The organism is Xanthomonas cassavae CFBP 4642, from assembly GCF_000454545.1.
In the GTDB taxonomy this organism is placed as follows: domain Bacteria; phylum Pseudomonadota; class Gammaproteobacteria; order Xanthomonadales; family Xanthomonadaceae; genus Xanthomonas; species Xanthomonas cassavae.
The window spans coordinates 2635436-2691888 of the sequence record NZ_CM002139.1 but is presented as its reverse complement, the minus strand read 5'-3'; the positions used below and the strand labels follow the sequence as shown (position 1 = coordinate 2691888).

The 56453-nt window shown below is 65.4% G+C and carries 45 protein-coding genes, 5 tRNA genes and 1 pseudogene (1 of these 51 cut by a window edge); 32 read left to right on the top strand and 19 right to left on the bottom strand.

Features of this window, described 5'->3' with window-relative positions; genetic code table 11:
- Together tadA and orn are read left to right on the top strand one after the other, a co-directional pair.
- Nucleotides 1–346 carry the 3' portion of a tRNA adenosine(34) deaminase TadA gene (gene tadA / locus XCSCFBP4642_RS0111945; protein ID WP_228325687.1) on the top strand. It extends 110 nt beyond the left edge of the window, so only the last 346 of its 456 coding nucleotides appear in the window; its start codon lies off the left edge, out of view; the stop codon is at nt 344–346.
- 72 nt (nt 347–418) lie between these two features.
- Entirely contained in the window at nt 419–1003 is a 585-nt protein-coding gene (orn, locus tag XCSCFBP4642_RS0111940; RefSeq protein ID WP_029219985.1) for an oligoribonuclease, read from the top strand.
- A gap of 175 nt (nt 1004–1178) precedes the next feature.
- Here the strand turns inward: orn and XCSCFBP4642_RS0111935 are convergent, their stop codons facing one another.
- Both XCSCFBP4642_RS0111935 and ppsA read right to left on the bottom strand, forming a co-directional pair.
- A complete protein-coding gene (locus XCSCFBP4642_RS0111935) occupies nt 1179–2144 on the bottom strand; it encodes a mechanosensitive ion channel family protein (RefSeq protein WP_029219984.1) in 966 nt (321 codons plus the stop codon).
- Nucleotides 2144–4537: a phosphoenolpyruvate synthase gene (gene ppsA / locus XCSCFBP4642_RS0111930; RefSeq protein ID WP_029219983.1), complete on the bottom strand. Its 2394-nt coding sequence runs from the start codon at nt 4535–4537 to the stop codon at nt 2144–2146. Before ppsA ends, XCSCFBP4642_RS0111935 begins: the two co-directional genes overlap by 1 nt.
- Before the next feature lie 142 nt (nt 4538–4679).
- On the opposite strand from ppsA, the gene ppsR reads away from it, so the two are divergent.
- The 3 genes from ppsR (at nt 4680) to XCSCFBP4642_RS0111915 (ending at nt 6912) form a co-directional block, all read left to right on the top strand.
- Nucleotides 4680–5501 carry a posphoenolpyruvate synthetase regulatory kinase/phosphorylase PpsR gene (gene ppsR, locus XCSCFBP4642_RS0111925; RefSeq protein ID WP_029219982.1) on the top strand — a complete coding sequence of 274 codons (822 nt, stop codon included), beginning with the start codon at nt 4680–4682 and terminating at the stop codon, nt 5499–5501.
- 201 nt (nt 5502–5702) lie between these two features.
- Complete coding sequence (locus XCSCFBP4642_RS0111920) at nt 5703–6212, top strand: DUF1249 domain-containing protein (RefSeq protein WP_029219981.1); 510 nt, start codon at nt 5703–5705, stop codon at nt 6210–6212.
- A gap of 211 nt (nt 6213–6423) precedes the next feature.
- Entirely contained in the window at nt 6424–6912 is a 489-nt protein-coding gene (locus XCSCFBP4642_RS0111915; RefSeq protein WP_029219980.1) for an NUDIX hydrolase, read from the top strand.
- A gap of 223 nt (nt 6913–7135) precedes the next feature.
- On the opposite strand, the gene XCSCFBP4642_RS0111910 is transcribed toward XCSCFBP4642_RS0111915, so the two are convergent.
- Nucleotides 7136–7894: a 3-hydroxybutyrate dehydrogenase gene (locus XCSCFBP4642_RS0111910; RefSeq protein ID WP_029219979.1), complete on the bottom strand. Its 759-nt coding sequence runs from the start codon at nt 7892–7894 to the stop codon at nt 7136–7138.
- A 91-nt stretch (nt 7895–7985) separates the two neighbouring features.
- On the opposite strand from XCSCFBP4642_RS0111910, the gene XCSCFBP4642_RS0111905 reads away from it, so the two are divergent.
- The 7 genes from XCSCFBP4642_RS0111905 (at nt 7986) to XCSCFBP4642_RS0111875 (ending at nt 14600) form a co-directional block, all read left to right on the top strand.
- Nucleotides 7986–8648: a CDP-alcohol phosphatidyltransferase family protein gene (locus tag XCSCFBP4642_RS0111905; RefSeq protein ID WP_029219978.1), complete on the top strand. Its 663-nt coding sequence runs from the start codon at nt 7986–7988 to the stop codon at nt 8646–8648.
- Nucleotides 8649–8703: 55 nt separating this feature from the next.
- Entirely contained in the window at nt 8704–9834 is a 1131-nt protein-coding gene (phaE, locus tag XCSCFBP4642_RS0111900) for a class III poly(R)-hydroxyalkanoic acid synthase subunit PhaE (RefSeq protein ID WP_029219977.1), read from the top strand.
- Nucleotides 9831–10907 carry a class III poly(R)-hydroxyalkanoic acid synthase subunit PhaC gene (locus XCSCFBP4642_RS0111895; protein ID WP_029219976.1) on the top strand — a complete coding sequence of 359 codons (1077 nt, stop codon included), beginning with the start codon at nt 9831–9833 and terminating at the stop codon, nt 10905–10907. Before phaE ends, XCSCFBP4642_RS0111895 begins: the two co-directional genes overlap by 4 nt.
- A 103-nt stretch (nt 10908–11010) precedes the next feature.
- Nucleotides 11011–11208 (top strand): PspC domain-containing protein, encoded by a 198-nt coding sequence (locus XCSCFBP4642_RS0111890; protein WP_029219975.1) that lies wholly within the window; start codon nt 11011–11013, stop codon nt 11206–11208.
- Between the two features lie 5 nt (nt 11209–11213).
- The gene (locus tag XCSCFBP4642_RS0111885; protein WP_200859762.1) at nt 11214–11666 is read left to right on the top strand and encodes a hypothetical protein; all 453 of its coding nucleotides are present in this window, start codon (nt 11214–11216) and stop codon (nt 11664–11666) included.
- 235 nt (nt 11667–11901) lie between these two features.
- Nucleotides 11902–12129, top strand: coding sequence for a hypothetical protein (locus XCSCFBP4642_RS0111880; RefSeq protein ID WP_029219973.1), 228 nt, complete (start codon nt 11902–11904; stop codon nt 12127–12129).
- Between the two features lie 104 nt (nt 12130–12233).
- On the top strand, nt 12234–14600 hold the full coding sequence (locus tag XCSCFBP4642_RS0111875; RefSeq protein ID WP_029219972.1) for a Tex family protein: 2367 nt from the start codon (nt 12234–12236) through the stop codon (nt 14598–14600).
- Nucleotides 14601–15167: 567 nt separating this feature from the next.
- Here the strand turns inward: XCSCFBP4642_RS0111875 and XCSCFBP4642_RS0111870 are convergent.
- Both XCSCFBP4642_RS0111870 and XCSCFBP4642_RS0111865 read right to left on the bottom strand, forming a co-directional pair.
- Entirely contained in the window at nt 15168–18926 is a 3759-nt protein-coding gene (locus tag XCSCFBP4642_RS0111870) for a PAS domain S-box protein (protein ID WP_029219971.1), read from the bottom strand.
- Nucleotides 18927–19035: 109 nt separating this feature from the next.
- On the bottom strand, nt 19036–19416 hold the full coding sequence (locus XCSCFBP4642_RS0111865) for a response regulator (RefSeq protein WP_029219970.1): 381 nt from the start codon (nt 19414–19416) through the stop codon (nt 19036–19038).
- Nucleotides 19417–19554: 138 nt separating this feature from the next.
- On the opposite strand from XCSCFBP4642_RS0111865, the gene XCSCFBP4642_RS0111860 reads away from it, so the two are divergent.
- Both XCSCFBP4642_RS0111860 and XCSCFBP4642_RS29425 read left to right on the top strand, forming a co-directional pair.
- Nucleotides 19555–19641: transfer RNA gene (locus XCSCFBP4642_RS0111860), tRNA-Leu, on the top strand.
- Nucleotides 19642–19926: 285 nt separating this feature from the next.
- The gene (locus tag XCSCFBP4642_RS29425; protein WP_084624497.1) at nt 19927–20103 is read left to right on the top strand and encodes a hypothetical protein; all 177 of its coding nucleotides are present in this window, start codon (nt 19927–19929) and stop codon (nt 20101–20103) included.
- A gap of 177 nt (nt 20104–20280) precedes the next feature.
- Here the strand turns inward: XCSCFBP4642_RS29425 and XCSCFBP4642_RS0111850 are convergent.
- The 6 genes from XCSCFBP4642_RS0111850 to XCSCFBP4642_RS0111820 form a co-directional block, all read right to left on the bottom strand.
- Nucleotides 20281–20356: transfer RNA gene (locus tag XCSCFBP4642_RS0111850), tRNA-Glu, on the bottom strand.
- A gap of 47 nt (nt 20357–20403) precedes the next feature.
- Nucleotides 20404–20479 (bottom strand) — tRNA-Ala (locus XCSCFBP4642_RS0111845).
- Between the two features lie 538 nt (nt 20480–21017).
- A tRNA-Glu gene (locus tag XCSCFBP4642_RS0111835) sits at nt 21018–21093 on the bottom strand.
- 47 nt (nt 21094–21140) lie between these two features.
- A tRNA-Ala gene (locus XCSCFBP4642_RS0111830) sits at nt 21141–21216 on the bottom strand.
- Nucleotides 21217–21315: 99 nt separating this feature from the next.
- Entirely contained in the window at nt 21316–21777 is a 462-nt protein-coding gene (locus XCSCFBP4642_RS0111825; RefSeq protein WP_029219968.1) for a c-type cytochrome, read from the bottom strand.
- 8 nt (nt 21778–21785) lie between these two features.
- A complete protein-coding gene (locus XCSCFBP4642_RS0111820) occupies nt 21786–22196 on the bottom strand; it encodes a c-type cytochrome (protein WP_029219967.1) in 411 nt (136 codons plus the stop codon).
- A gap of 204 nt (nt 22197–22400) precedes the next feature.
- Here XCSCFBP4642_RS0111820 and XCSCFBP4642_RS0111815 point away from each other — a divergent pair, with 204 nt between their 5' ends.
- The 3 genes from XCSCFBP4642_RS0111815 to XCSCFBP4642_RS0111805 are packed head-to-tail and all read left to right on the top strand — an operon-like array spanning nt 22401 to nt 30120.
- Nucleotides 22401–23534, top strand: coding sequence for an efflux RND transporter periplasmic adaptor subunit (locus XCSCFBP4642_RS0111815; protein ID WP_029219966.1), 1134 nt, complete (start codon nt 22401–22403; stop codon nt 23532–23534).
- Nucleotides 23531–27037, top strand: a complete 3507-nt coding sequence (locus tag XCSCFBP4642_RS0111810) for an efflux RND transporter permease subunit (protein ID WP_029219965.1) — start codon at nt 23531–23533, stop codon at nt 27035–27037. Before XCSCFBP4642_RS0111815 ends, XCSCFBP4642_RS0111810 begins: the two co-directional genes overlap by 4 nt.
- Nucleotides 27034–30120 (top strand): efflux RND transporter permease subunit, encoded by a 3087-nt coding sequence (locus XCSCFBP4642_RS0111805; protein WP_029219964.1) that lies wholly within the window; start codon nt 27034–27036, stop codon nt 30118–30120. Before XCSCFBP4642_RS0111810 ends, XCSCFBP4642_RS0111805 begins: the two co-directional genes overlap by 4 nt.
- A 481-nt stretch (nt 30121–30601) precedes the next feature.
- Here XCSCFBP4642_RS0111805 and XCSCFBP4642_RS0111800 read toward each other — a convergent pair whose 3' ends face one another.
- The 5 genes from XCSCFBP4642_RS0111800 to zwf form a co-directional block, all read right to left on the bottom strand.
- Nucleotides 30602–31261, bottom strand: a complete 660-nt coding sequence (locus tag XCSCFBP4642_RS0111800) for a bifunctional 4-hydroxy-2-oxoglutarate aldolase/2-dehydro-3-deoxy-phosphogluconate aldolase (RefSeq protein ID WP_029219963.1) — start codon at nt 31259–31261, stop codon at nt 30602–30604.
- Nucleotides 31262–31312: 51 nt separating this feature from the next.
- Nucleotides 31313–33229: a phosphogluconate dehydratase gene (gene edd / locus XCSCFBP4642_RS0111795; RefSeq protein ID WP_029219962.1), complete on the bottom strand. Its 1917-nt coding sequence runs from the start codon at nt 33227–33229 to the stop codon at nt 31313–31315.
- Between the two features lie 196 nt (nt 33230–33425).
- Entirely contained in the window at nt 33426–34145 is a 720-nt protein-coding gene (gene pgl, locus XCSCFBP4642_RS0111790; RefSeq protein WP_029219961.1) for a 6-phosphogluconolactonase, read from the bottom strand.
- The gene (gene glk / locus XCSCFBP4642_RS0111785; RefSeq protein ID WP_029219960.1) at nt 34142–35149 is read right to left on the bottom strand and encodes a glucokinase; all 1008 of its coding nucleotides are present in this window, start codon (nt 35147–35149) and stop codon (nt 34142–34144) included. Before glk ends, pgl begins: the two co-directional genes overlap by 4 nt.
- Complete coding sequence (gene zwf, locus XCSCFBP4642_RS0111780) at nt 35146–36576, bottom strand: glucose-6-phosphate dehydrogenase (protein WP_029219959.1); 1431 nt, start codon at nt 36574–36576, stop codon at nt 35146–35148. Before zwf ends, glk begins: the two co-directional genes overlap by 4 nt.
- Before the next feature lie 420 nt (nt 36577–36996).
- Here zwf and XCSCFBP4642_RS0111775 point away from each other — a divergent pair, with 420 nt between their 5' ends.
- Complete coding sequence (locus XCSCFBP4642_RS0111775; protein ID WP_029219958.1) at nt 36997–38091, top strand: ABC transporter ATP-binding protein; 1095 nt, start codon at nt 36997–36999, stop codon at nt 38089–38091.
- A gap of 180 nt (nt 38092–38271) precedes the next feature.
- Here XCSCFBP4642_RS0111775 and ygfZ read toward each other — a convergent pair whose 3' ends face one another.
- The gene (ygfZ, locus tag XCSCFBP4642_RS0111770) at nt 38272–39144 is read right to left on the bottom strand and encodes a CAF17-like 4Fe-4S cluster assembly/insertion protein YgfZ (RefSeq protein WP_029219957.1); all 873 of its coding nucleotides are present in this window, start codon (nt 39142–39144) and stop codon (nt 38272–38274) included.
- Here ygfZ and XCSCFBP4642_RS30495 point away from each other — a divergent pair.
- The 9 genes from XCSCFBP4642_RS30495 (at nt 39046) to lolD (ending at nt 45801) form a co-directional block, all read left to right on the top strand.
- Entirely contained in the window at nt 39046–39354 is a 309-nt protein-coding gene (locus XCSCFBP4642_RS30495) for a DUF1674 domain-containing protein (RefSeq protein WP_323134674.1), read from the top strand. The two genes, ygfZ and XCSCFBP4642_RS30495, sit on opposite strands and share 99 nt — an antisense overlap.
- A 56-nt stretch (nt 39355–39410) precedes the next feature.
- Nucleotides 39411–39803 carry a succinate dehydrogenase, cytochrome b556 subunit gene (sdhC, locus tag XCSCFBP4642_RS0111765; RefSeq protein ID WP_029219956.1) on the top strand — a complete coding sequence of 131 codons (393 nt, stop codon included), beginning with the start codon at nt 39411–39413 and terminating at the stop codon, nt 39801–39803.
- Nucleotides 39800–40186, top strand: a complete 387-nt coding sequence (gene sdhD / locus XCSCFBP4642_RS0111760) for a succinate dehydrogenase, hydrophobic membrane anchor protein (RefSeq protein WP_029219955.1) — start codon at nt 39800–39802, stop codon at nt 40184–40186. The genes sdhC and sdhD overlap by 4 nt, the downstream gene beginning before the upstream one ends.
- Nucleotides 40187–40220: 34 nt before the next feature.
- Entirely contained in the window at nt 40221–42011 is a 1791-nt protein-coding gene (gene sdhA, locus XCSCFBP4642_RS0111755; RefSeq protein WP_029219954.1) for a succinate dehydrogenase flavoprotein subunit, read from the top strand.
- A 230-nt stretch (nt 42012–42241) separates the two neighbouring features.
- A complete protein-coding gene (locus XCSCFBP4642_RS0111745; protein ID WP_029219952.1) occupies nt 42242–43024 on the top strand; it encodes a succinate dehydrogenase iron-sulfur subunit in 783 nt (260 codons plus the stop codon).
- 112 nt (nt 43025–43136) lie between these two features.
- The gene (locus XCSCFBP4642_RS0111740) at nt 43137–43385 is read left to right on the top strand and encodes an FAD assembly factor SdhE (protein WP_014507842.1); all 249 of its coding nucleotides are present in this window, start codon (nt 43137–43139) and stop codon (nt 43383–43385) included.
- Entirely contained in the window at nt 43336–43788 is a 453-nt protein-coding gene (locus XCSCFBP4642_RS0111735; RefSeq protein ID WP_033898299.1) for a YgfX family protein, read from the top strand. Before XCSCFBP4642_RS0111740 ends, XCSCFBP4642_RS0111735 begins: the two co-directional genes overlap by 50 nt.
- Before the next feature lie 23 nt (nt 43789–43811).
- A complete protein-coding gene (locus XCSCFBP4642_RS0111730) occupies nt 43812–45053 on the top strand; it encodes a lipoprotein-releasing ABC transporter permease subunit (protein ID WP_029219950.1) in 1242 nt (413 codons plus the stop codon).
- Between the two features lie 37 nt (nt 45054–45090).
- Nucleotides 45091–45801, top strand: a complete 711-nt coding sequence (lolD, locus tag XCSCFBP4642_RS0111725; RefSeq protein ID WP_167331385.1) for a lipoprotein-releasing ABC transporter ATP-binding protein LolD — start codon at nt 45091–45093, stop codon at nt 45799–45801.
- Between the two features lie 85 nt (nt 45802–45886).
- On the opposite strand, the gene XCSCFBP4642_RS0111720 is transcribed toward lolD, so the two are convergent.
- Nucleotides 45887–46951, bottom strand: coding sequence for an SDR family oxidoreductase (locus tag XCSCFBP4642_RS0111720; RefSeq protein ID WP_029219948.1), 1065 nt, complete (start codon nt 46949–46951; stop codon nt 45887–45889).
- A gap of 799 nt (nt 46952–47750) precedes the next feature.
- Between XCSCFBP4642_RS0111720 and XCSCFBP4642_RS0111710 the strand changes: the two are divergent.
- The 5 genes and pseudogenes from XCSCFBP4642_RS0111710 to lpxK all read left to right on the top strand — a co-directional run.
- A pseudogene (locus XCSCFBP4642_RS0111710) lies at nt 47751–50282 on the top strand (DNA internalization-related competence protein ComEC/Rec2); the annotation flags it as partial.
- Nucleotides 50176–50832 (top strand): MotA/TolQ/ExbB proton channel family protein, encoded by a 657-nt coding sequence (locus tag XCSCFBP4642_RS0111705; RefSeq protein ID WP_029219946.1) that lies wholly within the window; start codon nt 50176–50178, stop codon nt 50830–50832. The pseudogene XCSCFBP4642_RS0111710 and the gene XCSCFBP4642_RS0111705, both read left to right, overlap by 107 nt.
- A 3-nt stretch (nt 50833–50835) precedes the next feature.
- Complete coding sequence (locus XCSCFBP4642_RS0111700) at nt 50836–51291, top strand: ExbD/TolR family protein (RefSeq protein WP_029219945.1); 456 nt, start codon at nt 50836–50838, stop codon at nt 51289–51291.
- Entirely contained in the window at nt 51288–53057 is a 1770-nt protein-coding gene (gene msbA, locus XCSCFBP4642_RS0111695) for a lipid A export permease/ATP-binding protein MsbA (RefSeq protein WP_029219944.1), read from the top strand. Before XCSCFBP4642_RS0111700 ends, msbA begins: the two co-directional genes overlap by 4 nt.
- Complete coding sequence (gene lpxK / locus XCSCFBP4642_RS0111690) at nt 53054–54091, top strand: tetraacyldisaccharide 4'-kinase (protein ID WP_029219943.1); 1038 nt, start codon at nt 53054–53056, stop codon at nt 54089–54091. The genes msbA and lpxK overlap by 4 nt, the downstream gene beginning before the upstream one ends.
- 164 nt (nt 54092–54255) lie before the next feature.
- Here the strand turns inward: lpxK and XCSCFBP4642_RS0111685 are convergent, their stop codons facing one another.
- Entirely contained in the window at nt 54256–55860 is a 1605-nt protein-coding gene (locus XCSCFBP4642_RS0111685; RefSeq protein ID WP_029219942.1) for a TonB-dependent siderophore receptor, read from the bottom strand.
- Nucleotides 55861–56453: the final 593 nt, after the last annotated feature.

Here is a 56453-nt window from a genome sequence, read left to right as displayed (position 1 = left end):
CTTCAACATCGCCAGCCACGACCCCAGCGCGCATGCCGAGATCGTGGCGATGCGCCAAGCCGGACGCCGGCTAGCCAATCACCGCCTGCTCGGCTGCACGCTGTACGTCACCCTGGAGCCGTGCGCGATGTGCGCCATGGCGATGATCCATGCGCGTATCGCGCGGGTGGTGTTTGCCGCCAGCGACCCGAAGACCGGTGCCTGCGGCAGCGTGTTCGACCTGCTGGCCGACCCGCGCCACAACCACCGCGTGCAGGTGGCCGGCGGAGTTCTTGCGGCCGAGGCGAGCCTGCGGCTGACCAATTACTTTCGGGCAAAGCGCGGCAAGCCGCCGCTGCTGCCGTGAGCCACATGGGCGCGGTATGATGCGCGCCCTTTCCAGCACCCGGCCGGCGACGGCCATCCACAGGACGGCGATATGGCAGACACCCTCGCAGGCAACGACCGACTGATCTGGATCGATCTGGAAATGACCGGCCTGGACACCGACCAGGATTCGATCATCGAGATCGCCACCATCGTGACCGATGCGCAGTTGAATGTGCTTGCCGAAGGGCCGGAACTGGCCATCGCCCATCCGCCGGAAACGCTGGAAGCAATGGACGAGTGGAACCGCAACCAGCATCGCCGTTCGGGCCTGTGGCAGCGCGTGCTGGACAGTCAGGTCACCCACGCACAGGCCGAGGCGCAGACGGTGGCGTTCTTGAGCGAATGGATCCGTGCCGGCGCCTCGCCGATGTGCGGCAACTCGATCTGCCAGGATCGCCGCTTCCTGCACCGCCAGATGTCGCGCCTGGAGCGTTACTTCCATTATCGCAACCTGGATGTGTCCACCATCAAAGAATTGGCGCGGCGTTGGGCGCCGACCGTGGCCAATACGTTCGCCAAGAGTTCGGCGCACACCGCGCTGAGCGATGTGCGCGACTCCATTGCCGAACTGCGCCACTACCGGCAGTTCATGGGTGCGCTGGGCGGCGATACCGCCGCCGGTGTGGAAGGCTGAGTGTTGAAAGTGGCGGACGACCACTGGGTGTGATCCCTGGCGGGCGAGTGCCGCGCGCAGTCCTCCGCAAACCTCCCGGCAGGGCGCCGACCTGATATTTGCGACGGAAGCACGGTTGGCGATGAAAAAGGCCGCATCCTTCGATGCGGCCTTTTATTTTTTCAGCGAGTCCAGCTTAGCGCGCCAGCGGTGGCCCCTTGCTGACATCGCCATCGTCGGCGATGCCCTTGAGCAGCAGATCGGAGATCGGCTTGCCGTCGGCGTCGTGGTGATACACGTGCAGATCGCGCTGCGGATACGGAATATTGAGCCCGTTCTCCAGCAACTGATTGCGGATCTGCTCCAGCGTGCTGCTCTTGGCCGCGCCGAAGTTGCCGTTGGTGGCATAGGCAAACAACATCAGATCGACCGTGCTCTCGCCCAGGTTGGTGACCTGCACGAACGGTGCGGGCGATTCCAGGATATTGGGGTTGTCCTTGGCGATCTGCAGCAACAACTGCTGAGCCTTCTTCAGGTCATCGTCATAGCCCACGCCCACCGTGACTTCCAGCCGGCGGTTGGGCAAGGTGCTGTAGTTGATGATGGGGGCGGTGGTGATGGTGCTGTTGGGCAGGGTGATCATGCGTTCGTCGAAGGCACGCAGCCGGGTCTGGAAGATCCGGATCTCGTCCACAACGCCTTCCTGCCCGGCGATGACCACATGGTCGCCATCGCGCATCGGCCGCAACACGATCAGCATGACCCCGGCGGCGATGTTGGATAGCGAGTCCTTCAACGCCAGGCCGACCGCCAGGCCGGCCGCACCCAAGACCGCGATCAACGAGGTGGGGGGCACGCCGATCTGGCTCAATGCGCTGACGAAGACCAGTACCAGCAACAATGCATACACCACGTTGCGCAGGAAATTGGTCAGTGTGGTTTCGACGCGTGCCCGCGTCAGCGCACGATGCAACCACTGACTAAGCTGCTTAGCCAGCCACATGCCGACCACGACAATCAGCAACGCGACGCCCCAGTTCAACGCGTATTGGGCCCACGGAATGGTGGCCCAGTTGAACGCCGGGTCTACCGTTGCCCGCGCTGCAGGCTTTGCAGCCGCTGCTCCCGCAGCGGCCGCCATCACTACACCCAACACTCCCATCAGCTCTCGCTCTTGAGCTTGGCCAGGCGCAGCCAGGTATCGACCACGGTGTCGGGATTCAGCGACACCGAATCGATCCCTTCCTGCATCAGCCACTCGGCCAGTTCCGGATGATCCGACGGCCCCTGGCCGCAGATGCCCACATATTTGCCTTTGGCACGCGCCGACTTGATCGCCATGGACAGCAGCTTCTTCACCGCCGGATTCCGCTCGTCGAACAGATGGGCCACGATCGACGAATCACGGTCCAGGCCCAGGGTCAGCTGGGTCAGGTCGTTGGAGCCGATCGAGAAGCCGTCGAAGATCTCCAGGAATTCATCGGCCAGCAGCGCATTGGACGGCAGCTCGCACATCATGATGATCTTCAGGCCCGGCGTTCCATCAGCACCGTCGCCTTGCTTGAGCCCGTTCTGTTCCAGCACCTCGATCACCTTGCGGCCTTCCTCCAGCGTGCGCACGAACGGGATCATCACCCAGAGGTTGTCCAGGCCCATCTCGTTGCGCACCTTCAGCACCGCCTTGCACTCCAGTGCGAACGCCTTGGTGAAAGACGGGTCGACGTAACGGCTGGCGCCGCGGAAGCCGATCATCGGGTTCTCTTCATGCGGCTCGTAACGCGAGCCGCCGATCAGGTTGGCGTACTCGTTGGACTTGAAGTCCGACAGGCGCACGATCACCGTGTTCGGCGCCACCGAGGCGGTCAGCGTGGCGATGCCTTCGGCCAGGCGGTTGACGTAAAAGCTCACCGGATCGCCATAGCCGGCGATCTTGGCATCGATCTTCTGGCGGACATCGGCGTCCTGCTTGTCGTATTCCAGCAGCGCGTTCGGGTGGATGCCGATATGCGCGGCGATGATCATCTCCAGGCGCGCCAGGCCGATACCGGCATTGGGCAACTGGCCGAAGTCGAACGCACGCTCCGGGTTGGCCACGTTCATCATGATCTTGAGCGGGGCAGGCGGCATGTTGCCCAGATCGGTGGTGGTGCGCTCGAATGGCAGCAGGCCGTCATAGATGAAGCCGGTATCGCCTTCGGCGCAGCTCACCGTGATCTGCTGGCCATCGCCGATTACATCGGTTGCATTGCCCGAGCCGACCACCGCCGGCACGCCCAGCTCGCGCGCGATGATCGCCGCGTGGCAGGTGCGGCCGCCACGATTGGTGACGATGGCCGAGGTGCGCTTCATCACCGGCTCCCAATCGGGGTCGGTCATGTCCGCAATCAACACATCGCCGGCCTGCACGCGATTCATGTCCTCCAGCGAGCGCACCACGCGTGCGACGCCGCTGCCGATCTTGGCGCCGACCGCGCGGCCTTCGACCAGGATCCTGGCGTCCTTGGCCTCCAGCGAGAAACGCTCGATCTGGGTGGCGTGACTGCGCGACTTCACCGTCTCCGGGCGCGCCTGCACGATGAACAGCTTGCCGCTGACCCCGTCCTTGGCCCACTCGATGTCCATCGGGCGGCCGTAATGCTTTTCGATCACCAGCGCCTGCTTGGAAAGCTCCTGCACGTCTTCATCGCTGATCGAGAAGGTGCTGCGCAGTTCCACCGGCGTGTCTTCGGTGCGTACGCGTTCGCCTGGCACATCCGAGTAGACCATCCGGATCGCCTTGCTGCCGAGCGAGCGGCGCAGGATCGCCGGCTTGCCTGCGGTCAGCGTGGGCTTGTAGACATAGAACTCGTCCGGATTGACCGCACCCTGCACGACCATTTCGCCCAGGCCGAAGCTGGAGGTTACGAACACCACGTCGCGGAAGCCGGACTCGGTGTCCAGCGTGAACAGCACGCCCGACGAACCCACGCCCGAGCGCACCATCAGCTGCACGCCAGCCGACAGGAACACGTCCTCGTGCTTGAAGCCGTGATGCACGCGGTAGGCAATCGCACGGTCGTTGTAGAGGCTGGCGAACACTTCCTTGACCTTGTGCACCACATCGTCGGCGCCGGTCACGTTGAGGAAGGTTTCCTGCTGGCCGGCGAACGACGCGTCCGGCAGATCTTCGGCGGTCGCGGAAGAACGGACCGCCACCGCCACTTCGCCACCGCCATTTTCCGCACACAGCTGTGCGTACGCGGTGCAGATATCGCGGTCCAGTTCCGGCTGCAGCGGAGCATCGATCACCCAGCCGCGGATTTCCTTGCCGGCAACGGTGAGGGCAGCCACGTCCTCCACGTCCAGCGTTGCCAGCTTGTCGAAGATGCGCTTGGACAGGTCGTTGTGGGCAATGAAGTCCTTGAAAGCCTCGGCCGTGGTCGCATATCCACCGGGAACCGAAACGCCCAATCCGGCCAAGTTGCCGATCATCTCGCCGAGCGAGGAATTCTTACCGCCTACGCGGGCCAGATCGACCAGGCGTAGCTCATGCAACCACAGGATATTCTCGTTCAAGCGCGATGCTCCGTATGGCCATCGCCCGAGCGGGCTGGATGGCCGCGTCCGTAGGAAGAAGCCTCTATGATGCAGTGCACAGCGGAATCTGCACAAGCATGAACCCGTAACTTTTGAACACCAGTTCAAAGAGGTGGTCTTGATGTCAACAATCCGGCCGGTGTTCTACGTCTCCGATGGAACCGGTATCACCGCTGAAACGATTGGGCATAGCCTGCTCACCCAGTTCAGCGGATTCAACTTCGTCACCGACCGTATGTCGTTCATTGACGATGCAGAAAAAGCGCGCCATGCCGCGATGCGGGTGCGCGCCGCCGGCGAGCGCTATCAGGTGCGCCCGGTGGTCGTCAATTCGTGCGTGGATCCACAATTGAGCATGATCCTGGCCGAAAGCGGTGCGCTGATGCTGGACGTGTTCGCGCCCTTCATCGAGCCGCTGGAGCGCGAGCTCAATGCGCCACGGCATTCGCGCGTGGGGCGCGCGCACGGCATGGTGGATTTCGAAACCTATCACCGGCGCATCAACGCGATGAACTTCGCGCTGAGCCACGACGATGGGATCGCGCTCAATTACGACGAGGCCGACGTGATTCTGGTGGCGGTGTCGCGCGCCGGCAAGACGCCGACCTGCATCTATCTGGCCTTGCATTACGGCATCCGCGCCGCCAACTATCCGCTGACCGATGAAGACCTGGAGAACGAACAGCTGCCGCCGCGCCTGCGCAATTACCGCAGCAAGCTGTTCGGCCTGACCATCGACCCGGAACGTCTGCAGCAGATCCGTCAGGAGCGTCGCGCCAATTCGCGTTACAGCGCGGCCGAGACCTGCCGGCGTGAGGTGGCGCTCGCCGAGCGCATGTTCCAGATGGAGCGCATCCCCTCGCTCAGTACCACCAACACCTCGATCGAGGAAATCTCCAGCAAGGTGCTCTCTACGCTGGGGCTGCAGCGCGAGATGTTTTGAGGCCGGGATTGGTGGGACGGGATGCGGGATTGGGCAGGCGATCGGCGCGTTCGCACTCCGGATGCTGCCGCGATTGATCGGACGGCTTGCCGGCAACCCGGGTGAGTCAAGCGGGCGGGGCAATGCTCCCGCCAAGGTAGGCCTGTCGTCGGGCCCTCGTCAATGCTGCCCGCGCGGCAGCGCAGCGTGTAGGATCGGTGCATGGCCCAGACATTGAGCAAACTCGACATCATTCCCCGCCTGAGCCGGTTCGGCTGGCTGATGGGCCTGTATGCAGAGAACTTCCAGCATCTGACCCGCCTGTTCGCCCCGGGCGATCTGGCACCGGGATCGTATGTCTCGTCGATCGGCGATGGCCTGGACCTGCGCCTGGACGTCATCGAATGCCACCGCTACACCGTCGAGCTGCGGCTGACCTACGACCTGTGCGACCCGGTCACCGGCGAGCCGGATCCCTCGGCGTATGTGCGCCTGTACCGTGATGCCCGGCAGGCGGAGACCACGCATTGCTATGTGGGCCGTCGCTGGCAGGACGTGATGGGCATGTTCCCGCCACCGGCCGAGCTGATCAGCCATCGTATGCGCATGAACACCTTCCTGGGCAAGTGGCTGGACTACCTGGCCGAGCGCGGCCATGGGGTGGCCACCTTGCGGCTGGATTCCGAGTACGTCGCGCCGCCAAGGCCGGGCGCGCAGGCCGCTGCCGGCTAAGGTCGATCGCTGGATTGCGTCTGGATGATGTAGCGGGCGCAACAATTGCGGCCGGCTTGTCGCGACACTGATCTGGGAGATACAAGGCAGGATGGCGTCCGACCGCTGCCCAGGATGCCGTCCGATCAAGGCGAGTTGCGCGTAGTGACCTCTGCTGCGTTCAGGCCATGGCATCGGTCATACTGATGCGCTTCGTGTCAGATCCTGTGCCATGCCCTATACCCCGATTGTCGCCACCCTGGGCTACCTGCTGTCGCCGGACGGCACGCAGGTGCTGATGATCCACCGCAATGCGCGTCCGGGCGATCAGCACCTGGGCAAGTACAACGGGCTTGGGGGCAAGGTGGAGCCGGAGGAGGACGTGCTGGCCTGCATGCGCCGCGAGATCCGCGAAGAAGCCGGTGTGGAGTGCGGCGACATGCAATTGCGCGGCACCATCAGCTGGCCCGGGTTCGGCAAGCAGGGCGAGGACTGGCTGGGATTCGTGTTCCTGATCCGCAGTTTCGACGGCATCCCGCAGGCGTCCAATCGGGAAGGCACGCTGGAGTGGATTTCCATCGCGCAGATGGACCAGGTGCCGATGTGGGAGGGCGACCGCAACTTCCTGCCGCTGGTATTCGACGGCGACCCGCGGCCGTTCCATGGCGTGATGCCGTATCGCGACGGGCGCATGCAGTCTTGGAGTTATTCGCGCGTCTGAGTGGGAATGTGTTCGCCAGCGCGCTGCGCGCGAGCGGCGAACCTGATGCCGTGTCGCATCGTCACCGCCAACGTGCCGGCCAGCGGCTGGGAGTCGCCTGGGACGCGTCGCACAGTTTTCCACATCGCCTGTGGATGGACGCTGCGCAAGTCTGTGGACAACCCATGACAGCCCTTGCGCTGCAACGCCGTCGATCGCACTGGTGAAAATTTCACCAGTGCGATTATTGCGCAGTCCAGCCGCCATCGATGGCAATGGATTGCCCGGTGATGTTGCGCGCTGCAGGCGTCATCAAAAAAGCTACCGTGCCAGCCAGCTCGTCGTACTCGATGAAGGCGCCCTTGGGCATCGGCCTGAGCATCACATCGCCGATCACCGCCGCTTCGGCGATGCCACGTGTGCGGGCCTGGTCGGCGATCTGGCGCTCCACCAGCGGCGTGCGCACATAGCTGGGGCATAGGGTGTTGACGGTGATGTCGCAGTCGGCGGTTTCCAGTGCGATCGCCTTGGCCAGGCCGACCAGGCCATGCTTGGCAGCGACATAGGCGCTCTTGTAGGGGCTGGCGACGAGCGAGTGGATGCTGCCGATATTGACGATGCGCCCGTAGCCGGCCGCGCGCATGCCAGGCAACACCGCGCGGCTCAGGCGTGCGGCGCCGGTGAGCATCACATCCACCAGCACTGCCCAGCGCTGCATCGGAAACTCTTCCAGCGCAGCCACCTGTTGCAGGCCGGCGTTGTTCACCAGCACCTGCGGGGAGCGCGATGCGGTGGCCAGTGCATCGGCAATGCTGTCTTCATCGCTCACGTCCAGCGTCAGTGCCTCGGCCGAGCCGCCCGCCTGGCGCAGCTGCTGCGCGATCTGTTCGGCGGCGGCCAGGTCCAGATCGCTGATCAGCAGATGGTGGCCGTCGCGGGCAAGGTGGGCGGCGATGCCGGCGCCGATGCCGCTGCCGGCGCCAGTGATCAGGATGCTGCGCATCGGGTGTCCTCGGAAGTCGGGAGAGCGTGCGCGGCCGCAAGCGGCCACGCTGATCGCCAGCCTAGCGGAGTACGGCGCAACGGTCGCCTGCATGACGCGCGCGCGTTACCCTTTGCGCCTCGCTTTCTTCAGGCTCCGCATGAAACGCCATTTTTCGATGCTGCGCGATTTCCAACTCGCAGACTGGTTCACCCTGGCCAACGCCTTCTGCGGCACCGGGGCGGTCTTCGCGGCGATGCGCTTCCTGCAGGAAGGTCACCGCGGCGACCTGCTGCTGGGCATGGCGTTGATTCCGCTGGCCTTCGTGTTCGATGCGCTGGACGGGCACGTGGCACGCTGGCGCAAGGCCTCGTCCACGCTGGGGCGCGAGCTGGACTCGCTGGCAGACGTGATCTCGTTCGGCGTCGCGCCGGCTGCGCTCGGTTATGCCTGCGGCATGCGCGGTGGCTGGGACTGGCTGGTGCTCAGCTATTTCGTCTGCTGCGGGGTGAGCCGGCTGGCGCGCTACAACGTGACCGCCGAAGAAATCGCTGGCGAGGCCGACAAGGTGCCGTATTTCGAAGGCACGCCGATTCCCACCAGCCTGGTGCTGGTGATCCTGCTGGCGGTGGCCGCCAGCACCGGCCGCGTCGGCGAGGCTCTGTGGTGGGGGCAGTGGCAGCTGGGCCCCTGGCAGTTCCATCCGTTGGTGCTGCTGTTTGCGGTCTCCGGCTCGCTGATGATCAGCAAGACGCTGCGGATCCCCAAACCCTGAGCGGCAACGCCCGGTACACGCGGTAGGATGGCCGGGTGGACACATATGCGAGGGGATGATGGCGAGCAGCGGTTCGGACAATGGCAACTTTCAGGACAAGGCGCGCCAGTACTGGGCGGCTTGGGGAGATGCCATGCGTCACGGCCAGGCCGGCGCCGCTGCCCAACCGCCGCCGGCAGGCGGCGATGCCCCGCAGGACTGGCGTAAGGCGGTGGACTGGTGGTCGCAGCTGTTGCCCACCCAGGCCGCACCGCAGGCGCAGGACGCCATCGATCGCTTCCGTACCCAGGCCGGCGACTGGTTCGGCACCATGCAGCAGGTGGCCGCCCAGTTCGCCGGACGCGACACTTCGGCCAATGAAGTCTCCGATGCCTGGCGGCGTGCCGTGCAAGGGCAGGGCGAGCAACTGATGCAATGGACGCTGGGCTCGCTGCGCGGCGGCAGCCCGGGCGGTTCCGACCCCTGGCTGCAGGAAGCGGCGCAGACGCTGGGCAAGTGGCGCGAGGAAAATGCGCCCTGGCTGGACATGCCCGCATTCGGGCTGAACCGCAATCACCAGGCACACCTGCAGAAGCTGGCGCGTGCGCAACAGGAGTTCCAGGCCCAGTCGCATGCCTATGGCGAACAGCTGAAGGCGGCAATCGAACAGGCCTTCGGTCGCTTTACCAGCAAGCTCGGCGAACACGAAAGCAGCGGCAGCCAGTTGACCAGCGCACGCGCCCTGTTCGATCTGTGGATCGAGGCGGCCGAAGAGTCCTACGCCGACATCGCGCTGTCGGACCAGTTCCGCGAGGTCTACGGCGGTTTTGCCAATGCGCATATGCGTCTGCGCGCCGCACTGCAGGAAGAGGTGGAGCAGCTCAGCGAACGCTTCGGCATGCCCACACGTTCGGAAATGGATGCCGCACATCGCCGCATCGCCGAACTGGAGCGGGCGGTACGGCGGATGCTGCGCAGCGCGACCACCGCATCGGGCAAGGCGGGGACGCCCGAGGCGCCCGAAGCCGATCCGGTGGCGGCATCGCCGCGGCGCAAGGCGGCAGCTGTCGCAGGGACGGCGCGCAAGCCGGCCGCCGCCGCGAAGCCGGTCAAAAAAACTGCAGCGGGCAAGCCGGGCTCCAGGGGTGACGCCGGCAAGACCACAGGCAAACCCGCCGCCGGTAAACCGCGTGGAGCCACCTCATGAAAGGGCCGCTGGGATTCAGTGCCGAAGACCTGATGCAGGAGACGCTATCGCTGCAGCGCAAGTTGCGCGAAGGCCTCAAGCTGCTGCCCGGCGTGGAGGATGTCGATTACGGCGTCACCGAGCGCGAGGAAATCTGGCGCGATGGCAAGGTGGTGCTGTATCGCTTCGTCGGCGACCAGGCGCCGGTTGCCCGGACACCGCTGCTGATCGTGTACGCGCTAGTCAATCGCCCGTACATGGTCGACCTGCAGGCCGATCGCTCGCTGGTCAAGGGCTTGTTGAGCCATGGCCAGGATGTTTACGTGCTGGACTGGGGCTACCCGGACCGCTCCGAGCGCTATCTGACCCTGGAAGACTATCTGCTGCGCTACATCGACGGCGCGGTGGATCATTTGCGCGAGCACGCCGGGGTGGACGCGGTGGACGTGCTCGGCATCTGCCAGGGCGGCACTTTCTCGCTGTGCTACGCCGCGCTGCAGCGGCACAAGGTGCGCAACCTGATCACCATGGTCACGCCGGTGGATTTCCACACCCCCGACAACATGCTGTCCAACTGGGCGCGCATGGTCGATGTGGATCTGTTCGTGGACACCATGGGCAACGTGCCGGCGGACCTGATGAACGCCAGCTACCTGATGCTCAAGCCGTTTCGTCTCAACCTGCAGAAGTATGTCGGCCTGCTCGACATCCTCGACGACAAGCAGGCGTTGGAAGATTTCCTGCGCATGGAAAAGTGGATCTTCGATTCGCCCGATCTGGCAGGCGAGGCATTCCGCGAATTCGTCACCCTGTTCTACCAGCGCAACGGGTTGGTCACCGGGCAGGTGCGCATCGGCGGGCAGGCGGTCGACCTGCAGGATGTCGACATGCCGGTGCTGAATATCTACGCCGAACACGACCACCTCGTTCCGCCGGATGCCTCGCGTGCCCTGCGCGGCTTGGTGGGCAGTGCCGATTACAGCGAGCTGAGTTTTCGCGGCGGCCATATCGGGATCTACGTCTCCGGACGTGCGCAGCGCGAGGTACCGGTGGCGATCCATCGCTGGCTGCAGGACCGAGACGGAACCGCCTGATATCTGGGAAGGCAATGCCCGGCATTGCAGTGTGCCGGCGCCCGTCACGGTGTGCTGTCGTCCGGCTTTCTAGACTGGCCGTCACGTTTCGAGGAGCCTGCCCATGGCCACCACCGCACTCTCCCGTTCCCTCAACGATCGCATGATCGCCGGCGTGGTCGGCGGTATCGCACGTCGCTTCGGTTGGAGCTCCACGCTGCTGCGCGTGTTGTTCGTGATCGTGTCGATCGCCTCGGCCGCGTTTCCCGGCATCCTGGTCTACCTGATCCTGTGGCTGCTGATTCCCAACCAGGCGGATTGACCCGGTTGCGGCATGGGTCGGCTGCGCTGCTGGCCCTGGGCGCGCTGTGGACGCTGCCCAATACCGCGCTGGGCCTGGCGATCGGTGCGCTTGGAAGCTGCGTTGGCGCACGCCCGCGCTGGTCCCGGCAGGAGCTGGCCGTCGTCTTCGATGCCTGGCCGTGGGGGCCGGGTGGGGCGATGACATTCGGCAACGTGATCCTGATCAAGGGCCAGTCGCTGGACCTGCGATGCGCTACCTACGCACATGCGGCCGGCCGCTGCACGCATCCGCCGGTACGCCTGGGTGATCACGAGCGCGCCCACGTCTATCAGTACATGCTGCTTGGTCCGCTGTTTTTGCCGGTGTATCTGCTGTGTGGCGGCATCCACGTGCGCAACCCGCTGGAGCGGGCAGCCGATGCCTACGCGTTGCACGGCTACGGCTGGTGGCCGTGGTGGCCTTGCGTGCGGTGTTGAGCCGCCTACAGCGGTTCAGCCATTCCGGCGGTAGCTGCCTATCGGGCGGGGCGATGGGAACAGGGGTGAGGGACCCGGACGGCCACGCATGGTGAAGCGGCGGTGAGGCGAGGCCGACGTTGGCGCCGTCACCAAACCGCAAACAGCCGGCGTTAACGTGCGTGGAAAAGCTCCTCACGACGCGCTGGGTATGCTCGCGTCCCTAATGCAGCAACTGCAACAAAGAAGGTGTGGTATGTCGATTGTCCTGTACGTCGGTGGCAGCAAAGATGGCGACAAAGGCGTTGTGCCTTACGGGTTCAGCAAGTCGCGTGCGATGACCGATGCTGGCCCGGAAGTGTATGTGGAGCGCATGGTGCCCCTGAAGGACATGGGCAAGGTGCGGGTGATGGCGCTGGAATCGCTGCACGAGAGCATCCTGGTCGAACGCGCCGCCAGCCATTACGCCCACCGCGCCAGCTGAGCGCGGCGGCACTGGTTTACCGCAGCGCTGTCAACGGGTTTGCGTTGTGGGCGCGCGCTGCGAAAATGCTTTTTTTTCAGTGAAGCGGTTCACGCCGCCCCGTCATGCACGATAGCCAGCTTGCCCAGCAGATTGCTCGCACCATCGCCGATGAGATCGGTGCCCAGCCCGCCCAGGCGCGCGCCGCCATCGCCCTGCTGGACGAAGGTGCCAGCGTTCCGTTCATCGCCCGCTACCGCAAGGAAGTCACTGGCGGCCTGGACGACACGCAGTTGCGTAACCTGGAAACGCGCCTGACCTATCTGCGCGAGCTGGAAGACCGTCGCGCCGCCATCCTGTCCAGCATCGACGAACAGGGCAAGCTCAGCGACGAACTGCGCAACGAGATTGCCGCAGCCGATACCAAGTCGCGGCTGGAAGACCTCTACCTGCCTTACAAGCCCAAGCGCCGCACCCGTGCGCAGATCGCACGCGAAGCCGGGCTGGAACCGCTGGCCGACGGGTTGCTGGCCGATCCGACCCAGGCCCCCGAGGTGGCTGCGGCAGCCTTCATCGACGCCGAGAAGGGCGTGGCCGATAGCAAGGCCGCGCTGGAAGGCGCCCGCGCCATCCTGATGGAGCGCTGGGGCGAAGACGCCGCACTGGTTGGCGAGCTGCGCAACTGGTTGAACGACAACGGCGTCATCCGCGCGCGCGTTGTCGAGGGCAAGGAAGCGGCCGGTGCCAAGTACCGCGATTACTTCGACCATGCCGAGTCGCTGGCGAAGATCCCCTCGCACCGCCTGCTGGCATTGTTCCGCGCGCGGCGCGAAGAGTTCCTGCATCTTGACCTGGACCCGGGCACCGACGCCGAGGCGGGGCACCAGTACGCCGAAGGCCGGGTGGCGCGCAATGCCGGTATTTCCAACGACGGCCGTCCGGCCGATCGTTGGTTGCTGGACGCCTGCCGGCTGACCTGGCGCGCCAAGCTGCACATGCACCTGCTGCTGGACCTGTTCAACCAGGCGCGCGAAAAGGCCGAGGCCGAGGCGATCGCCGTGTTCGGCGACAACCTCAAGGACCTGATGCTGGCCGCCCCGGCCGGACCGCGCGTGGTGCTGGGCCTGGACCCGGGCATCCGCACCGGCTGCAAGATCGCCGTGGTCGATGCCACCGGCAAGCTGGTGGCCACCGAGACGATTTATCCGCATGAGCCCAAGCGGCAGTGGGATCAGTCGCTGCAGACCATCAGGAAGTTGTGCATGCAGCACAACGTGGAGTTGATTGCGATCGGCAACGGCACCGCCAGCCGCGAGACCGACAAGCTGGCCGGCGAAGCGATTGCCCTGTGCGAAGGCGCCAAGCTGCAGAAGATCGTGGTCAGCGAAGCGGGCGCGTCGGTGTATTCGGCATCCGAGTTCGCCGCCAAGGAATTCCCGGAGCTGGATGTGTCGCTGCGCGGCGCGGTGTCGATCGCCCGGCGCCTGCAGGACCCGCTGGCCGAACTGGTCAAGATCGAGCCCAAGGCGATCGGCGTGGGCCAGTACCAGCACGACGTGGACCAGTATCGCCTGGCCAAGGCGCTGGAGGCGCGCGTGGAAGACTGCGTCAACGCGGTGGGCGTGTACGTCAACACCGCCTCGGCCGCGCTGCTGTCGCGCGTGTCCGGGCTGTCCAGCACGGTGGCCGAAAACATCGTGCGCCATCGCGACGACAACGGCCCGTTCAAACGCCGCAAGGACCTGCTCAAGGTGCCGCGCCTGGGCGACAAGACCTTCGAACAATGCGCCGGCTTCCTGCGCATCGCCGATGGCGACGAGCCGCTGGATGTCTCGGCCGTGCACCCGGAAGCGTATCCGGTGGTCGAGCGCATCGTGGCCAACACCGGCAAGCCGATCAAGGCCTTGCTGGGCGATGGCAGCTTCCTGCGCGGACTCAAGGCGGAGCTGTTCACCGACGAACAGTTCGGTGTGCCAACCGTGCGCGATATCCTCAAGGAGCTGGAAAAGCCCGGCCGCGACCCGCGCCCGGAGTTCAGGGCCGCGCAGTTCGCCGAGGGCATTGAAGACATCAAGCACCTCAAGCCGGGCATGATTCTGGAAGGCGTGGTCAGCAACGTCGCTGCGTTCGGCGCCTTCGTCGATATCGGCGTGCATCAGGATGGCCTGGTGCACATCTCCGCACTGTCGGAGACCTTCGTCAAGGATCCGCGCGATGTGGTCAAGGCCGGCGACATCGTCAAGGTGAAGGTGCTGGAGGTGGATGTGGCGCGCAAGCGCATCGCACTGACCTGCCGCCTGTCCGACACGCCGCCAGCGGCCGAGGGCGCGGCGCCCTCGCACGATGCGCGTGGCCATGGCGGGCCGGGGCAGGGCCGTCGCGACGGTGGTGGTGGACGTGGACCGGCGCAGGGCAACAGCAAGCCGCGCATCACCGCTCCCCCGGCCGATAACGCACTGGCTGCCGCATTCGCCCGCGCCAAGCGCAGCTGAGTCATGCTGCCTTGCGTGGCGACTGGCCTGAAGTGATTGGGCAGCAATGTTGCAGATCAGGTGTAGAGCAGCTGATCTGCAACGTGACCGCAGAGCCCTTGCCCCCCACCATTGCGGCACGCGCCGCAAGGACGTCCTTGTAGGCGCTTATGCGGGATCCATACCGTTCAGGGTCTCGCGCGGTGGGCGGGCAATGACCAGTCGAGATATTCACTGCGCATGGCTTTCAATAACGCAACCAGCCAACTCGCTGGTGCGGTGTCCTCGTCGCTTGCGGGACCCTGTGGCGGCATGGATGCCGCCACGGAGCCTCCATGGAGGGATTCACAGCGTATCCCGCAAGCGATGAGGGCGCCGCGCCCTCGACCACCTGAGCGTTTGACTGCATCCAGCAGGCGACGCTGCGACTCAAACCGCGTTGTGCAGATGCAGCCTGGAATGCAGTCGGGCGGCATTTGACGCGTGCCGGAATATCGGACCGTGCGCTTCTGCAAGAAATTCTGCATGTGCGAGCGGGTCGTTGGCATTCCTCCTGCTCCTTTTTTTAGCAGCCGCTGTCGGGCGGTCTCACGCCGCTCCCTGCACCGCGCGCGTCGGTACCACCAGGCGTTCGATCAGGTCGACCAGGCCGGGCGGCTCCACCGGTTTGCCCATGTGCGCATCGAAGCCGGCCACCACCGCGCGATCGCGGTCTTCCTCGCGCACGTAGGCCGTCAGCGCGATCGCCGGGATATGCCGCGGCAGCTCGCCGCCACCGGCACGCACGGTGCGGATCAGGTCGTAGCCATCGCGCACCGGCATCGCGATGTCGCTGACCAGCACGTCGAAGGGAGCCTCGGCCAGGCACTGCTCGGCCGCATCCACCGAGCCGGCGGCCTGTACCTGCGCACCGGCCAGCATCAGGAACTGCATCACCGCCTCGCGCGAATCCTGATCGTCGTCGACCAGCAGCACGCGCACATGGTCCAGGCGCCCGCGGCAGTCGGCCGGGAGCGGGCCCACCCGATCCGGGTCGGCCGATGGCGGGCGCAGGCCGCTGACGCCATGCTGAAACGGCAGCACGATGGTGAACAGCGATCCGCGGCCCTCGCCAGCGCTGGACGCGCCCAGGCTGCCGCCGTGCAGGTCCACCAGCTGGCGCGAGATCGACAGGCCCAGCCCCAGGCCGCCAACGCGGCGCGTCGTGCCGGCATCGGCCTGCCGGAACCGGTCGAACACATGCGGCAGGAACTCCGCTGCGATACCGATGCCGGTGTCCTGCACGCAGAGCCGCAGGCGTCCATCTTCCACATCCAGACCCACCCGCACAGCGCCGCCCGGGGCAGTGAACTTGAGTGCGTTGCTGAGCAGATTGGTCAGCACCTGCTGCAGGCGTCCGGCATCGCCGAAGAACCAGAGCTCGCTGCCGATGGGCGCATCCAGTTCCAGCGCGATGGTGCGGGCCAGCGCAGCCGGCTGCATCAAGTCCACCGCGCTGCGGGCCAGGCCGGCGATGTCGAAGTGGTCGGCCTGCAGGCGGATCTTGCCGGACAGGATGGCGCTCATGTCCAGCAGGTCGTCGATGATCTGCGTCTGCGCACGCGCGCTACGCTCGATGATCACCAGGCCCTTGCCCAGCGTGTCCGGCTCGAAGGTCGGCGACTGCATCAGCCGCGACCAACCCAGGATGGCATTGAGTGGCGTACGCAATTCGTGGCTGAGCGTGGCCAGGAATTCATCCTTGACCCGGCTGGCATGCTCGGCCTGGTTGCGCGCGGCGGTTTCCGCCTGCAGCGATAGCTTGAGCTTGGCATCGACGCGGGTCCGCTCGATCACGATCCCGGCCAGATGCGATGCGGAGCGGGCCATCGCCTGTTCGCGCAGCGAGGGCAGGTGGATGCGGTCGTAATAGATGTTGAGCGTGCCCAGCACCTGGCCAGTGCTGGCCAGGATCGGCGTCACGCAGCACGCCACGATGCCCAGTGCCGCCGATACCGCATGATGACGACTGAAGCTCGGCTCGGCCTGGATGTCGGTGCAGATGATTTGCTGCCCGATATGCGCGGCGCGTGCGCAGGGTGGGCCGTCCGATGTGATCGGCACCGGCTCGAACTGGCCGTGATGCTCCAGCGGAAAATGCGGCGTCGACCCGAAGCTCAGGGTATGGCGAATCGCATCCAGCACCATCACCGAGCAGTACAGGGGAATCTCCCCGCGCGCTTCCACGCTCAGTGCAATCGCGTCCAGCACCACCGGCAGCGGTGCGCCGGTGGTGATCAGGCTCAGGATCGCGCGGTCGGAGGCAGTGGTATCTTCGATGTGCTTGCGTTCGGAGATGTCGGTGAGCGAGCCGATATGCCCGAGAAAGCGCCCATCGCTGGCGAAATGCGGCGAGGCGGTGTCGATACACCAGCGGTACTGGCCGTCGTGGCGGCGCACGCGGTATTCGGCCAGGAATTCGCCACGCCGCTCCAGCGCCTGTTCGAAGGCCAGCCGTACGCGCCCGGCATCGTCCGGGTGCATCACGTTCCACCAGCCCTGGTCCAGCGCCTGGTCCTCGCCCTGGCCGGTGAAGTGGTACCAGCGTGGATTCCAGTACACGCAGGCGCCGTGCGCATCGGCCATCCAGATCATCGCCGGCACCGTCTCGCACAGCGCGCGGAAGCGGATTTCGCTCTCGCGCAGTTGGTGCTCGAACATGCGGCGATCATGGATATCGGTATAGGTGCCGATCCACTCGGCAATGCCGCCATCCTCGCCGCGCACCGGCAGCGCGCGGGTCAGATGCCAGCGCGCCTGCCCGTCGTGACGCAGCAGCTCGCATTCCAGCTCGTAAGCGTGCTCACGCAGCAAGGCCGTGGCCCAGGCTTCGCCCGACAACTGCAATCCCGCATCGGTATGGGCGCGCTGCCAGGCCGCGTCCTGGTTGTCGGCCGGGTCCAGGCCGGTGTATTCGTACCAGCGCCGGTTGAAATAGTGTGGCCGGCCATCCGCGCCGGCCATGAAGACGATCTGCGGCAGCGTATCGGCCAGGCGCCGCAGGCGCGCTTCGTTGGCGGCCAACTGCTGTTGCGCCTTTGCCCGTTGCATCGACTCCCAGCAGCGAGCCGCCACCAGCCGCACCAGCTCGATCTCGGTGGACAGCCAGCGCCGCGGTGCGCGCTGGTGCACGCCGATGGCCGCCACCAGATGGCCGTGCTTGTGCAGCGGAATCGCCAGCGATGCGCGCAGGCCCGAGCGGCGGTACTGCTCGGCCACGTAATCCGGCGCGCCTGGCGCCCTTGCATCGGTGGTGAACCACGGGCGATTGTCCAGCAGCGCATCGCGCAGGCCTTGCGCCGCTTCCAGCGGGAAGTCGCCTTGCAGGCTGGGCATGTCCTGCACATGGTCGCTGATGACATGCATGGTGCTGCCGTCGGCGGCGGCCAGCCCGAAGGCGCACCGGTTGGCCTGCAGATGCTCGCCCAACAGACGTACGCTGGTATCGATGATCTGGCGCGGCTCGGAGACATTCTGCAAGGCGTCTTCGAGCATCAGCAGGAAGCTGTCGCGGCTCTCGTTGCGCCGCTGCGCGGTGACATCAAAGCCATTCCCCAGGATCGCATCGATCCGGCCGTCGCTGTCGCGCATCGGTTGATAGAGGAAGTCGACGAAGGTTTCATCCAGCGCGCTGCCGGGTGAGCGCTGCAGATAGGCGGTCATCGACTCGCCGATGAAAGGCCGCCCGCTGCGGCGCACCTCGTCGAGCAGGCCGAGATAGCCCTGGTCGGCAATTTCCGGCATGGCATCCAGTAGTGCCCGGCCCAGCAACGGTCGCTCGCCGACAAGGTCGTGGAAACGTTGATTGACGCTTTCGATGACGTAGTCCGGCCCACGCAGCACCGCCATGAACGCCGGCGATTGGTCGAGCGCCGATGCTGCTGCTGGCGCCGCAGCGGTGCAGCGGGGGAGTTCGCTATCGGCGACAGACCCGCTGGCCACATACAGCGTGCCGACCTGCCGGCCGTCCTCCAGTACCGGGCTGCTCGACCATGTCGATCGCTGCACACCGCCAGGCGCACCGCCTGGCAGGTCGTTGGTTGTCAGCGCGCTGAGCGGCTTTCCGAACGCAGCCGGATGGCGCGCGCCCAGGCTGGCAATGCAGGCATCGTTGTAGATACAGCACGCGTGATCGCCCCAGGTCAGCAACATCGGATGGCGTGCATGCAGGCAGACCGACAGCGTGGTGCGCAACGCCGCACTGCCGCGCAACAGCGGATCGCTGGCACAGGTGGACGCCAGCAGCAAGCTTGCAGTTTCGCTGATCTCCGGTAACAGGCCCGCAAACGGCGACACGGCACTATCCATCCAGCAACCCGCCCGTGGTTTTGCGATGCCTGATTCTAGTGACAACGCATCCGCTGGCAACCGCAGCGGCCTTCCCGGCAGGGCGGCAGCAGGGCCCCGGCCCGCGAGCTCAACTGTCGGCGCCGCTCAACTGCCGCGCGCGCGACAAGGCGTTGATCAGTTCTTCGGACAGATACGGCTTGGTCAGGATCACGCCGCGTTCGAAGCCGGCCGGGATGCTGCCAGTGGCCACACCTGTGGCCAGGACGAACGGGATGCCACGCTCGGCCAGCAGGCGCGCCACCGGTTCGCTGGTCTCCCCGTTGCCAAGGCGATAGTCCAGCACCGCAATGTCCGGCGCATCGGCCTGGATCAGCTGCAGCGCATCCTGCACTTGCCCGACCGGCCCGACCACAGCCGCACCAATGTGGGAGAGCTGCAATTCGAGCAGGATGGCATTCATGTCATCGTTTTCGACCACGAGTACCCGAACTCCACGCAACACCGACATTACTTACTCCTTCACCGAGTCGGCCAGTATATCGAGCCCGCCCAGCCGCAGCGCTGCCGACGCCGCTTGCACCTGAATTCGTCAGGCGCATAACAACACTGTTCGTTTCATTCGCGAGCGGCTATACTGCACGGCCACGCCGAAGTGGCGGAATCGGTAGACGCAGCGGACTCAAAATCCGCCGCCCTTAAAAGCGTGTGGGTTCGAGTCCCACCTTCGGCACCAGAGACAGCTGTACCAGCGAAAGCCCTTCCGGCACCACCGGAGGGGCTTTTTGCTTTGATTGCGCTTTGCTCTCCGGCGCGTGTCACGCGCTCGATCTCGTAGGGGGGGCTGCGCATGCGCAGATGACGCAGCAGGCGCGGCCAACGCATTGCTTGAGTATCAGGACGCAACCACAGCAGCAGCGCTTGCGTATCCAGGTCGCGCGTGTGTCGGACGACGCTGCAGGCACGCAGTCATCACGGCCGGTGCGTACCTTGATGGTCTTCCTTCAAGCCGGTGCTCACCATGGACTTCGATGCTTCGCGGCAACTGCGCATTCTGCGTGCTATCCACGACACTCAACCTGTAACGGACGAACAGGCCAATTGGGCAGTGCGCGCCGGCTATGCCGCACAGGCCGAGGATGGCGATATCGACCTGACGCACGAAGGTCGCAAGGCGCTGGATGACGGACACGCGTAACGACTTAGGCCGTCTACGCAGGTGGCTTGCATGCCCGACCGCAGCTGCCTGCGATCGGGCTTGCCGACACGCCATGCATTCGATGCATGTGCTTTGCGCGACAACTGCAACGCCCAAGCAGGATGCTTGAGAGGCGTGGATAAAAAAGCCCCGGCAGTGCCGGGGCTTCAAGATGATTGGCGTCCCCACGGGGATTCGAACCCCGGTGTCCACCGTGAAAGGGTGGTGTCCTAGGCCTCTAGACGATGGGGACGCGTATCAAAACCTCGTTGTCCAATCCAGACGGCCTAATGTCTGAAGTGGTGGAGCCAGGCGGGATCGAACCGCCGACCTCCTGCATGCCATGCAGGCGCTCTCCCAGCTGAGCTATGGCCCCGCGTTGCTGCGAGCCGGCAATCATAGCGACCTAAATCGTCTTTGGGAAGTGGTCTTCGAAAAAAATTTGCTGTGGACGCGGCTGCGGTGCAACCGGTGCTCATGAGTGTGCGTTTTTCGCTCGCCTTGCCTCGGCGCGCCGATCGCATCGTCACGGTAGTCACATGCGAGGCCATCGCAGCTGTGCATCGGTGGCGGGCTGTCATCGCTGCGCCGTCGGCCTTGCTGCAGGTCGGTGCAATCTGCGTCTGTGCTATCGCGATGGTGTTGCGTGCCATCTCGCTCGCAGCACAGGGGGGGGGGAGATCCGATGCAAAGCTGCTTCGATCGATGGCGTCGTTGCAAGCGCGGTGCGCTGCGGACGCCGGGCGCTTGGTAGTGATGTCGGTGACGTGCTGCCTGGCGACCGTTGATCTTGCGCCTTGATGAGGCGAGCCAGCCGGGTTGTCTTCACGCATTGATGCGCGCGCTTCTTTGCGGGCGGGAGAAACTTTTTCGACGCATGAAAAAGCCCCAGCGGTGCCGGGGCTTTGGATGATTGGCGTCCCCACGGGGATTCGAACCCCGGTGTCCACCGTGAAAGGGTGGTGTCCTAGGCCTCTAGACGATGGGGACGCAGATCAAAACCCGAGTTGTCATTTCAGACGGCCTAATGTCTGAGATGGTGGAGCCAGGCGGGATCGAACCGCCGACCTCCTGCATGCCATGCAGGCGCTCTCCCAGCTGAGCTATGGCCCCACGAAACTGAGAACGAAATGATAGCGGCCTGTTAATTTTCGCGCAAGCGCTTTTTCATTCCGATTGAGACAGCGCACGCGCCCGCATCGAGCATGCGCGTTATTTGACGCCATGCAGGTCGCGCAGCTGCGTCTGCCGCGCACCGAAGTAGGCGGCGAGATCGGCAATATCCTGATCGCTGAGCGCAGTGGCCTGCGCAGTCATCAACGGGTGCTGGCGATCACCGCTGCGATAGGCCTGCAGCGCATGCGCAAGATAGTCGCCGTACTGCCCACCGAGCTTGGGATAGCTGGGGTCGATCGGTGCATTGCCGTCTGCGCCGTGGCAGTCCACGCAACTCTGGCCGGTGGCCTTGCCCTTGGCATGCGCAAGCTTGTCGCCGGCCTCTGCACGGCCGGTGGGCAACCCGGCCGAGGAGCTGGAACCGTGTTCGCCGCTGGCATGACCGGCATCGCCGGCGGAATGATCGGGAGATTCGACCTGGGATTGGGAGCAGGCCGCCAACGTAAGGGCAGCGACCAGGACGATGGCTAGACGCGGAGCGTGCAGGGCGTTCGGCATGTGGGCGCTTATTTGAGAGTGGACAGGAAGGCGGAGATGTCGGCGATGTCCTGCTCGGAGAAACTCTGCGCCTGCGCCTGCATGGTCGGATGCTTGCGCTTGCCCTGGCGGTATTCGGTCAGCGCCTGGGTCAGATACTGGCTGGACTGGCCCCCGATCTTGGGAACGCGATAACTGGGGTAGGCGTTCTTGTAGCCGGTCACGCCGTGACAGCCCTGGCAGGTATAGGCGAGCAGGCGGCCATTAGCTGGATTGCCGGTCGGGGCGGCGGGCGCCGCTGCGGCAGTGGCGGGTGCTGCCGTAGTGGCAGGCGTCGGCGTGGCCGGTGTTGCCGGCGTGACTGACGGTGTCGCTGATGCGCCCCCAAACGGCAGGAAGACGACCAGAGCGAGACAAGCGGCGAGCGGCTGCGGGCGCATGGTTTCGTATCCGGAAGACTGATTGAGCGTCCGCACGTGGGGGCGTGCCGGAACCGGACCGAGTATGCCTGCGAATTGGCGTGGCGCAAACGGGGTGAATACGCGAAGTTGAACAGACCATGACCTTTGGCGCATTGGCGACATGCGTATCTGGGTGGTTTACTTGCCTACAACACCTGTTCACGCATCCACTAGGACACGACGATGTCGCCACTCTCCCTCTTGCCCCGCCGCAGCGGAACCTGCGCCGCGGCGCTGTTGATCACCACCAGCCTGTTGTTGGGAGGTTGCAAGGCCGGCGATGGCGAGGCCAAGGCAGCAGAAGAAAAGAAGGCCGTGGACGCCGTGCCGGTGGAAACGGCCAAGGCCGCGCGCCGCGCAGTGGCCGCCAGCTATACCGGTACCGCTGCACTGGAGCCGCGTGCGGAAGCGCAAGTGGTGGCCAAGACCTCCGGCGTGGCACTGGCGGTGATGGTGGAAGAAGGCCAGAAGGTCTCGGCCGGACAGGCGCTGGTGCGGCTGGACCCGGACCGTGCGCACCTGGCCGTGGCGCAGAGCGAAGCGCAGTTGCGCAAGCTGGAAAACAGCTACCGCCGTGCGACACAACTAGTGGGGCAGCAGCTGGTGAGCGCAGCCGATGTCGACCAGCTCAAGTTCGACGTGGAAAACAGCCGTGCGCAGCATCGGCTGGCGTCGCTGGAGCTGTCCTACTCTACGGTGCAGGCGCCGATTTCCGGCGTGATCGCCTCGCGCTCGATCAAGACCGGCAACTTCGTGCAGATCAACACGCCGATCTTCCGCATCGTCGACGACTCGCAGCTGGAGGCCACGCTCAACGTTCCCGAGCGTGAACTGGCGACACTCAAATCCGGACAGCCGGTGACCTTGCTGGCCGATGCGTTGCCCGGCCAGCAGTTCGTGGGCAAGGTGGACCGGATTGCGCCGGTGGTGGATTCGGGCAGCGGCACGTTCCGGGTGGTGTGCGCTTTCGGTAAGGGCGCCGAGTCGCTGCAGCCGGGCATGTTCGGGCGCATCCGCATCGATTACGACCAGCGCAAGGATGCCCTGGTGATTCCGCGCCTGGCCTTGCTGGACGATGGCGAGCCGGCCGTGTTCGTGGTGCGCGATGGCAAGGCCAGCCGGGTGCCGGTGAAGCTGGGCTATGCGGAAGGACCGTGGCTGGAGGTCCGCCAGGGCCTGAAGGAAGGCGACCAGGTGGTGACAGCCGGCAAGGTGGCGCTGCGCGACGGCACCGCTGTGCAGGTGATCGGCCAGCCCGATCGCAAGCCGGTAGCGGCCAAGGCCTCGGTACCCGCGCATGACGAGACGCACGCATGAGTGAGCACGGCAACCCGCACGGCCCCGTGCACGACCCGCATGCACCATCGCCTGGAGGCGGGCTGGTCGCCTTCGCCACGCGGCGACGGGTGACCATCGCGATGATCACCGTGACCATGCTGCTGTTCGGCCTGATCGCGCTGCGCAGCCTCAAGGTCAACCTGCTGCCCGACCTGAGCTATCCCACGCTCACCGTGCGCACCGAATACACCGGTGCGGCACCGGCAGAAATCGAAACCTTGGTGACCGAGCCGGTGGAAGAAGCCGTCGGCGTGGTCAAGAACCTGCGCAAGCTCACGTCGATCTCGCGTACCGGGCAGAGCGATGTGGTGCTGGAGTTTGCCTGGGGCACCAACATGGACCAGGCCAGCCTGGAGGTGCGCGACAAGATGGAAGCGCTGTCGCTGCCGCTGGAAACCAAGCCGCCGGTGCTGCTGCGTTTCAATCCCTCTACCGAGCCGATCATGCGCCTGGCGCTGTCGCCCAAGCAGGCGCCGGCCTCGGACGCCGATGCGATCCGCCAGCTCACCGGGCTGCGCCGCTATGCCGATGAAGACCTGAAGAAAAAGCTCGAACCGGTGGCCGGCGTGGCCGCGGTCAAGGTCGGTGGCGGTCTGGAAGACGAGATCCAGGTGGATATCGATCAGCAGAAGCTCGCCCAGCTCAATTTGCCGATCGACAACCTGATCACCCGGCTCAAGGAAGAAAACGTCAACATTTCCGGCGGCCGGCTGGAAGAAGGCTCGCAGCGGTATCTGGTGCGCACGGTCAACCAGTTCGTGGATCTGGACGAGATCCGCAACATGCTGGTCACCACGCAGAGCAGCAGTAGCAGCGCTGCCGATGCAGCGATGCAGCAGATGTATGCCATCGCCGCGTCCACCGGTTCGCAGGCGGCGCTGGCTGCGGCGGCCGAAGTGCAGAGCACCTCGTCGTCGTCCAGCAGCAGCATCGCCGGCGGCATGCCGGTGCGGCTGAAGGACGTGGCGCAGGTGCGCCAGGGCTACAAGGAGCGAGAGGCCATCATCCGCCTCGGCGGCAAGGAAGCAGTGGAGCTGGCGATTTACAAGGAAGGCGATGCCAATACCGTGTCCACTGCCGCAGCGCTGCGCAAGCGCCTGGAGCAACTGAAGGCGACCGTGCCCGGCGATGTGGAGATCACCACCATCGAGGACCAGTCGCACTTCATCGAACACGCGATCAGCGACGTCAAGAAGGATGCGGTGATCGGCGGCGTGCTGGCGATCCTGATCATCTTCCTGTTCCTGCGCGATGGCTGGAGCACGTTTGTGATCAGCCTGTCGCTGCCGGTGTCGATCATCACCACGTTCTTCTTCATGGGACAGCTGGGGCTGAGCCTCAATGTAATGTCGCTGGGCGGCCTGGCCTTGGCCACTGGCCTGGTGGTGGACGATTCGATCGTGGTGCTGGAGAGCATCGCCAAGGCGCGCGAGCGCGGCTTGAGCGTGTTGGACGCGGCCATTGCCGGCACCCGTGAAGTCAGCATGGCGGTGATGGCGTCCACGCTGACCACGATTGCGGTGTTCCTGCCGTTGGTGTTCGTCGAAGGCATCGCCGGGCAGCTGTTCCGCGATCAGGCATTGACGGTGGCAATCGCGATTGCGGTCTCGCTGGTGGTGTCGATGACGCTGATCCCGATGCTGAGCTCGCTCAAGGGCGCGCCGCCGATGGCGTTTCCGGATGAACCCGGCCACCCGCAATGGCAGCCCGAGCAGCGCTGGCTCAAGCCGGTGGCGGCTGGGCGGCGTGGCGCGGGTGCGAGCGTGCGCTATGCGTTCTTCGGTGCGGCGTGGGCGGTGGTCAGGCTGTGGCGCGGGCTGAGCAAGGTAGTGGGACCGGTGATGCGCAAGGCCAGCGATCTTGCGATGGCACCATATGTCCGCGCCGAGCGTGGCTACCTGGCGATGTTGCCAGCGGCGCTGCGGCGCCCTGGGTTGGTGCTGGCGCTGGCGGCGGCAGCATTTATCGGCACCGTGCTGCTGGTGCCGCTGCTGGGCGCGGACCTGATCCCGCAGCTGGCGCAGGACCGCTTCGAAATGACGGTGAAGCTGCCTTCCGGCACACCGCTGGCGCAGACCGATGCGCTGGTGCGCGAGTTGCAGCTGGCGCACGACAAGGACCCGGGTGTGGCCTCGCTGTATGGCGTCAGCGGCAGCGGCACGCGGCTGGATGCCAACCCCACCGAAAGCGGCGAGAACATCGGCAAGCTCACCGTGGTGATGGCCGGCGGCGGCAGCCCGGAAGTGGAAGCGGCGGCCACGCAGCGGTTGCGCAGCAGTATGGTCGGGCACCCCGGTGCGCAGGTGGATTTCGCGCGGCCGGCGTTGTTCAGTTTTTCGACGCCGCTGGAAGTGGAACTGCGCGGCCAGGATCTGGGCGAGCTGGAACGCGCCGGGCAGAAGTTGGCCGAGATGCTGCGCGCCAATGGCCACTATGCGGACGTGAAGTCCACTGTCGAGGAGGGTTTCCCGGAAATCCAGATCCGCTTCGATCAGGAGCGTGCCGGTGCGCTGGGGCTGACCACACGGCAGATCGCCGACGTCATCGTCAAGAAGGTGCGCGGCGATGTGGCCACGCGCTACAGCTTCCGCGATCGCAAGATCGACGTGCTGGTGCGTGCGCAGCACAGCGACCGCGCCAGCGTGGATGCGATCCGTCAGCTGATCGTCAACCCGGGCAGCAGCCGACCGGTGCGTCTGGCGGCGGTTGCCGAGGTCCTGGCAACCACCGGGCCGAGCGAGATCCATCGCGCCGATCAGACCCGTGTGGCGATCGTGTCGGCCAGCCTGAAGGACATCGATCTGGGCGGCGCGGTGCGCGAAGTGGAGACGATGGTACGCAAGGACCCGCTCGCTGCAGGCGTGGGCATGCATATCGGCGGGCAGGGCGAGGAGCTGGCGCAATCGGTGACGTCGCTGCTGTTCGCGTTCGGGCTGGCCATCTTCCTGGTCTATCTGGTGATGGCCTCGCAGTTCGAATCGCTGCTGCATCCGTTCGTCATCCTGTTCACCATTCCGCTGGCGATGGTGGGTGCGGTGCTGGCCTTGTTGATGACCGGCAAGCCGGTGTCGGTGGTGGTATTCATCGGTTTGATCCTGCTGGTGGGGCTGGTGACCAAGAACGCGATCATCCTGATCGACAAGGTCAACCAGTTGCGCGAAGACGGCGTGCCCAAGCACGAGGCATTGATCGAAGGGGCGCGCTCGCGCCTGCGGCCGATCATCATGACCACGTTGTGCACCTTGTTCGGCTTCCTGCCGCTGGCGGTGGCGATGGGCGAGGGCGCTGAGGTGCGGGCGCCGATGGCGATCACCGTGATCGGCGGTTTGCTGGTATCGACCCTGCTGACCTTGCTGGTGATCCCGGTGGTATACGACCTGCTGGATCGTCGCGCCGACGCGTACTATCTGGAACGCGGCCGGCGCATGGCCGGGCAACGCGCGCACGCGGCAGGCAATGCCGACGGACTGGAGGCGCTATGAGCGTTGCCGCCTTCAGCATCCGTCGCCCGGTCACCACCGTCATGTGCTTCGTGTCGCTGGTGGTGGTGGGCCTAATTGCGGCGTTCCGGCTGCCATTGGAGGCGCTGCCGGATATTTCCGCGCCATTCCTGTTCGTGCAATTGCCGTACACCGGCTCTACGCCGGACGAGGTGGAACGCAACCTGGTGCGGCCGGCCGAAGAAGCGCTGGCGACCATGACCGGCATTAAGCGCATGCGCTCGACCGCCACCGCCGACGGCGCGAATATCTTCATCGAGTTCTCCGACTGGGACCGCGATATCGCCATTGCCGCCTCCGATGCACGCGAGCGGCTGGACGCGGTGCGTGACGACTTTCCTGAGGATCTGCAGCGTTTCCATGTCTTCAAATGGTCCAGCAGCGACGAGCCGGTGCTCAAGGTGCGCCTGGCGAGTCAGACCGATCTGACCGGCGCCTATGACATGCTCGACCGCGAGTTCAAGCGGCGCATCGAGCGTATTCCCGGCGTGGCCAAGGTGGAGATCTCCGGCGCACCGCCGAACGAGGTCGAGATTGCGATTGCGCCCGACCGGCTCACCGCGCACGACCTCAGCCTCAACGACTTGAGCGAGCGCTTGAGCAAGCTCAATTTCTCGGTGTCTGCCGGCCAGATCGACGACAACGGGCAGCGCATCCGTGTGCAGCCGATCGGTGAACTGCGCGACCTGCAGGAATTACGCGAGCTGGTGCTCAATGCCAAAGGCGTGCGGCTGGGCGACATCGCCGAGGTGCGGCTCAAGCCGACGCGTATGAATTACGGGCGCCGTCTGGATGGGCGCCCGGCGATCGGTCTGGATGTCTACAAGGAGCGCAGCGCCAATCTGGTGGAAGTGTCCAAGGCCGCCTTGAAAGAGGTCGAAGACATCCGCGCCCAGCCGGCGATGCGCGATGTGCAGGTCAAGGTGATCGACAACCAGGGCAAGGCGGTGACCTCGTCGCTGGCCGAGCTGGCCGAAGCTGGCGCGGTGGGCCTGTTGCTCTCGATCACGGTGTTGTTCTTCTTCCTGCGGCATTGGCCATCAACGTTGATGGTGACGTTGGCGATCCCGATCTGCTTTGCGATCACCTTGGGCTTCATGTACTTCGTCGGGGTCACGCTCAATATCCTGACCATGATGGGCTTGCTGCTGGCGGTCGGCATGCTGGTGGACAACGCGGTGGTGGTGGTGGAAAGCATCTACCAGGAACGCGAGCGCATGCCGGGTCAGCCGCAGCTGGCGGCCTTGCTGGGCACGCGCAGCGTGGCGATCGCGCTCAGCGCCGGCACCCTGTGCCATTGCATCGTGTTCGTGCCGAATTTATTCGGCGAAACCAACAACATCAGCATTTTCATGGCACAGATTGCGATCACCATTTCGGTGTCGTTGCTGGCGTCGTGGCTGGTGGCGATCAGCCTGATTCCGATGTTGTCGGCACGCATGAAGACGCCGCCGATGGTGACGTCCGAGCGCGGTGTGATCGCGCGGCTGCAGCGCCGTTACGCCAAGGTGCTGGCATGGACGTTGGCGCACCGTGGCTGGAGCGTGACCGGCATCATCCTGGTCAGCGCCATCAGCCTGGTGCCGATGAAGCTGACCAAGGTCGACATGTTCGGCGGCGATGGAGGTAACGAGGCCTTCATCCAGTACCAGTGGAAAGGCTCCTATACCCGCGAGCAGCTGGGCGAAGAGATCGGCCATGTGGAAAATTACCTCGAAGCCAATCGCGCCAAGTACCACATCACCCAGATCTATTCGTGGTTCAGCGAGGTGGAAGGCAGCAATACGGTGGTGACCTTCGACGCGGGCAAGGTGAAGGATCTGCCGCCGCTGCTGGAGAAAATTCGCAAGGAGCTGCCGCGCTCTGCGCGCGCCGACTACAGCATCGGCAATCAGGGCGATGGTGGAAACGGCAGCCAGGGCGTACAGGTGCAGTTGGTCGGCGACTCCACCGAGGCGCTCAAGGCGCTGGCCGATGAGGTCGTTCCCCTGCTGGCGCAACGCAAGGAACTGCGCGACGTACACGTGGACAGCGGCGACCGCACCAGCGAACTGGCAATCCGCGTCGATCGCGAACGTGCCGCTGCGTTCGGTTTCAGTGCCGAGCAGGTGGCCAGTTTCGTGGGCCTGGCGCTGCGCGGTACGCCGTTGCGCGAGTTCCGCCGTGGCGATAATGAAGTGCCGGTGTGGGTGCGTTTTGCCGGCGCCGAGCAAAGCAAGCCCGAAGACCTGGCCGGCTTCACCGTGCGCACCAAGGATGGTCGCGGCGTGCCGTTGCTGAGCCTGGTGGACGTGCAGATTCGCCCGGCCGCCACCCAGATCGGGCGCACCAACCGCCAGACCACGCTGACCATCAAGGCCAATCTGGCCGAAAAAGTCACCATGCCCGAAGCGCGCGCGGCGATGGAGAAGCCGCTCAAGGCGATGAGTTTCCCGGCGGGTTACAGCTATACCTTCGACGGCGGCGACTACCAGAACGATGGCGAGGCGATGGGCCAGATGGTGTTCAACCTGGTGATCGCGCTGGTGATGATCTACGTGGTGATGGCGGCAGTGTTCGAATCGCTACTGTTCCCGGCAGCCATCATGAGCGGCGTGCTGTTTTCGATCTTCGGCGTGTTCTGGCTGTTCTGGATCACCGGCACCTCGTTCGGCATCATGTCCTTCATCGGCATCCTGGTGCTGATGGGCGTGGTCGTGAACAACGGCATCGTGATGATCGAGCACATCAACAATCTGCGCCGCCGCGGCATGGGGCGCACGCAGGCATTGGTCGAAGGCTCACGCGAACGTTTGCGGCCGATCATGATGACGATGGGCACCGCAATCCTGGCAATGGTGCCGATCTCGCTGACCAGCACCACGATGTTCAGCGACGGCCCGCCGTACTTCCCGATGGCACGCGCAATCGCGGGCGGGTTGGCGTTTTCGACCATCGTGAGCCTGCTGTTCCTGCCCACCATCTACGCGATTCTCGATGACATGAGCAGCGGCGCCGCAGCGCTGGTGCGACGTGCGCGCGGTGTGCCGAAGGCACTGCCTACGAACGCTGCGTTGGAGTCGTGAACGAGGTAAGGCGTTAAGCCCCTCTCCCCCCGGGAGAGGGGTTGGGGTGAGGGTACGGTTCCTTCCTTCGGCTCGTACGACGACCAAAGCACCTGACCGCCAATCAGCGGCTCCGGTAAGGGGCGACAGCGCGGCCGGGGATCGGCTCTTCGGCTCGGCAGACATCCTGCCTGACTTGCCGTTGCGGCACATCCTGAGTGCCGCTCTCCGCCAATCCCCGGCCACGCTACCGCCTCGGTATGTTGTCGCCATAGCTTCGAGCAGATCGGTATGCGATCGCCATGCCTCGAGCAGAAAAGCTGCGTGCCCAAGGATGCTTGGAAAGATTTTCTCTCCGGCTTACGAGCGAACGCGGCAGTGATCGCCGTCGTCCAGCATCACCCGATCTCCAATGCCGTTTTTAGCGAATCAGCACATCTGTATCGACGTGCTGATTCGAAGCCATCCAACGATCAACCTGCCGGAGATGGCGCCCAGCCAATCAACCCGCCCGCACCTGCCGCACGATCGCCGCCGCCTTGGCCGAGCTTTCCTTGACCTTGTCCCACTGGCCCTGGGCCAGCCAATCCTTGGGCACCATCCACGACCCGCCAATGCAGACCACATTCGGCTGCGACAGGAACTCGGCGGCGTTGGCTTCGCTGATGCCGCCGGTGGGGCAGAGCTTGAGCTCGGACAACGGACCGGCCAGGCCCTTGAGCATCTGCAGACCGCCCACGGCGGTGGCCGGGAACAGCTTGCACACGTGGAAACCCAAACCCATCAGTGTCAGCAATTCGGTCGGCGTGGCGGCGCCGGGCACCGCCGGGATCGGCGCATCGGCCAGCAGGCGTGCGAGCGGGGCCGGCGTGCCCGGGGTCACCAGGAAGTCCGCACCGGCGTCCACCGATTGACGCAGCTGCAGTTCGCTCAGCACGGTGCCCGCACCGATCACGATGTTGGGCAGTTCGCGCTTGAGCATGGACAGCGCATCGATCGCCACCGGCGTGCGCAAGGTCAGCTCGATGGCGGGCAGGCCGCCTTCCAGCAGCGCGTCGGCGACGCGGCGTGCCTGGTCCAGCGTATCGACGGTGACCACCGGCAGGATGCCGGCGTCGCGCAGCAGCTGTTCGGCGGTGTTCTGGGTCTGGGCAATCGTCATTGCAACTCCATTGGACGGCGGCCGCCGTAGCGGCCGCGCAGAGGGAAGGGGTCAGGCGTCCTTGGACTCGTGCGGCGCAGCGGCGGCAGCGGCGTCGGCGCCCAGTTCGTATTCGGCGTCGTAACTCCACAGCGCGCCGTCCGGATGGGTCGGGCCGCAGGAAATGGAGATCGCGCCCTGGTCGGCGGGGCCGACGACCTGGCGGTTGATGCCGAACAGGTTGCGGCCCAGGTCGTTGCCGGCCACCGCGGTGTTCGGCGCCACCTCGCGCGAGGCCCATTCCTCGGCCGATACCAGCACTTCCAGCGTGCCGGCCTCGCCATCCAGGCGCACGATGTCGCCTTCGCGCACACGGCCGATCGGGCCGCCGCGCGCGGCTTCGGGGGTCAGGTGGATGGCGGCCGGGAACTTGCCCGACGCACCGGACAGGCGGCCGTCGGTGACCAGCGCCACACGCCGGCCCTGGTTCTGCAGCAGGCCCAGCAACGGCGCCATCGAATGCAGTTCCGGCATGCCGTTTGCCCGCGGGCCCTGGTAGCGCAGCACCACCACGAAATCGTGCGGCAGCACGCCGGCGGCATGCAGCTTGTTGAGCACCTGCGGGGTGTCGATCACCACCGCCGGCGCTTCGATGCTGCGGTGCTTCGGCTTGACCGCCGACAGCTTGATCAGCGAACGGCCCAGGTTGCCGCGCAACAGGCGCAGGCCACCCTGCGCTTCGAACGCATCGCTGGCCGGGCGCGCGACGCTGTCGTCGGCGGTGGTCGCAATGCCGGGCACGTAGGTGACCTTGCCGTCCTGCAGGCGCGGCTCGTTGACGTAGGCGCGCATGCCGCCCTCGACCACGGTGGGCAGGTCGTCGTGCATGTAGCCGGCATCCATCAACTCGCGGAACACGAACGCGGTTCCGCCAGCGGCCTGGAAGCGGTTCACGTCGGCTTCGCCGTTCGGGTAGACGCGGGTCAACAGCGGTACGGTCTGCGAGATCAGGTCCATGTCGTCCCAGGTCAGCACGATGCCGGCCGCACGGGCCACGGCAATCCAGTGGATGGTGTGGTTGGTCGAGCCGCCGGTGGCCATCAGCGCGACCACCGCGTTGACGATGGCGCGCTCGTCGATCAGGCGGCCGAACGGGCGGAAATCCTGGCCCAGTGCCGAGATCGCCAGCGCACGCGCGGTGCCCTCGCGGGTGAGCGCAGCGCGCAACGGCAGTTCCGGGTTGACGAACGAGGCACCGGGCAGCTGCACGCCCATCGCTTCGAGTAGTACCTGGTTGGAGTTGGCGGTGCCGTAGAAGGTGCAGGTGCCGGGCGAGTGGTACGACGAAGACTCCGCTTCCAGCAGCTCGGCGCGGGTGGCTTCTCCGGCGGCGTAGCGCTCGCGCACTTCGGCTTTTTGCTTGTTCGGAATGCCGGGCGTCATCGGGCCGGCCGGCATGAAGATCGCCGGCAGGTGCCCGAATGCCAGCGCGCCGATCAGCAGGCCCGGCACGATCTTGTCGCACACGCCCAGGTACACCACGCTGTCGAACATGTCGTGGCTCAGGCCGATCGCGGCGGCCTGGGCGATGTTGTCGCGCGAGAACAGCGACAACTCCATGCCGGCGCGGCCCTGGGTCACGCCATCGCACATCGCCGGCACGCCGCCGGCCACCTGCGCGGTGGCGCCGAGCGCACGCGCGGTGTCGCGGATCAGCTGCGGGTAATGCTCGAACGGCTGGTGCGCCGACAGCATGTCGTTGTAGGCGGTGATGATGCCCAGGTTGGGCGTGGCCGCGCCGCGCAGGCGCGATTTGTCGGTGGGCTCGGAGGCCGCGAAGCCATGCGCGAGATTGCCGCAGCTCAATCGGCTACGGAACGGACCCTCACGCAGGGCGGCATCGATGCCGGCCAGATAGGCCGCGCGCGAAAGCGCGCTGCGCTTGCGGATGCGGTCGGTGACAGCTTGGATGTTCGGATGCAGGCTCATTGGCTACCGGCTATGAGAAACGGGGGATGTGGTGCGTGGGCGTGGAGTTCTGCATGTCTGCGCGGCGGCTGGAACGGGCATGGGGTCACCGAAGCGGCATGCGCCTATCGACAATCCTGCGCGCGCCCTGCAGCGTGCTGGCTGCTGCAGGAGCGCGCCATCGCGTGCATGCCGTCGCGTGCAAGCGCGCCGCGTATCAGGCAAACCAGTGCACACGCAGTCTGGGGCCGGGCTGCTGCAAGGCCACGCGGATCGGGTACTGGCTGATGTCATCGCCGGCCAGCGCCGCCGTCAGGACGTCGAGCTTCTGCTTGCCGCGCAGCAACAACAGGCGGCTGGGGATCGGTGCCAGCCCGGCCGGGGTCAGGGTGATGCGCAGCGGCCATTGATTGGCGCCCGGACAACCGGTGGCATCCAGCGACGCGTACGGCTGCGGGCTGGCGAGCGCTTTCGGCAGCTCGGTCGAGCCGGGGAACAGCGAGGCGGTATGGCCATCGCCGCCCATGCCCAGCACTGCCAGGCAGGCCGGCTCGGCATGGGTGGCCTGCAGGTTCGCGGTGTGCACGCATTCGGGAAGCTGCTTGCCCGGGCGAACCAGCGGGATGAAGGTCGCCGCCGGCGCGTGGGTCAGGAAGCTGTGATTCACCAGCCAGGCGTTGCTGTCCTGATCCTGCGGCGAAAGCCAGCGCTCATCCACCAGGCCCACTTCGACCCGCGACCAGTCCAGCGGACGATGTGCCAGCGATTCGTAGACCGGGGCAGGCGTGGTCCCGCCGGAGAGCAGCATGCGTGCCTGCCCGCGACGCGAGATTTCCTGTTCCAGCAGGTCGGCCATTTCGCTGGCCACCGCCTCGGTCCATTCGGCCGGGTCGTCGTAACGCACCAGGGTGATGCGCGGGTCCTCGTGCAGGCTCATCGCTGTTCTCCCGGATGCTGCCGTTCGGCATCCACGGCATACGCTGCGGCGCCCAGCAGACCGGCATGCGGGTGCATGACGGCCAGCGAGGGCACCTTCGACATGATCGCGGAGAACCGGCCCTTGTGCTCGAAGCGCTGGCGAAAGCCGGAGTGCTGCAGCGAATCCAGCACCTTGGGCACCAGCCCGCCAGTGAGGAAGACGCCGTCCCACGCGCCCTGCATCAGCACCATGTCGCCGGCGATCGCACCGAAGATGGCGCAAAACAGGTCGATGGTACGTGCCGAGCGCGGGTCGCCGGCGGCTGCGCGCGCGGTGATGTCCTTGGGCTCCAGCGGACCCGGATCGACCCCGGCAATCTCGCTCAGCGCACGGTGGATGTTGACCAGGCCCGGGCCGCAGATCAGCCGCTCGTTGGAGACCCGGCCGAATTGCTCGGAAAGGATTTCCAGCACGCGGATCTCCTCCGGCGTGCCCGGCGGAAAGCTGACGTGGCCGCCTTCGGTTTCCAGCGGAAAACAGCGCCCGTTGCGGATGATCAGGCCGCCCACGCCCAGCCCGGTGCCCGGGCCGATCACGCCGTAGTTGCGCGGCTGATCGATCGGCGCCGGCCGCCAGCTGGCCCCGCCCACCTGCACCACGTCCTGCGGACGCAGCAGGCTGATCGCCATGGCCTGCGCGGCAAAGTCGTTGATCAGGTGCAGGGTGCTGAAACCGAGCATGCTGGCGGTGCGCGTGCGCGAGATCACCCACGGATGGTTGGTGATGCGCGCTTCGTCGCCATCCACCCGCCCGGCCACCGCGAACACGCCCTTGGTGGCCTGTACGCCGATCTGGTCGAGGTAGTACCGGGCCGCTTCACCGAGCGAGGCGAACTCCACCACCGCAAATTCGCGCGAGGTGTCATCCAGCAACGGTACCGAGGCGTCGATGTCGGCCAGCGCGAAGCGCGCATTGGTTCCGCCGATATCGGCAACCAGCACCGGCTTGGAAGGAGCGGTCATGCGTTGTTTCCCTGTGCGTCGGTGGCGGGGGGCAGGAACGGGGCAGCGGTGTCCGGGCCCCAGCTGCCGGCCGGGTAGGGCTGCAGCGGAAGTTGCGCCGCGGCCCAGGCATCGCTGACGCTGTCGATCCAGGCCCAGGCGGCCTTGACCTCGTCGTCGCGCACGAACAGCGCCGGGTTGCCGTTGAAGGCATCCACGAACAGGCGCTCATAGGCGATGCGGCGGTGCAGGCCGGTGGGCACCGACAGCTCCAGTTCCAGCGGCTGCAGTTCGATCGCGCCCCATTCCGGTCCGGCCAGGCTGCTCATCAGGCCCAGCTCGATGTTTTCCTGCGGCTGCAGCTGGAAGGTGAGGCGGTTGGGCACCGCATTCTGCCGGTCGGGCCGCTCGAACAGCCAATGCGTCACCGGCTTGAGCGTCACCACGATGCGGGTGGAGCGCTCGGCCAGACGCTTGCCAGTGCACAGATGGAACGGCACCCCGGCCCAGCGCCAGTTGTCGATATGCGCGGTCACCGCGACGAAGGTTTCCACGTCGCTGCCTTCCGGCGGGTGGTAGGCCTGCGCGGGCTGGCCATTGATGGTGCCGGCGGTGTAGCGGCCGCGCACGCTGTCATGTGCGGCATGTTCGGCGGTCATCGGGCGCAGTGCACGCAACACCTTGACCTTCTCGTCGCGGATACGGTCGGCCTCCAGCGAGGCTGGCGGCTCCATCGCCACCAGGCACAGCAGCTGCAGGATATGGCTCTGCACCATGTCGCGCAGCGCGCCGGAGCGGGCGTAGTAGGCATCGCGCCCGTCCACGCCTTCGCTTTCGGCCACCAGGATCTGCACCGATTCGATATAGGTGCGGTTCCAGACCGCCTCCAGCAGGGTATTGCCGAAGCGCAGCGCCACCAGGTTCTGGACCGCCGCCTTGCCCAGGTAATGGTCCAGGCGGAACACACGGTCCTCGTCGATCAAGGCGCCGATCGACTGCAGGATCTCGCGGGCGCTGTCCGAGTCGTGGCCGATCGGCTTTTCCAGCATCAGCCGGTGCGGCGCGGCCAGGGCGCCCCCCAGGGCCAGGCCCTGGCAGGTGCTGATGTACAGGTCCGGCGGTATCGCCAGGTAGCTGACGATGCGGCGGCTTGCCAGCTCACGGACCGCATCGGCCACCGACTCGGCATTGCGCAGGTCCACCGAGCGGTAATCGATCCGCTGCAGCAGCGCCTGGATCTGCTCGGGTGTGGCGATCGGCAGCGCTTCGGTCAGGCGTGGGCGCAGCACCTCGCGGAACGCATCGGTGTCGTGCGGCGACAACGCCAGCGCACGCACGCGGAAGTCTTCCGGCAGCAGGCCATCGATGAACAGTCGCAGCAGGGAAGGAAAGAGATAGCGCTGGGCAAGATCGCCGGTGGCGCCGAACAGGATCAGGGTGTTGTGCATGGATCGCGTTTCGGATTCTGGGGACATCGTTATCAGCGGCTTGGCGGAAAGGCGCCGGTGTGCCGGCGGTCGGTACGTCTGTTCCTGCACCGCACTTGCGTGCGCGCAGTGGGGGATGGACGCTGACGCCCAATCCCCGATTGTTGCAGCAACTGACGGTCAGCGGTTAGCGCATCGGCGGTATAGCTGCCCCCGCGTGGCGGAATGATTGGCTCTGCAAGGCAGCTGACGCTGCGTGAAACAGCAGCGTGGGTCGGTTGCGGCATGATTCCTCCCGAGATCGATGTTGCCATGTGAAAACGATTACATGTCAGAATAAACCAATGCATTCGTTTGCAGGAACATTCCGTGCAGATGGGTCGGTCGTCATTGCCATCGGGAGGGCCGAGGGCAGGGCGCATACACAGTTGAGGCCGAACGATGGCGAAAGTGCAGTTGGAAGGTGTCCGCAAAGTCTATGAAAACGGCCAGGTGGCAGTGCAGGGTGCGAGCTTCGAGGTCGCCGACGGCGAGTTGATGGTGCTGGTCGGGCCGTCCGGCTGCGGCAAATCGACCCTGTTGCGCATGATCGCCGGCCTTGAAGACATCAGCGCCGGCACGCTGAAGATCGGCGAGCGCGTGGTCAACGACGTGGCGCCGAAGGATCGCGACATCGCCATGGTGTTCCAGAGCTATGCGCTGTATCCGCACATGACGGTGGCAGAGAATCTGGCCTTCGGGCTCAAGCTGCGTGGCCATCCCAAGCAGGTGATCGCCGAGCGGGTCAACAACGCCGCCGAGCTGCTCGGCCTGACCCCGATGCTGGACAAGCTGCCCAAGGCGATGTCCGGCGGCCAGCGCCAGCGCGTGGCGCTGGGGCGGGCGATGGTGCGCGAATCGTCGGTGTTCCTGCTCGACGAGCCGTTGTCGAACCTGGACGCCAAGCTGCGCCACAGCGTGCGCACCGAGATCGCACAGCTGCACCGCAAGCTCGGCACCACCATGATCTACGTCACCCACGATCAGGTCGAAGCGATGACGCTGGGCCAGCGCATCGTGGTGCTCAAGGATGGCGTGATCCAACAGATCGATAGCCCGATGGCGCTGTACGACCGCCCGGCCAACCTGTTCGTGGCCGGTTTCCTGGGCAGCCCGGCAATGAACGTGCTGCAGGGCCGGCTGGATGAGCAGGACGGCCTGCATCTGGTGATGGCCGATGGCTGGCGCGTGCCGCTGGGTGCTGCGCAGGTGGATCGTCGCTGGTTCGGCCGGGACGTGATCGTCGGCGTGCGCCCGGAGCATCTGCAGCCGTCCAGCGATCCGGTGCTGGGTTTCGAGGCGCGCGTCGAGGTCGTCGAGCCGGTGGGTAACGAGATCTTCCTCAACCTGGATCGCGGTGGGCAGCCGCTGGTGATCCGCGTCGCGCCGCAGGCCTTGCCGGCGGTGGGCGAGCCGTTGCGCCTGGCGCTGCGCAGCGATGTGTTGCATTTCTTCGACCCAGCCACTGGCGAGCGCCTGACAGACGCGACTGCCTGAGAACGGCTCACGCCGCCGGCATCTCGGCGCCGGCGGCGGAACGACGCCGGTTCGCACCGTCGCGGCGCAGCGACGGCTGCGCCATGCAGGCCCGGGCGTGTCGATTGCCATCGCCGCCGTTCGAGAACTCGTGGCCCGGGCTCAGCGGGTCGGGCTCAGCAGGTGTCGCAGCAGCTCAGCTCAGCGGGTCAGGCCGGGCGTCATCTGCAGCAATCGGGCAGGGGCGTCCCCAGCCTTCAGTGCCGCGCCATCGCCGACCGCCAGTTCCAGCGGCAGCACCGCCAGGGCCAATGTGCCAGCGGCGCTGACCACGGTGCCCACCTCGGCGCCATCCAGGCTGATCGCATCGCCCGGCGCGACGGCGATGTCGGTGTCGAGCAGTCGCACTGCGCGCTTGGCCTTGCCGAGGAAATGCGTGCGCGCCACGATTTCCTGGCCTGGGTAGCAGCCCTTCTTGACGCTGAAGGCCTGCAGGCGGTCGAGCGCCAGTTGCTGCGGCGTCCACTGCTCACGCTGTGCCTCCGGCAGGCGCGCCAGGCCCAATTGCAGATCGGCGCATCGCCATTGGGCGTCGATGCCGGGTAAATCGATAGACGCAGCCAATGCATCGCCCGCCAGCAGCAACAGCGTGCGGGGCAGGGCGCTGCTACCGAGATCCAGTTCGATGTGCTGCGCGGTGATGGCGGCCTGCGCGCCCTGCGCCTGCCGTGGCGCCTGGAAGCCGGCGTAGGCTGCGGGCGTGGCAAGCGCGAGCTTCAGCTTGCGCCGGAACACGAAACGCCCCAACTGCGCGGCGATCTCGGCCGCGTTGCCATCGGGCAGCAGCATCAGCAGGTGCATGTCGTCCTCACGCAGGAGTGCGAAGATCGCGATGACGCGCCCTTTCGCCGTCAACCACGCATTCCATTGCCACCGCCCGATCGCCAGCGCCTGCACGTCGTTGGCAAATTGCGCATGCGCGAACGCCACTGCATCCGTCCCGATCAAGCGGACGTATTGCATGTCGTGCAGGGAGCCAAACCCCTGCGGAATAAGATTCAGGTTGTCAGCCACGGAAGGGGAGGACTAAAATCGCAACGTTGTGAGACCACTATGATAGGCCATCCAACCCCCACGCCATCGCAGGATTCCGAGACGCAGCCTTCCTCTCAGGAGCACATTCCCGAGAAGCGGCCCCTGCCCAAAGAGATCGGTGGGCGCGACGGCCCCGAGCCAACGCGCTATGGCGACTGGGAAAAAAATGGACGCTGCATCGATTTTTGAGCAGCTTTTAGCCACAGCGGCCTAGTGCCGCCCAGCCGAGAAAACGAGCCCAGCGAATGGCGATCCGCGAACGTCCCACTTCCCCACATCTGCAGGTGTATCGCTGGCAGATTCAGATGGCGACCTCGATCCTTCATCGAGCCACCGGCGTCATTCTTTCCGGAGGGGCGCTGGTCATTGCCGTCTCCCTGCTGGTGTTGATGCTCGGGCAGGACCATTGGTCGTGCTTCACCCAGCATCTTGGCGCCTGGTACGGCCAGCTGTTCCTGTTTGCATGGTCCTGGGCGTTTGCCTATCACCTGTCCAACGGTATCCGCCATATCGTGCAGGACTTCGGCCACGGCTTCAGCATCCCCGCCTTCGTGCGTAGCAGCTGGACCTCGGTGATCGCCAGCCTGGTCATCACCGCCGCGATCTGGGCCTATGTCTTGACCGGAGCCGCCGCATGAGCCGTTACCGTACCCCGCTGAAGACCGTGCGCGGCCTGGGCGCCGCCAAGACCGGTACAGAGCATTTCGTGCTGCAGCGCCTGACCGCCACGGCGCTGGTGGTTCTGGCCATCTGGTTCGTGGTGTTCGTGCTGAGTCTGCTCGGTTCTGATTACCCGACTGCGGTTGCGGCCGTGTCCAAGCCCTGGAACGCCGTCCTACTGGTGGGTTTCCTGGTGGCAATGTTCTGGCATGCGCAGCTTGGCCTGCAGGTTGTGCTTGAGGACTACATCCACAATTCGCTGCTGGCATTAGCGCTGCAGACGACGGTGAAGTTCATCGCCGCGCTTGGCGCGATCGTCAGCATTTTCGCAGTGGCGCGCATCGCGCTGGGCGGTGCCTGAGTCATCGGGCGCACAGAACAGGAATCCAGATTAGATGTCCGCTTACAAGATTACTGAACACAAGTACGACATGGTCGTGGTGGGAGCCGGCGGGGCTGGCCTGCGCGCGACCTTCGGCCTGGCCCAGAAGGGGCTGCAGACGGTCTGCCTGACCAAGGTTTTCCCGACCCGTTCGCACACCGTGGCCGCGCAGGGCGGTATTTCCGCCGCGCTCGGCAATATGGGCGAGGACGACTGGCGCTACCACTTCTACGACACCATCAAGGGATCGGACTGGTTGGGCGACCAGGACGCCATCGAGTACATGTGCCGCGAAGCGATCCCGGCGATCATCGAACTCGAACACTACGGCGTGCCGTTCTCGCGCACCGAAGAGGGCAAGATCTACCAGCGCCCGTTCGGCGGCATGACCACCAAGTACGGTGAAGGCCCGTCCGCGCAGCGCACCTGCGCCGCGGCCGACCGCACCGGCCACGCCATGCTGCACACGCTGTACCAGCAGTCGCTGGCGCACAACGCGCGTTTCATGATCGAGTATTTCGCGCTCGACCTGGTCTTCGACGAAGAGGGTGTCTGCCGTGGCGTGCTCGCGCTGGACATGGCCGAAGGCTCGCTGCACCTGTTCCGCGCCCACGGCGTGGTGCTGGCCACCGGCGGTTACGGCCGTGCCTACTTCAGCGCCACTTCCGCCCATACCTGCACCGGCGACGGCGGCGGTCTGGTGATGCGTGCCGGCCTGCCGATGCAGGACATGGAGTTTGTGCAGTTCCATCCCACCGGCATCTACGGTGCGGGCTGCCTGATCACCGAAGGCGTGCGTGGCGAAGGCGGCATCCTGCGCAACAGCAACGGCGAGCGCTTCATGGAGCGCTATGCACCGCACTACAAGGACCTGGCTTCGCGCGACGTGGTGTCGCGTTCGATGACCATCGAGATCCGCGAAGGCCGCGGCGTCGGCGAGCACAAGGACCATATCCTGCTCGACCTGACCCACCTCGGCCCGGAAGTGATCAACGACAAGCTGCCCGGTATTGCCGAGAGCGCGCACATCTTTGCCGGTGTGGACGTAGCCAAGCAGCCGATTCCGGTGCTGCCGACCGTGCACTACAACATGGGGGGCATTCCTACCAACTACCACGGAGAAGTCGTGCGCAAGCAGGGCGACAACCCGGATGCGGTGGTGCCCGGCCTGTACGCCATCGGCGAAGCGGCCTGCGTGTCGGTGCATGGCGCCAACCGCCTGGGCTCCAATTCGCTGCTGGACCTGGTGGTGTTCGGGCGTGCGGTGGCCAACCGGTGCGCCGAGACGGTCAAGACCAACCAGCCGCACAAGCCGCTGCCGTCCGATGCCTGCGACAAGGCACTGGGCCTGCTGGACAAGTTGCGCCATGCCAACGGCTCCACGCCGACGGCGGTGATCCGCGACAACATGCAGCGCACCATGCAGTCGGACGCTGCGGTGTTCCGTACCAGCAAGACCCTGAAGGAAGGCGTGGACAAGATGGCCGAGATTTTCGCCACCTTCGAAGACGTCAAGGTGTCGGACCGTTCGCTGGTGTGGAATTCGGACCTGATCGAAACCTACGAGTTGAGCAACCTGCTGCTCAACGCGGTGGCGACGATCAACTCGGCCGAGCAGCGCAAGGAAAGCCGCGGCGCGCATGCGCACGAGGACTTCCCCGATCGCGACGACGTCAACTGGCAGAAGCACACGCTGGTCACCGTGGACGACAAGGGCAAGTGCGATTTCGACTATCGCCCGGTCCACATGTACACGCTGAGCAAGGAAGTGGACGTGGTTCCGCCGAAGCCGCGCGTGTACTGAATCGTCGATGCCGATGCCTGATACCGCCCCAGTCACCCGATCGATCCAGCGCCTGGTGCGTCCGGACGTTGCGGTCGCACGGTGCGCAGCAGGGCTGACGCAGGCGCGGCGCCGGCAGCATGTCGGCGGCCGCGCCACCGTATTGATGGTGGCATCCATCGTTTCCAATTTCATGCGCACGGTGCGGTTTTCGCTCGCACCGCGCGTCGCCTGAGCCAACGAGAGCAGCTATGGCAGAGTTCACCCTCCCCAAGAATTCCAAGATCGGCAAGGGCAAGCATTACCCTGCTCAAGGCGCCAAGAACACGCGCACCTTCAAGGTCTACCGCTGGGATCCGGATGGCGACGCCAATCCGCGCACCGACAGCTACGAGATCGATCTGGACAAGTGCGGTCCGATGGTGCTGGACGCGCTGATCAAGATCAAGAACGAGATCGACCCGACCCTGACCTTCCGCCGCTCCTGCCGCGAAGGCATCTGCGGCTCGTGCGCGATGAACATCGACGGCACCAATACGCTGGCCTGCACCAAGGCCATCGCGGCCTGCGGCAAGGCCGAGGTGCCGATCTATCCGCTGCCGCACATGGATGTGATCAAGGACCTGGTGCCGGACCTGACCCATTTCTATGCGCAGTACGCCTCGATCAAGCCGTGGATCCGCACCCAGACCCCCGCGCCGCCGGACCGTGAGCGCCTGCAGTCGCCGGAAGATCGCAAGAAGCTCGACGGCCTGTACGAATGCATCCTGTGCGCCTGCTGCTCAACCAGTTGCCCGAGCTACTGGTGGAACGGCGAGCGCTACCTGGGCCCGGCAATCCTGTTGCAGGCCTACCGCTGGATCATCGACTCGCGCGATGAAGACACCGGTGCGCGCCTGGACGACCTGGAAGACCCATTCAAGCTGTATCGCTGCCACACCATCATGAACTGCGCGCGGACCTGCCCGAAGGGATTGAATCCGGCATTGGCCATCGCCGAGATCAAGAAGCTGATGATGGCGCGCCGCGCCTGATCGCAAGGCGATACGGTCCTGCCCGGCGGGATGCGGTTCTCAGCGGCACCGGCCTCCTGGGTCAGGTGCCGCTGTCGTTTTCGGCCCGCCGCGGGGCGGGGTGGAGAAAGAGATGGACGAAGACACACTGCTGAAGAAGCTGCGCTGGCGTTGTCGGCGCGGCATGCGCGAGCTGGATCAATTGTTCGGCCGCTATCTGGACCGACGCTGGGCGCAAGCGCCTGCGGCAGAGCGCGCGGTTTTCCTACAGTTGCTGGATTGCGAAGACGATAAGTTGTGGCGCTGGTTCATGGGATACGAGGCCTGCCCGGATGCCGACAACGCCGCACTCATCGCCGATATCCGCGCCATGCCGGCTTGAATGGCGGCCCTCGCGCGCACTTGCCTGCGCGCTGGTGCTGATGGCGCTGTTGGCCCAGGGCGCGGTATGGCGCTGCGGCGCGCCGATCTGGGGTGCGCTGGTGTTGTCCGGCTATGCCGCGCTGCTCGGCATGCATTCGCTGCACCGGCTGTTGCGCTCGCCGCTCCGCCAACTGGTGGTGCCATGGAGCGATGCGGCGGCCAGCGTCGACGGAGAGCGGGTGGAGGACATGCAGGTACGCTGGCGCGGGCCGATTGCGGTGGTGTCCTGGCGGAGCAGCGGTAACCGCCGCAGCCGGCTGCATTTCTGGCCGGATACGCTGCCGGCAGCGCAGCGACGTGAACTGCGTCTGGCCGCACAGGCACACGCGATTTCGTCCCGGGCGCTGCAAGTGGCACCATAGCGTCCCTTTCCCGGTTGAACCGCATGTTCAAACCTATCCCGGTTGCCATCGGCTTGCGCTACCTGCGTGCCAAGCGGCGCAATGGTTTCATCTCCTTCATCTCGATGGCATCGATCCTGGGCATCGCCCTGGGCGTGACCGTGTTGATCACCACGCTGGCGGTGATGAGCGGCTTCCAGAAAGAAATCCGCGACCGTCTGCTGCAGATGGCTGCACATGCCACAGTCAGTGCCGAAGGTGCGCCGATGCGGGACTGGCAGCACGCGGTCGAGGTCGCCATGGCCGACCCGCGTGTGGCCGGCGCCGCGCCGTACATCGAAACCGAGTCACTGCTGCAGGGCCCGCGCAAGCAACCGGCCATCGTGCGCGGCGTGATTCCTTCCGAAGAGGCCAAGGTGTCGGTGCTGGCCAAGAAAATGCAGCAAGGGTCGGTCGACAGCCTGACGCCCGGCTCCTACAACATCATCATCGGCAAGGAACTGGCGCTGTGGCTGGGGGTGGACGTAGGCGACGGCATCGTCGTGCTGCTCAGCGATACCCAGGCCACCCCGTTGGGCGCGATGCCGCGGCTCAAGCGCTTCACCGTCAGCGGCATCTTCGAGGCTGGCTACAACGAAATCGACCGCGGCCTGGCGGTGGTCAACATGCAGGATCTGGGGCGCGTGCTGCGCATGGACGGCGTGACCGGCGTGCGGCTGCGCCTGCACGACATGGACCAGGCCTGGAACGTGGCGCGCGACCTTGCGCTCAAGTTGCACGGCCCGTATCGCGTCAGCGACTGGACCCAGGAAAACGCCAACCTCTATCACTCGTTGAAGATGGAAAAGACCGTGATGGGCATCCTGCTGTCGCTGATCGTGGCGATGGGGGCGTTCAACCTGGTGTCCTCGCAGGTGATGCTGGTGACCGACAAGCAGGCCGACATCGCCATCCTGCGCACGCTGGGCCTGTCGCCCGGCGGAGTGATGCAGGTGTTCATGGTGCAGGGTTCGCTGATCGGCTTCATGGGCACCATTATGGGCGTGATCGGCGGCATCGTGCTGACGCTCAACCTCGAACGCATCCTGGGCGTGATCGAAGCGGTTTTCAGCGTAAAACTGCTGCCGGAGGACGTCTATTACATCACCGGCCTGCCGACCGATATGCAGACGCAGGACGTGGTGATCATCACCGTGGTCGCGTTGGTCATGAGTTTCCTGGCGACCCTGTACCCAGCGTGGCGTGCCTCGCGGACCCAACCGGCGGAGGCGCTGCGTTATGAATGAGATCCGTGAATCGGGATTCGCGAATCGGGAATCGGGAATGCAACAGCCCAACCAATCCGATCTGGTGATTCGCGCCGAGGCGTTGGCCAAGACCTACGCCGAAGGCAAGATGCGCACGCCGGTGTTCGACGGCCTGGATCTATCGGTGGCGACCGGCGAAACGGTGGCCATTGTTGGTGCCTCCGGTGCGGGCAAGAGCACCTTGCTGCATCTGCTGGGCGGGCTGGATATCCCGACCTCCGGCGAGGTCTACGTGGCAGGCCAGCGCATGTCCGCGCTGTCCGACGGCCAGCGCGGCAAGCTGCGCAACCAGGCGCTGGGCTTCGTGTACCAATTCCATCACCTGCTGCCGGAATTTACCGCGTTGGAAAACGTGATGATGCCGGTACTGCTGTCGGGCAAGGAGGTGGCGGTTGCGCGCGGGCAGGCGCTGCATCTGCTGGAATCGGTCGGCTTGGGCCATCGCATCGAGCACAAGCCCAGCGAGCTGTCTGGTGGCGAGCGTCAGCGCTGTGCGGTGGCGCGTGCCCTGGTGAACCGCCCCGGCTGCGTATTGGGCGATGAACCCACTGGCAACCTCGACGACAAGACCGCCGGCACGGTGTTCGAGCTGATGCTGGAGCTCAATCGCGCCCAGCGCACCAGCCTGGTGCTGGTGACCCACGACCGCGGCCTGGCGCGCCGCCTGGATCGTGTGCTGGAGCTGCACCAGGGCAAGCTGCGCGAACTGGCGCCCTCGGCGGTGTGAGTGCTGCGCCGCCGCCGGTGTTCCGGTGGCGGCGCAAGGAGCAACCACAGTCCGTTGAAGACCCGCGCTGATACTCAAAACACGATCAAGGAATGATGCGCAGCGCCCGCAGCCGGGTGAACAGTTCGAAGAACGAGGCGCGGCTGTCGTAGAAATCCACAAAGCCCAGTTCGCGGCTCTTGGTCATGTCGTTGACGCACTCGATCTCGCGGCCCAGGTCCGCATCGGTGTGCCACCACGAGGCCAGCCGATTGACGTCCGCTGCGACCAGGCCGTGTTTGGCGGCAAGCTCGGCCCATCGCGCAGGCGCGGACTCGGTCAGGCGCGCTTCCAGTGGCTGTGGCGTGTCCGGGCAGGGCGCTGCATCGAGTTCGAAGAACTGCGCAATCTGCTCCCACATCCAGCGCCAGCGAAGCACATCGCCGTTGACGGTGTTGAAGGCCTGGTTGCGCGCTGCGGGGCTGCGTCCTGCCCAGGCCAGCTGTCGGCCGAGCAGGCCGGCATCGGTGAGGTCGGTGAGGCTGTTCCATTGCGCCTGCGAGCCCGGAAACGCGAACGGCTGACCAGTGTGCTTGCACAGCGATGCATAGACCGCCAGCGTCACGCCCATGTTCATCGCATTGCTGCCGTTGGCCATGCCGATCATGGTGTGCGAGCGATCCACGCTCCACCCAAAGCCGTGGCGCTCGGCGTTCGCGAACAGCAGGTCCTCGAGCGTGTAGTAGAAATTCGCGCCCGGTTGCCGCGGCTCGCTTTCGCGAAACGGCGTTTCCGCCTTGCCGCTGCCGTAGTTTTCGAATGCACCCAGATAGTGCTTGGTGCCGGTGACCAAGGCCATATGCTGCAACGGGGCATGGCTCAAGGCCTCGCACAGGTTGCGCATCATCGCGCCATTGGCCTCGACGTTTTCACGCTCGGTGTCGCGCCGCGTCCAGGTGCAGAAGAACACGTGGGTGATCGGCAAGCCCTGCAACGCAGTGCGGGTGCCTTCGGCGTCCAGCAGATCGGCAGCGACCGGGATGACGCCGTCCTGCGGCAGCGGCCGACGCGCCAGGCCATAGACGGTCCAGCCCTCAGCCACCAGTACGTTGGCGAGGTTGTAACCGGAAATGCCGGTCACGCCGACAATCAATGCGATGCCCTTACGCATGAGGGGAACTCCTCGATAACAGCCCCGACCAGAGCGCCTGTCCCATGAAATCGAGGCGAATACCGGCTCTGCGGTCAACGGATGGCTGCATGTGGTGTGTCGCATCGCCGGTCTGTGTCCGTCTATACGGATTCGCACACGCAACTGATCGAGCGATCGCACACATGTGGTCTGCGCCAGCACCAAACGTAGGGGGGCAGGATGACACCCTGCTGCTTCGATGTTTGCTGCCCGACCGGCTAAAGTTGCGACCGGTTGCCGGGGTAGCTGCGTGCTGCGACCGGGACGCCTGTCGTCAACGGAGGTGCTCGGCGCCTCAAGTGAGGACACGCGTGTTATCGCCGCTCTGATGTTCCTGTGGGTGCTTTGGCGTCGGATCGGACAGGCCATGCTGAGGGCGGCCTTTGTGCTGAAGGCCGCCACAGTGCCCCCAGAGTGCGCCACCGCGGGTCGGTGAGCTGGCGTGGACCCGGCAACTACGATGCTGGTGGCAGCATCCGGATCGCGACGATCGCGGTATCGATCGCCAGTTCGTCGAGCGTCGCGAGCCGGCAGTGCACATCGCGGCGGAGGCGAGCGTGTTGCGGATATCGTTCAACATACATTCCGACGACGACACCACGTACGCGTCCGGATGACTGCTTCTGTCGGTTGGTCGGAGCGCTCGGTATGATGAAGATCCGCCACCGCCAACCCGTCTTCTTCCTACCATGTGGCGGGCAAACCACTGCTATGGGCGCCAGACGGCGTGGTCTAGCCTGAGGTGGTGGATTCAGGACGATCAGGATGGCGGAGTGGCATGGATGTCTCGGCACCTAGGGCGACACCGGCACCGCTTGCATCGGCCGTCCCCATTGCGGTGGCCTTGCTGCTGGGCGTGGTCGGCTGCGCGTGGTCGCCGGCCCTCGTGTCGTCCGCGACCTATGCGGCCCTTGGTGGAACAGGCCTGGTGAGCCTCATCGGGATCTTGTGGCGGCGTCCGCGCGCGGCGGTGCGGATGCTGATGCTTGCAACCATGGTGCTGGGCTTTGCGCTTACCGGTTGGCATGCGGGTCGGGCATTGCAGTCGCAGTTGCTTCCAGATGACGAAGCGCACGATCTCACGGTCCGTGGCCAGGTGGTCGGGCTGCCCGTGGCCGAGCAGCGGCGCACCCGCTTCCAGTTGCGTGTCGACCGCGATCAGGCGCAGCCGGCGGCAGTGCGTGGCAAGCTGCTGCAACTGGCGTGGTACGACGCCTTCGAGGCGCAGCAGGTCGGGCCACGCGCCGCATTGCGGGCCGGTGCCCGGTGGCAGCTGCGGCTCAAGTTGCGTGCGCCGCGCGGGCTGCGAAACCCGGGAGGGTTCGATGCCGAACGCCAGGCACTGGCGCAACGCATCGCGGCGACCGGCTATGTGCGTGAACCCGGCGCCGCCCATCCGCTTGCCGCGCCACGCGGTGTGGATGCCTGGCGCGATCGCATGTCGCAACGTATCGCTGACCAGGTATCTGGCTCGTCGGCGCCGTATCTGCGTGCGCTGGCACTGGGCGACACCCGCGGTCTTGACGATGCGGCCTGGGCCACCTTGCGCGCGACCGGGCTCAGCCACCTGATCGCGATCTCTGGATTCCATGTCGGCCTTGTCGCCGGCTTTTTCGCGCTGGCGGTCGCCGCGCTGTGGCGATGGCGGCCCGGCCTTGGCCTGGTGATTCCACGCGTTCATGCCGCCGCGCTGGCGGCATTGTTCGGCGCGGCCGCCTACGCCGTGCTCGCGGGGCTGGCGCTGCCCACTGTCCGGACCGTGCTGATGATCGCGGTCGTGGCATTGGCGCGGGTCACGCGGCGACGCGCCACGACCGCGCAGATGCTCGCGCTGGCCTTGCTGGCGGTGCTGCTATGGGATCCGCTGAGCGTGCTGGTGGCCGGCTTCTGGCTCAGTTTTGCCGGTGTCGCCTGGCTGGTGTGGTGCCTGCCATCGGACGACCGCGCCATCGTGCGCGGCTTTCTCTCTGCGCAGGCCGTCGCCACTGTGGGCTTGCTGCCCCTCACCATCAGCCTGTTCGGGCAGGCATCCCTGGTGGGGCCGTTCGCCAATCTGCTGGCCATTCCCTGGTGGACCTTCGTGGTCGTGCCGCTGTGCCTGATCGGCACGGCGCTGGAAGCCCTGCATGCCGGCGCAGGGGTCTGGGCATGGCAACTGGCAAGCTGGTGTTTCGAACTGACCTGGCCCGGTTTTGTCTGGCTCGGGCAGACCACCGCAGCGTTGTGGTGGGTGCCCGAATCCGATGCCATCGCACTGATCGCCGCGTTGCTGGGCGCGTTCTGGCTATTGCTGCCGCGAGGTACCCCTGGCAAGGCCATGGCCTGTCTGCTGTGGTTGCCGCTGCTGTGGCCGGATCGTGCCTTGCCCGTTGCGGGCGAGGCCGACATCGAGGTGTTGGACGTGGGGCAGGGCCTGGCGGTGCTGGTGCGTACCCAGCACCATGCTCTACTGGTGGATACCGGCCCGGCGGTGCGCGATGGCTTCGATGCCGGCGAGCGCGTGGTACTGCCCGCCTTGCATGCACTTGGCGTGCGCCGGCTGGATGCCATCGTGCTAAGCCATGCCGATGCGGATCACGCCGGCGGCTATGCGGCTGTGCGTGCCGGCATGCCGGTCGCGATGACCGCCGCGCCGCCAGGTGCGCCGCTGGATGTCAGTACGCGCTGTCACGCCGGACAGCAGTGGGAGTGGGATGGAGTGCGCTTTCGGGTCCTGCATCCCGGGCCGGCGTTTCCGTACCTGCGCAATCAATCCAGCTGCGTGCTGCGGGTCGAGACACGTTACGCCAGCGCGCTGCTGCCGGGCGATATCGATGCGCTGGTCGAGCAGAGGCTGCTGCGCGACCACGCCCCGCTGTTGCGGGCGGAGGTGGTGATCGTGCCGCACCATGGCAGTGCGGATGGCTCGCATGCCGGCTTGATTGCCGCCAGTGGCACGCGGCTGGCGTTGGTGTCGTCCGGGCACGGCAACCGATTCGGGCACCCGCGGGCGCAGGTGGTGCAGCGTTGGCAGGGCAGTGGCGCCGAAGTGCTCGATACTGCCCAGTCCGGTGCGATCAGGGTCTGGCTGGAAGCGGACGGCTTGCAGGTGCGCGAGCGGCGGCGTTGGCAGCCGCGGCTGTGGGACGCTGCGGAACGGCGGCGGTCGGCTGCTATCCTATCGGCCAGCGAATAGGCGGCCGCGTTGCCGGAGGAATCGAATCGTGTTGGAGCTGGTCAAGGCGGGCGGTTGGCCGATGGTGCCGTTGCTGTTGTTGGGTGTGATCGCGTTGGCGATCGTCCTGGAACGTCTGTGGACCCTGCGCCGCAACGAGGTGACGCCCCCGGGTCTGGGCGAGGAAGTGCGCAACTGGGCCGCACGCGGCAAGCTGGACCCCACCCATATCGAGTCGCTGCGGCGCAATTCGCCGCTGGGCGCCTTGCTGGCGGCCGCGCTGGATGTACGCGGCCGTCCGCGCGATCTGGTCCGCGAACGCATCGAGGACACGGGGCGTCATGTGGTGCACCGCATGGAGCGGTATCTGAACGCGCTGGGCACGATCGCGTCGGCCGGACCATTGCTGGGCCTGTTGGGCACCGTGGTCGGCATGATCCAGATGTTCCTGGGCATCCTCGACCACGGCGTGGGCGATGTGAATCAGCTGGCCGGCGGCATCGGCAAGGCGCTGGTGTGCACCGCCACGGGCATGATCATCGCGGTGCCGGCGCTGATGGCGCACCGGTTCTTCAAGGGGCGCATTGCCGGCTACATCATCGAAATGGAGCAGGAGGCAACGCTGTTGTTGGATACCATGGACGGGCGCGTGGTTGCGCCCACGCCAGCAGCGTCGGGCATCAAGCCTGTCACGGCAAAGGGCTGACGGATGCGCATCGGCAGCGACCGAAACCAGGACGAGCCGCATATCGACCTGGTGCCATTGATTGACGTCATTCTCGTCCTCATCATCTTCTTCGTGGTGACCACGACCTTCGACGCACGTTCCACGCTGCAACTGCAGTTGCCGACCGCCAGCGACCAGAACACCAGCGCGCCGCCGCGCTCGCTCAGCGTGCTCGTCAATGCCGACGGGCACTACTTCATCAACGATCAGGAAGTGCTGCGCTCGGATGTCGATTCCCTGAAGCAGACCATCGCCCAGCTTGCCGGCGATGACCGCGAACAGACGGTGCTGATGCGCGCCGATGCGCGCACGCCGTACCAGGCCGTGGTCACTGCGCAGGACGCGCTGGGCCAGCTCGGCTTCCGGCGCATCGCCATCGCCACCGCTCCGCAGACCGGCAGCGGCGGCAACACCAGCAAGAACGGAACCCGCCAGTGACCACCCCCAACGACCGCCCGGCGCCAGTTTCGTCCTGGCGCACGTACCGTCGCCTGTTGGCCTTCGCCAGGCCCTATCGGCTGTTGTTGATCGGCGCGCTGATCGCCGCACTGGTGGAGGCGGCAGGCACCACCGGCTTCCTGGCGTTGATGAAGCCGATCACCGACGAGACCTTCATCTACAAGAATGCCGAAGTCAGCCGCTGGCTGCCGGTGCAGATCATCCTGCTGTTCGTGGTGCGTGGCGTTGCCGGCTACATCACCGATATGGCGATGGGCAAGTCCGCGCGCAGCATCGCGCGCGATCTGCGGGTCAAGGTGATGTCCAAGTATCTGCGTCTGCCGGGTTCGCGCTTCGATGCCGAGCCGGTACCCTCGATGCTGATCCGCCTGGGCTCGGATTCGGATCAAGTTGCGCAGGCGGCCGTGGACGCGGTCAAGGTGATGATCCAGCAATCGCTGCAGGTGATCGGCGCGTTGGCGCTGATGCTGTGGCATAGCTGGCAGGTCACGCTGACCATCGTGGTGCTGGCGCCGGTGCTGGCCTGGGTGATGGACAAGGTGGCGCGGCGCTATCGGCGCATCAGCCACAGCATCCAGGAGAGCGGCGCGCACTTGCTGCAGGCGGCCGATCAGACCTTGTCCAGCCACCAGGAGGTCAAGATCTACGGTGCCCAGCAGACCGAGATGGAGCGTTACGGCGCGCTGGCCGACCGCAACCTGCGCCTGGCGATGAAGGTCGAATCCACCCGCGGCATTTCCACCGCCACGGTGCAGATGATCGGCGCGATCGGCCTGTCGGCGCTGCTGTTCGTGGCCGGTGCGCAAGCCCTGGCCGGGCGCCTGACCGCAGGCGATTTCGTGGTGTTGATGACCTCGATGCTGACGATCATCCCGGGCCTCAAGCAGCTCACCAATGTGCAGAACATGGTGCAGCGCGGCCTGGCCTCGGCCGAGCGGCTGTTCTCGGTGCTCGACAGCCCGGACGAGCCCGACCAGGGCACGTTGCCGTTGACACGCGCCAAGGGCCTGATCGAATTTCGCGGCGTGACCGCGCGCTATCCGGAACAGGTGAACCCGGCCCTGGCCGATGTCAGCTTCGTCGCCCAGCCCGGTACGGTCACCGCGATCGTTGGCCGTTCCGGCAGCGGCAAATCCAGCCTGATCAAGCTGATCCCGCGGTTCTACGAGGCCGAGGCAGGGCAGATCCTGCTCGACGGGCATCCGGTGCAGGCCTACTCGCTGGCCGACCTGCGTCGCCAGATCGCGCTGGTCGGCCAGCAGGTGATGCTGTTCGACGGCAGCATTGCCGACAATGTCGCCTATGGCGAAATGCGCAATGCCGATGCCGGGCAACTGGAGCGCGCCATCCTCGGTGCCAACGCCATGGAATTCGTCGCGCAGTTGCCTGAGGGCCTGCAGTCGCCTGTCGGCGCCAAGGGTGGGCGCTTGTCCGGCGGCCAGCGCCAGCGCCTGGCCATCGCACGCGCGATGCTCAAGGACGCGCCGATCCTGATCCTGGATGAGGCCACCGCTGCACTGGACAACGAATCGGAGCGGCTGGTGCAGGACGCCTTGCACAAGCTGATGCCCGACCGCACCACGCTGGTGATCGCACACCGCCTGTCCACCATCGAGCACGCCGATCAGGTCCTGGTGATGGACCAGGGCCGCATCGTCGAGCGCGGCACCCACACCGAATTGCTGGCGCAGGGCGGGTTGTATTCGCATCTGCACGGCATGCAGTTTCGCGAACGTCAGGCATGAGCAAGCGTGGCGCCCGCACGCCGGGCTATTGGTACGACTGCACTCCGATTCCGCTGCCGGCACGCCTGTTGGCACCGATCTACGGCGCGGCGATTGCAGTACGGCGCGGCCTGTATCGTCGCGGCTGGCGTAAGCGGCATGGCGTACCGGTGCCGGTGATCGTGGTCGGCAACGTCACTGCGGGCGGCACCGGCAAGACGCCGCTGACCATCGCGCTGGTGTCCAAGCTGCAGGAAGCCGGTTGGACCCCTGGCGTGGCCAGCCGTGGCTATGGTCGCGACGACGCAGGCACCGCCCGCTGGGTCGACGCGGACACGCCGGTGGCACTGGGGGGCGATGAGCCTGTGTTGATTGCCTGGAAGACCGGTGCACGCGTCCGCGTGGACGGCAACCGTGTGGCGGCTGCACGCGCCCTGGTCGAAGCGGGGTGCGACATCATCGTCTGCGACGACGGGCTGCAGCACTACCGGCTGGCCCGCGATGTGGAAATCGAAGTGGTCGATGGCCAGCGCCGCTATGGCAATGGCCGCCTGCTGCCTGCCGGGCCGCTGCGCGAACCGGCTGCACGCGCGCAGGAGTGCGACTTCCGCGTGATCAATCTCGGTCAGGCCAGCGCGACTGCCGCGCCGCAGGCGCCAGCCGATGCCGGTTTCGGCGAATGGCAGATGCGGCTGAGCATCGACAGCGTGCAGCCGATGGATGGCAAGCGGGCACAACCATTGAGCATAGTGGCCGGGCAACGCGTGCATGCGGTTGCCGGTATCGCCAATCCGGAACGCTTTTTCGCCATGCTGCGCGCACGCGGCATCGGGGTCGTGCCGCATGCATTCCCCGACCATCATGTCTACACGGCAGCGGATTTCAGTTTCGGTAGCCGCCTGCCGGTATTGATGACCGAGAAGGACGCGGTGAAATGCCGTCCGTTCGCCGACGAGTGGCTGTACAGCGTGCCGCTCAAGGCCGAGCTGCCTGCCGCGTTCTGGGTGAGTCTGCTGGACCGCCTGGACAGGCTGGCCAGTCGTGGTCGCGACTGACAGGTGTTCTGGCGTCACGCCGGGCCGCGCTGTTTCCATGTGCAACGGCATACGGCACCCTGGCAGGGGCGCGGTTCCGACCGCAACAATGCAAGGCGATCAGGAAATAAGCAGGCGCCCGTAGGGCGCCTTTTTATTGTTGGATTGGCAGCATTCGCGGCCAGTCAGAAGCGGTAATTCAGCGACAGCCACCAATTGCGGCCCGGACCCGCATAGCCCTGGTCCCAGTATAGGCTGTTGATATACGTGCGATCGGTGAGGTTGTTGATATTGAGCGTCGCATTGAACTGCGGCGTGATTTCATAGCTGGCCATCACCCCGATCAGCGCATAGCTCGGCTGCCGGATGATGCCAGGGCCGCTGTCCTGCACGCGCGTGATGGCTTCCTGCCAGCGCACATTAGCGCCAAGCTTGAGTTGTTCAAGCCCTGGAACACGGTAGGTGGTCGCGAGCTTGGCCATGCGCCGCGGCACGTAAGTGCGCACGTTTTCGCCGTTATCGCCCTCAAGACTCAGCTGCGTGTAGCTGGCGCTCAACTGCCAGGAGTCGCCCAATTGCCCGGCCACCTCGGCTTCATAGCCGGTGGAGGTGGCGTCGATGCCCCGATAGACCAGCAATGCCCCTACGTTGCCATCGCTCTCTGCGGTGTTGTCCTGCTTGGCGCGGAACAGGGCGAACGCCGCGTTGATGCGGCCGTCCAGCCATTGCCCCTTGATGCCCAGTTCGGCATTGTTGCCGGTGATGGGATCGAGCACGTTCAGATTGCGATCCAGTTCTGTCTGCGGATTGAAGATCTCCGCGTAGCTGGCATACAGCGCGTAATTCGGATCGAAGGCGTAGACCGCGCCCACGAAGGGCAGGGTCTGGTTGCTGTCGTAGCGGTGCTGTAGGCCGTAGTTGGTGCCGTTGCTCTCCACCTGGGTCTGGTTGACGCCGGTGATCACCTTCAGTCGATCGCCCAGACTCCAGCGCGCAGTGACATAGGCAGTGCGCCTTGTCATGTCGAAAGCAGCGCCGTCGGCCCCTGCGTCGAACGCCGGCTTTGGATAATTGCCGGTCCAGTCTTCCAGGCGCGGCAGCGCGTTGCCGATGCCGCGTCCGTACAGCGACAACTGCTCGGTGTCGAGCGTGCCCCAGTTCACGCCAACCACCAGGTCGTGGCGTCTGCCCCCGAGCGCGAAGGTACCGGAGACATAGACATCGGCGAACTTCTGCGACTCGCTGCTGTCGTAGTACGAAGGGTAGGCGAACAGGCCAAGGCCGGTCTGGCGGTCGGGTTGGCCGTACACATAGAACAGGTCACCCTCGGTCTCGAAGCGGCGATAGTTCAACGATCCCTTCAGCGACCAGTCGCCGCCGAGCGCCTGCTGCACTTCCAGGAAAACGCGCTTGTCGGTGCTGCTCCAGTGGCTCCAGTCGGTGGAAGTGCTGGTCGAGCGATCGTAGCGAGCCTGGGTGCCGTCGCTGTAATACAGCGGCAGCGCGCCCCACATTCCGCCCCGCGGTGCATTGTCCTGATAGCTGGCGCCGACCGTCAGCAGCGTGCTGTCGGTCAGATCCGCCTCCAGCACGCCGTAGAAGACTTTCTTGTCGACCCAATAGCGGTCCAGATAGCTGTCGCCTTCCTGCCAGGCGCCCACCGCACGCCCGCGCACGCTACCGGACTGGTTGAGCGGGCCGGAGACATCGGCATCCACGCGGTAGCTGGACCAGGAGCCGCCACTGAGTGTCACCGCGCCGGCCAGCGCATCGGTGGGGCGCTTGCGCACGAAATTGAGGGTCGGCGGGGATTCGTGTAAAAAACAGCCAAAAATGAGCTAACTTTTTGTCGGAAAAGGGTTTTCGAGAAGTTCTACCGCCCCTCTGCACAGGCCTCGCGCTGAATTGGAATTTGACCGACTCGACGCGGTGGGTAGCCTCCTCTAGCGCGTGGCCGTACTGGTCGTGGACGTGGCCCCGCCGATCATGACGCCTGCGGCGGCATCGACCCCATAGCAGCCTCGCACACCGACCTCCCCCCATCTCCCGGATCCACATTCCACTGAATAACGTGGTGTTTACACACGGCAGCACATTTACCCACGAAGTCCAGGCACGTTGTATAGTTTTCAGCTTCGCCCGATCACTAGGCACAGTTTCGCCAGTCCAAAGAGTTTTTCGCTTGGCGAAAGCAGGTTTACGCTTTTCGTGAGAAGTTAGCAGCCCGCACTCTCGAGTAGGAGTTCTTATATGGGATGCTTCAACGTCACAGGTGCCAGTGGGAAGGCGAGCGAATATGTTGTCGAGCAACACGCTGGTCGGACCACGAATGAGCAAGCGACGCAAGAGTCGGCGACTCATCGGGAGACACAGGGTGTATTGC

Bases quoted from the DNA above. Each gene is read 5' to 3' on its own strand.
- sdhD (WP_029219955.1), top strand. From the start codon at position 39,800: ATGAGCCGTTACCGTACCCCGCTGAAGACCGTGCGCGGCCTGGGCGCC.
- XCSCFBP4642_RS0111820 (WP_029219967.1), bottom strand. From the start codon at position 22,196: ATGCGCCCGCAGCCGCTCGCCGCTTGTCTCGCTCTGGTCGTCTTCCTG.
- XCSCFBP4642_RS0111800 (WP_029219963.1), bottom strand. From the start codon at position 31,261: ATGACGATTGCCCAGACCCAGAACACCGCCGAACAGCTGCTGCGCGAC.
- XCSCFBP4642_RS0111805 (WP_029219964.1), top strand. From the start codon at position 27,034: ATGAGCGTTGCCGCCTTCAGCATCCGTCGCCCGGTCACCACCGTCATG.
- XCSCFBP4642_RS0111910 (WP_029219979.1), bottom strand. From the start codon at position 7,894: ATGCGCAGCATCCTGATCACTGGCGCCGGCAGCGGCATCGGCGCCGGC.
- glk (WP_029219960.1), bottom strand. From the start codon at position 35,149: ATGACCGCTCCTTCCAAGCCGGTGCTGGTTGCCGATATCGGCGGAACC.
- XCSCFBP4642_RS0111890 (WP_029219975.1), top strand. From the start codon at position 11,011: ATGGCCACCACCGCACTCTCCCGTTCCCTCAACGATCGCATGATCGCC.
- XCSCFBP4642_RS0111935 (WP_029219984.1), bottom strand. From the start codon at position 2,144: ATGGGAGTGTTGGGTGTAGTGATGGCGGCCGCTGCGGGAGCAGCGGCT.
- XCSCFBP4642_RS0111815 (WP_029219966.1), top strand. From the start codon at position 22,401: ATGTCGCCACTCTCCCTCTTGCCCCGCCGCAGCGGAACCTGCGCCGCG.
- XCSCFBP4642_RS0111735 (WP_033898299.1), top strand. From the start codon at position 43,336: ATGCCGACAACGCCGCACTCATCGCCGATATCCGCGCCATGCCGGCTT.
- pgl (WP_029219961.1), bottom strand. From the start codon at position 34,145: ATGAGCCTGCACGAGGACCCGCGCATCACCCTGGTGCGTTACGACGAC.
- sdhC (WP_029219956.1), top strand. From the start codon at position 39,411: ATGGCGATCCGCGAACGTCCCACTTCCCCACATCTGCAGGTGTATCGC.
- XCSCFBP4642_RS30495 (WP_323134674.1), top strand. From the start codon at position 39,046: ATGCGCGAACGCCACTGCATCCGTCCCGATCAAGCGGACGTATTGCAT.
- sdhA (WP_029219954.1), top strand. From the start codon at position 40,221: ATGTCCGCTTACAAGATTACTGAACACAAGTACGACATGGTCGTGGTG.
- XCSCFBP4642_RS0111875 (WP_029219972.1), top strand. From the start codon at position 12,234: ATGCACGATAGCCAGCTTGCCCAGCAGATTGCTCGCACCATCGCCGAT.
- XCSCFBP4642_RS0111905 (WP_029219978.1), top strand. From the start codon at position 7,986: ATGACGCGCGCGCGTTACCCTTTGCGCCTCGCTTTCTTCAGGCTCCGC.
- XCSCFBP4642_RS0111915 (WP_029219980.1), top strand. From the start codon at position 6,424: ATGCCCTATACCCCGATTGTCGCCACCCTGGGCTACCTGCTGTCGCCG.
- XCSCFBP4642_RS0111810 (WP_029219965.1), top strand. From the start codon at position 23,531: ATGAGTGAGCACGGCAACCCGCACGGCCCCGTGCACGACCCGCATGCA.
- phaE (WP_029219977.1), top strand. From the start codon at position 8,704: ATGATGGCGAGCAGCGGTTCGGACAATGGCAACTTTCAGGACAAGGCG.
- XCSCFBP4642_RS0111895 (WP_029219976.1), top strand. From the start codon at position 9,831: ATGAAAGGGCCGCTGGGATTCAGTGCCGAAGACCTGATGCAGGAGACG.
- ppsR (WP_029219982.1), top strand. From the start codon at position 4,680: ATGTCAACAATCCGGCCGGTGTTCTACGTCTCCGATGGAACCGGTATC.
- XCSCFBP4642_RS0111825 (WP_029219968.1), bottom strand. From the start codon at position 21,777: ATGCCGAACGCCCTGCACGCTCCGCGTCTAGCCATCGTCCTGGTCGCT.
- XCSCFBP4642_RS29425 (WP_084624497.1), top strand. From the start codon at position 19,927: ATGGACTTCGATGCTTCGCGGCAACTGCGCATTCTGCGTGCTATCCAC.
- XCSCFBP4642_RS0111920 (WP_029219981.1), top strand. From the start codon at position 5,703: ATGGCCCAGACATTGAGCAAACTCGACATCATTCCCCGCCTGAGCCGG.
- XCSCFBP4642_RS0111745 (WP_029219952.1), top strand. From the start codon at position 42,242: ATGGCAGAGTTCACCCTCCCCAAGAATTCCAAGATCGGCAAGGGCAAG.
- XCSCFBP4642_RS0111865 (WP_029219970.1), bottom strand. From the start codon at position 19,416: ATGTCGGTGTTGCGTGGAGTTCGGGTACTCGTGGTCGAAAACGATGAC.
- XCSCFBP4642_RS0111700 (WP_029219945.1), top strand. From the start codon at position 50,836: ATGCGCATCGGCAGCGACCGAAACCAGGACGAGCCGCATATCGACCTG.
- XCSCFBP4642_RS0111730 (WP_029219950.1), top strand. From the start codon at position 43,812: ATGTTCAAACCTATCCCGGTTGCCATCGGCTTGCGCTACCTGCGTGCC.
- lpxK (WP_029219943.1), top strand. From the start codon at position 53,054: ATGAGCAAGCGTGGCGCCCGCACGCCGGGCTATTGGTACGACTGCACT.
- lolD (WP_167331385.1), top strand. From the start codon at position 45,091: ATGCAACAGCCCAACCAATCCGATCTGGTGATTCGCGCCGAGGCGTTG.
- XCSCFBP4642_RS0111870 (WP_029219971.1), bottom strand. From the start codon at position 18,926: ATGGATAGTGCCGTGTCGCCGTTTGCGGGCCTGTTACCGGAGATCAGC.
- XCSCFBP4642_RS0111720 (WP_029219948.1), bottom strand. From the start codon at position 46,951: ATGCGTAAGGGCATCGCATTGATTGTCGGCGTGACCGGCATTTCCGGT.
- edd (WP_029219962.1), bottom strand. From the start codon at position 33,229: ATGAGCCTGCATCCGAACATCCAAGCTGTCACCGACCGCATCCGCAAG.
- zwf (WP_029219959.1), bottom strand. From the start codon at position 36,576: ATGCACAACACCCTGATCCTGTTCGGCGCCACCGGCGATCTTGCCCAG.
- XCSCFBP4642_RS0111880 (WP_029219973.1), top strand. From the start codon at position 11,902: ATGTCGATTGTCCTGTACGTCGGTGGCAGCAAAGATGGCGACAAAGGC.
- XCSCFBP4642_RS0111775 (WP_029219958.1), top strand. From the start codon at position 36,997: ATGGCGAAAGTGCAGTTGGAAGGTGTCCGCAAAGTCTATGAAAACGGC.
- XCSCFBP4642_RS0111740 (WP_014507842.1), top strand. From the start codon at position 43,137: ATGGACGAAGACACACTGCTGAAGAAGCTGCGCTGGCGTTGTCGGCGC.
- orn (WP_029219985.1), top strand. From the start codon at position 419: ATGGCAGACACCCTCGCAGGCAACGACCGACTGATCTGGATCGATCTG.